This is a genomic window from Agarivorans sp. QJM3NY_33, assembly GCF_050870865.2.
Classification (GTDB): Bacteria; Pseudomonadota; Gammaproteobacteria; order Enterobacterales; family Celerinatantimonadaceae; genus Agarivorans.
The window spans coordinates 1-57,671 of sequence record NZ_CP194039.2; the positions used below are offsets into that span (position 1 = coordinate 1).

Consider the following 57,671-nt stretch of genomic DNA (forward strand, 5'->3'; position numbering starts at 1 on the left):
GTGAGTGGGTCTCTTTGGCAACAAATCTTAGTTCGTTTACAAGATGAATTGCCGGCAACAGAATTTAGTATGTGGATCCGACCACTTCAAGTTGAGCAAGATGCAGGACTATTGGTGTTATATGCACCCAATCGTTTTGTACTTGATTGGGTAAAAGATAAATATCTGATTCGAGTGAATGCTTTACTGGAAGAGTTTTGTGGGAACGATAAACCTAGTTTGCGCTTTGAGGTTGGCAGTCGACCTGCAACTAAACCGCTAGCAACAAAAACTAGAACTAACGTGATTCAAGCCGGCACCGCTAACCAGCAAAATAATCAGTATGATAATGGTAAGAGTTGGGATAAAGAGCCCGCGGTTAAATCTGCTTTAGAGGCGAATCATCGTAACAATATAAACGCTACCTATCAGTTTGATAATTTTGTTGAAGGTAAGTCTAACCAGTTGGCTCGTGCTGCTGCGACTCAGGTTGCGAATAATCCTGGTGGCGCTTATAACCCCTTATTTTTATATGGGGGAACTGGTCTTGGTAAAACGCACCTGCTGCATGCGGTGGGTAACGGTATTATTGCCAATAAAAAGAATGCCAAAGTCGTGTATATGCATTCTGAACGATTTGTTCAAGATATGGTAAAGGCCTTACAAAACAATGCGATAGAGGATTTTAAGCGTTATTATCGTAGTGTTGATGCATTGCTTATTGATGATATTCAATTCTTTGCCAATAAGGAACGTTCTCAGGAAGAATTTTTCCATACTTTTAATGCCTTACTTGAAGGTAATCAGCAAATTATCTTAACCAGTGACCGTTATCCTAAAGAAATTGATGGCGTAGAAGATCGTTTAAAAAGTCGTTTTGGTTGGGGCTTGACGGTTGCTATCGAACCTCCGGAGTTAGAAACTCGGGTTGCCATATTAATGACCAAGGCGAATGAAAATAATATTCGCTTGCCTGATGAAGTCGCTTTCTTTATCGCAAAACGCTTACGTTCCAATGTTCGAGAGTTGGAAGGGGCTTTAAACCGGGTGATCGCAAACGCTAATTTTACCGGTCGCGCGATTACCATCGATTTTGTACGCGAAGCCTTACGTGATTTATTGGCATTGCAAGAGAAGCTAGTCACTATCGATAATATTCAAAAAACAGTTGCTGAATATTACAAAATTAAAATAGCTGATTTATTGTCTAAGCGTCGTTCTCGATCCGTGGCGCGACCTCGGCAACTAGCGATGGCGCTGGCAAAGGAATTAACCAACCATAGCTTGCCTGAAATTGGTGATGCTTTTGGCGGTCGCGACCATACAACGGTGTTGCATGCTTGTCGTAAAATAAGTCAGCTTAAAGAAGAAAGTCACGACATTAAAGAAGACTATCAGAATTTAATTCGTACATTATCGTCATAATCGGAGAGGCGTTGGTAGGTATGCAATTTAGTATCAATCGGGAACAACTACTTAAACCCCTGCAGCAGGTTAGTGCTGCTTTAGGTGGTCGACCAACCATTCCTATTTTGGGTAATGTATTGTTGGATATTAGTAATAACCAGTTGTCTATTACTGGTACCGATATGGAAGTAGAACTAGTCGCGACCTTGCCTTTGCAAAGTACTGTAAATGAAGGGCGCGTGACAGTACCAGCGAAGAAGTTTGTTGATATTTGTCGTGGTTTACCTGATGGCTGTGAAATTAGTTGTAAAGCGGATGATAATCGCTTGGTATTGCGTTCTGGACGTAGTCGTTTTTCTTTAGCGACACTTCCGGCTAATGACTTTCCTAATGTAGAAGATTGGCAGAGTCAGCAGGTGATTCAGTTGACTCAGGGGCAATTAAAGAATCTGATCGATAGCACTCAGTTCTCAATGGCGAGCCAAGACGTTCGTTATTATTTAAATGGAATGTTGTTTGAGACGGATGAGAAAGGACTTAAAACCATTGCCACTGATGGCCACCGCTTGGCATTAGCCGAACAAACTTTTGATACACCATTACAGCCTCAACAGGTGATTGTTCCACGTAAAGGGGTGATTGAGTTATCTCGTCTGTTGGAACACGAGGACCAACTGGTTGAGCTGCAAATTGGCAGCAATAATATCCGAGCTAGTGTGCAAGGTTTTACCTTTACCAGTAAATTGGTTGATGGACGTTTTCCTGATTATCGACGGGTATTGCCTTCTAATAGTGATAAGGCTCTTATTTCTGGAAGGGATGAATTGAAACAGGCATTTTCTCGAGCTGCTATTCTTTCCAACGAGAAGTTTCGCGGAGTTCGTCTGCAGTTAGAGGCGGGCATTTTGAAAATTACTGCGAATAATCCTGAGCAGGAAGAGGCGGAAGAGATCCTAGATGTTGATTATAATGCAGAAGCTTTGGAAATTGGTTTTAACGTTGTTTATGTTTTAGATGTATTGAATGCGCTAAAGTGCGATCAGATCCGCATCAACATGAGTAATAGCAATAGTAGTGCCTTGATTGAAGATAGTGAGCAGAGTGGCAAAGCGATGTACGTTGTTATGCCAATGCGACTCTAGTGACAAATTAAATTAATGTATATACAAAGTCTTGGTTTGCAAAATTTTAGAAATATTGAGCAAGCTAGTTTAACCTTGAACCCCAAGTTAAATGTGATTTTGGGCGAGAATGGTAGCGGTAAAACGAGTGTACTAGAAGCCATTTATTATTTGGGCTTTGGGCGTTCCTTTCGGAGTAACTTCGCCAGTAAAGTGGTCAGTCATAGCAAGGATAGCTTTGTTGTATTCGCTCAATTGGAGCAGCATAAGATTGGCTTGCAGAAGTTTAAGAGTGGCGACACGGTTTTAAGAATTAATAAGGAAACGGTACGCAGTCAGTCGGTATTGGCTTCGTTGTTACCTTTGCAGATCCTACATCCGGAAGGCTACGGCTTGGTGGATGGTAGTCCTCGCTACAGACGGGCATATTTAGATTGGGGAGTGTTTCACGTGGAACAACAGTTTCACGCGGCTAGTCAAAACTATAAAAAGACATTGAAGCAACGTAATGCATTATTAAAGCAAACAAAACAGTATCAAGACTTATTATATTGGGATAAGCAACTGGTTGAGTTTGCCATGATTGTTAGTCGGTTACGCGCTGCTTATGTGGAAAGTATTCGTACAACTTTGACTGACTTAGTTGCCGAGTTTTTGCCTGAGTATCGGTTTGAATTGGCATTTCATCAAGGTTGGGAAGAAAAAAAGGATTTGGCTGTATTGCTACAGCAAGGTTTTCAGAGGGACCGTATCTTGGGCTATACCCAATGTGGCCCCCATAAAGCCGATATAAAGTTTAAATTTAATGGCGTAAATGCTGTTGACCTTATTTCTAGAGGTCAGTTGAAGCTTTTTGTTTGTGCGTTGATTTTAGCGCAGGGGCAACATGCACAGCAGCATAGCGGTAATCAGACGGTATATTTGATCGATGATTTTGCGGCAGAATTAGATAAGTCTAAACGCCAGTTGTTAGCTAAGTGGCTGCAACAACATGGGTCTCAGGTCTTTGTTTCTGCGATTGAGAAACAAATGCTGGATGGATTTGATTTAGAAGGATGCACAGTGTTTCACGTGGAACATGGTGTTATCAGCGACTATAAAACGAGAGTAAAACATGGCTGAAAATGAATATGGCTCATCGAGTATTAAGGTTTTAAAAGGTCTTGATGCCGTAAGAAAACGTCCTGGGATGTACATTGGTGACACAGACGATGGCTCAGGTTTACATCACATGGTATTTGAAGTCGTCGATAACTCTATCGATGAAGCGTTGGCTGGGCACTGTAAAGATGTGGTGGTTACCATTCATAATGATGGCTCTGTCTCTGTGTCGGATGATGGCCGTGGTATTCCTGTAGATATGCATGAAGAAGAGGGCGTGTCTGCAGCAGAAGTTATTATGACTGTTCTGCATGCCGGTGGTAAGTTCGATGATAATTCCTATAAAGTATCCGGTGGATTACATGGTGTAGGTGTTTCGGTTGTTAATGCCTTATCTATAAAGCTGCAGCTAACGGTAAAACGACAAAATCATGTCTATGAGCAATTTTACACTTTAGGTGTTCCCGATGCTCCCTTGGCTGCGGTGGGGGATACTGATAAAACAGGAACCGAATTACGCTTTTGGCCTAGTGAAGAAATTTTCTCTGATACAACATTTCATTATGAAATTTTGGCAAAACGATTACGCGAACTGTCGTTTCTTAATTCTGGTGTTTCGATCATTTTAAAAGATGAGCGCGATGGTCGCAAAGACCACTTTATGTATGAAGGGGGGATAGAAGCGTTTGTTTCTTACCTCAATACTAATAAAACACCGATTCACCCTAGAGCGTTTAGTTTCAACTTCCAACGAGATGATGGTATCGCGGTAGAACTAGCGATGCAGTGGAACGAAGGTTTTCAAGAAAATGTTTACTGTTTTACCAATAATATTCCACAGAAAGATGGTGGAACCCACTTGGCTGGGTTTAGGGCGGCATTAACGCGTACGCTCAATAGTTATATGGAAAAAGAAGGCATCAACAAAAAAGACAAAAATAACGCAACAGGTGATGATGCGCGAGAAGGTTTAACGGCCGTTATTTCGGTGAAAGTACCTGATCCTAAGTTTTCTAGCCAAACCAAAGATAAGCTAGTTTCCTCTGAAGTGAAGTCTGCGGTTGAGCAGACGATGGGAGAGAAACTGAGCGAGTATCTACTAGAGAATCCGACTGAAGCAAAAATCATTACCCAGAAAATATTGGATGCAGCTCGTGCTCGTGAAGCCGCTCGTAAAGCTCGCGATATGACGCGTCGTAAAGGTGCCTTAGACTTAGCTGGACTACCGGGTAAACTCGCCGACTGCCAAGAAAAAGATCCTGCGCTTTCTGAACTATATATTGTGGAAGGGGACTCTGCGGGGGGCAGTGCTAAACAAGCACGTAACCGCAAGAATCAGGCTATTTTGCCGCTGAAAGGTAAAATTCTTAATGTAGAAAAAGCGCGTTTCGATAAGATGTTGTCATCACAAGAAGTTGCAACACTGATTACCGCGATGGGCTGTGGTATTGGTCGTGATGAGTATAATCCTGATAAGACTCGTTATCACAACATCATCATCATGACCGATGCTGATGTGGATGGTTCACATATCCGAACCTTACTCCTGACTTTCTTCTACCGTCAAATGCCGGAAATTATCGAACGTGGTTATATCTATATTGCCCAACCACCTTTATATAAGGTGAAGAAAGGCAAGCAAGAACGTTATGTGAAAGATGAAGAATCTCTGACCGAATATCTCACAACTTTAGCTTTAGATAACGCTGGGCTATATGTGAATGCGGAAGCACCAAGTATTAGTGGTGAGCCTCTGGAAAGTTTGGTTACTCAATACCGTCGGGTATGGAAGAATAACGAACGTTTATCTCGTCGTTATCCTATCTCTTTGCTTAGCCAAATGATTTATCAACCACCGCTAAAAACAGAAGAGCTACAAGATGCCAGCGTACTCAAAGAATGGGCTGAACAACTGATCGCACCGGTTAATGCGGAATTACCTAGTGGTAACTACTATTCGGTAGCGGTTGAAAAACATCCTGAGCGTGACATCTACTTCCCTGTAGCAACACTCCGTCAACATGGGGTAGATGTATCTTTTAACTTTGAACCCGAGTTTTTTGCTTCGAATGATTATCGAGATATTTGCAGCCTGTATAGTAATTTAGATAATTTGGTGGAAGAGGGTGCTTATATTAAGCGTGGCGAAAAAACCAAACCAGTGAAGAGTTTTGAAGAAGCGCTCAATTGGTTAATGTCTGAATCGCGTCGTGGCTTATATATCCAACGTTATAAAGGACTCGGTGAGATGAATCCGGATCAGTTATGGGAAACGACAATGGACCCAGAGACTCGACGGATGTTGCAAGTGACGGTTGAGGATGCAATTGCTTGTGATCAGCTCTTCACCACCTTAATGGGTGATCAAGTTGAACCTCGTCGTAATTTCATTGAAGAGAATGCACTTAATGTAGAAAACCTAGATGTCTAACATTTAGTATCTACCGTATTAAGCTTAAAAAAGGCAATATGAAAATATTGCCTTTTTTGTGCTTGAAAGCCTAGAGTCTATCCCCATATCTATTCATAACAAGATGCCATGATCATGGGTTTTGTTAAGACAGAGATGCAGCCTTTGTGCTGGTCAATTTAAATTATTGCTCTATGAGGATAACAAACATGCGTAATCAATATGACTTTTCACCACTTTATCGTACGGCCATCGGCTTTGATCGTTTAGCTAATTTCATTGAAGCGGCATCAAACCAAAGTGCCCAATCTCAAAATACAGGCTACCCGCCTTATAATATTGAAGCAGTCGATGATAATCATTATCGAATTACTCTCGCCGTGGCTGGGTTTGCTGAAGATGAGTTATCTATTGTTGCTCAGCAAAATGCTTTAATTGTTACCGGTACTAAACAGAAAAAATCAGATGAGATTAAATATCTGCATCAAGGGATCGCAGAACGAGGCTTCGAACGACGTTATCAAATTGCTGATCACGTAAAGGTGAGCGCGGCTAACTTAGAACATGGCTTATTGGTTATAGAGTTAGAACGAGAAATTCCTGAAGCTCTAAAGCCAAAACAAATTCCTATTAATGGAAAGTTGGCTTCGGTTGAAGTATTGGAGACTAAATCGGCTTGATTGCCAAGGGATGATGAAGAGTGAAAAAAGGGCCAACAGTGGCCCTTTTTAGTATTGTTTTAAGCGAGCAGCGGATTAACCACAGAGGCCAAAATATCGATACCTTGTCTTACATTGGCTTCACTCTGAGCGAAGTTGAGACGAATGCACTCTTGGGTATGTCGCCAATCCTTGTCTATTCCGGGGAAAAAGTAGCTTCCAGGTACGATTAGTAAACCCTTATTTTTTAATTGTTGGTAAAGCTGTTTATCGCTAATCGGTAAGTCTTCAAACCACAACCAAAGAAACATCGCCCCTTCAGATTTGTGAATTCTAAATTTTGCAGAGGGGATAGCTTGTTGTAACCAAGTGATAGCCTGCTCAGATTTATGTTTATAGAAAGGTCGAATGATATGGTTGCTGGCGTCGAGTAGGCTATTATCCTTTAACATCTCATTGGCTAAAGCAGGACCAATTCCGCCAGGGGATAAATTAATAATGCCTGACAAATTGCTGATTGCCTGAATCGTTGAAGGCTTAGCAATTACAATTCCACAGCGTGTTCCGGGTAAGCCCAATTTTGATAAGCTTAAGCAAAGTATGGTGTTGTTATTCCAAAATGGTTTTGCGTCTTCGGTAAAGACCAAGTTTGGAAAAGGAAGGCCATAAGCATTATCGATTAATAATGGCACCTGATGTTGTTCGGCAAGTTGTGATAGTTTGGTGAGTTCTTCGTCGGTAACCACATTACCTGTAGGATTGGTGGGTCGAGAGACGCAAATTAATCCAATCGACTCATCAACGACCAGCCGTTCAAAGTCGACATGATACTTAAATTGGCGGTTGGCTAAATACTCAATAGAAGGCTTGTTACCGACAAATATTTGTTCGCTTAAACCACTATCCTCATATCCTATATACTCAGGAGCGAGTGGAAATAACACTCTTTTATCCTGCTGCAGCCCCTTACCGGCAAAAAGATTAAATAAGAAGAAAAATGCGCTTTGACTGCCATTAGTGAGTGCAATGTTCTCTTCTTTTATATCCCAATGAAACTGATTACTTAAAAAAGAAGATAAGTTAGATATAAATTCCTTATTACCTTGGGGGGAGTCATAGTTACATAAGGCTTTGAGTAAACTGCCATTACTTAGCCCTGTGTTGAGGTGTTGCTGAAATAACTCGGTCATTTGTGGTATCTGTGCTGGATTTCCACCCCCGAGCATTATCATTTCGTCACCCGCTCGGATCCCTTCATCCAAGTCATCCATCAGTTGCGTGATCCCCGAATGACGGGTGAACTTATTACCAAAATCTGAATACGTCATAAAGCACCTTCTTCGAACTAGGCGTCACAATAACAAACAAATGTGAGGAATGGTATTCGCTAGTCCGATTTGGTTAATGATAGGGTTGAAGTGAATGCAAGGCTCGCTGTAAGGACATTTTGGAGGGCCTAATATCTCAGATAGTTTGATAGGCTCAATAATCTAATTATCGATGGTCAATCAGCGAGCTGGCAGAATTGAATTGAGAATCTACGATCTTGTCATCATATAGGCCAAGCAAAGTGGCTAAAGCCGCTTTGCTTGGCCTTATCGTTATCTACTTAGTCATTTGACCAGCATAAACGATGACTACTACATCGTCGTTTTTACGGCGTTCAAAAGCGTAAGGCGTGTTACTTAACAAGATGTGTTGTCCTGCCCCGACCGCTTGATGGCGCTTACGGAACTGTAACAACTTTTGCCAATGTTTTTTTACCGCGAGGTGTTCGGCATCGAACTGTTGCCAATTCATATCTGAGCGAGTGGCTTGTTTTTTGTCGGAGCTTCTTGAACCTTTTTCGCGTGCTGTCTCATCGCCATAAAAGACTTGTACCGCGGTTGGCATTAGTAAGAAAGCAGAACCGAGTTGTTTTTGCTTATCCAGTGTTTTGGCAATGCTGCCGTAGGCTAGCTTCGTATCATGCGATGATACATAACTGAGTAGCTTGCCGTCTCGCTTATTGAGTATATCAGCGTATTGTTGATAGCCATCTTGCATTGCGCTAAAACAGTTCATGCCCTTTTTAGCAAGGTCTGTTTGATAACTAAAATCTATTAGGGAGTCGAAGCCGTACTCAAATAATTTTGAATCACTTAAACCTTGTCCCCAATATTCCCCTGTCATCCAAAACTCATTGTTGTCGAGAACTTTATCAGGATGCTCTAATTTCCATTCTTGAAATGCCTGGCTCGAGGCCATTTTTAAGGCTTGCCAAGCTTCTGGCTCGACGTGTTTAACGGTATCTGCTCTAAAGCCGTCAATACCGTATTCGCGAACCCAATCGGATAGCCAAGTGACTAAGTAATCGCGTACGCTTGCACCGGGTATTTCAACCGCTTTTGTATCTGGTTTATTTTTATAGAAGGTGGGAAGGCCCACAACCTTTTTGGATTCGGTTTTAAAATCAGGTAAATAAGCTAAAGACATGGTTAAGTCATTAGCCCCTGGGCTAGGGTAGCCTGAGATATCAGTACGAACCCAATCCGGCCCCCACCATTGTTGCCAAGATTTTCGTTTACCATAGTCAACAAAGTCGTTAAAACTATGCCAAGTTTCCCCTTTCGCAGGGGTCCAATTGGTCCACTTTTCGGTGAGGTAAGTCTCGATAGGCTGGTCAAAATTTTGAGTTTCCCCAAACTTAAAGGCCTGCATATCGGCAAGAGTAGCGTAGCCTGCATGATTCATCACTATGTCCATCACGACTCGAATACCGCGTTGATGAGCCTGATCCACAAATTGTTTAAATTCTTTGGCTGTACCCATGTTTTGATCCATGAGCGTATAATCTTGAGCATAGTAACCGTGATAAGCGTAGTGTTTAAAATCACCACTCATGCCTCCTCCAACCCAACCTCGAATTTGTTCGTAGGGCGCAGTGATCCAAATCGCGTTGATCCCTAGATCTTCGATATAGTCGAGCTTTTTGGTGAGACCGGCTATATCTCCACCGTGGAAGGTACCAATTTCTTTTTGACCGTCTTTGCTTCGCCCATAACTATGATCATTCGTCGGGTTACCGTTATAAAAGCGATCGGTGATGACAAAATAGATCGAGGCACTGTCCCAACTAAAGGTATCAGCTTTTTTATGGGTCGATTCTAGGAGTAACAAACCACCACTATCAGCGGCAGGGGTGAATGTTACGTTGCCCTGTTGAACGGTACTAATTTGACCGCTGTAAAAATCTTTAACCGTAGAACCTTCTTTAAAGCTGGCGCTAACATCGACGGTAATCGGCTGACCGTCCCATTGCAGACATTGTGCTGTTTGTTTATGAGGTGAGGAGAATGTTTGAGTTTGGTTAGTGGTTTGCTCTGTGGAAGCACAGCCTGCAATGATTACACTAACAAAACATGCTAATAGCGTAGGTTTAAGTGAATTTTTCATGTTTTACATCCGTTTAATTGCTGACCTTTACAAATAAAAAAGCCCCTTTTCAGGGGCTCGAACTACCATGAAAATTTACATTTCTACTTTTTCGATATAAGCCACAGGGATTTCGCCTGACCAATCTAGGTAGAAGCGGTAAACACCATCTTCTTCTGGAGTAAATTTAAAGTTATCGAAGGCGGCGCATTTGTTTAACTCGCGACGCTCTCCAACTTTGATTGGCGCTTCACCGGATAAGAAACCGAAGTTAGTACCACATTGCCATGCAGCATCACCAAACTTCCATTCGTATGGTTGACCATCGGCAATCAGTGGCTCGTCTACAGGAGAGGTGGCGCTCCATACATTAGTTTTGCCTTCAACTGGCATTAACTTATTTTCTGGGGTTGCATCCCACCAACTAAATACACCGCGTAAATGCACGTCGCGGGTTAATTTGCTATCGCCGCCACTACCAGAAGCACAGCCCACGGCCACCACCGTAATCAGTGCAAGAACACCCGCTTTCAAGATATTTTTAAGCATTTTCAATTCCTTTCTTATTTTATAACTTTCCTTTGTCTCTACAGACAAACATTACCTAACGAGCTGAACTGAACTCGTTGTCAGTTATAACGGAGCTTCTCATGAAAAAACGTGCCAAGCTCACAGTCCTATTCTGAAAAGCATTTCATGAAATGAACTATTTTATTAAAACAGTTAAGTGGATCAAAAAAGCCGTATTCTGTAAAGAATACGGCTTGTTTCGGTTTTGCTGTTCTCGTTATTTATTGAATCACAGAAATGTCCGCGATTTCTAAAAACAATTGACGAAGTGAGCTGAGCAGACTTAAACGATTTATTTTTAAAGCATCATCTTCACTCATCACCATCACATTATCAAAGAAAGCATCAACCACCTCGCGGAGGCTTGCCAGCTCAATTAACGCTTGTTGATAATCACCTTTCTCAAGCAAGGGCGCTAAGCTGATTTGCATACTAGCGACAGCCTCAGCGAGAGCTTGCTCTTGGCTTTCTTTTAATAACGAAGCGTCGATTTGTGGTTTCACGAAATCTGGGTTTTTCGCCAAAATATTGGAAACCCGCTTGTTTGCAGCAGCCAAAGCTTGGGCTTGCTCCAAAGTGCGGAAGTGACTCACCGCTTTAATCCGCTGTTCAATATCTGCCAGTTTAGTCGGCTTCCGCTCAAGTACTGCGGTTATCACGCTCGGATCAATAGCTTGTTCTAGGTACATCGCTCTTAAACGGGCGTAAATAAACTCGATAAGCTGAGTGTGAACCTTTGTTTGAGTCGCTTGCTCAAGTTCTAAAGGTAGCAGTAACAAAGCACTATTAATCAAGGTATCCAAATCCAGGTCAAAGCCCTTATCTTGGATAATTCGAATAATACCTAAGCAGGCTCTACGCAGTGCAAAGGGGTCTTTGTCTCCCTTTGGTAGCTGGCCAATGGCAAAAATGCCCACTAAGGTATCAAGTTTGTCGGCGATAGCGACCGCTGCGGCGACTTTTGATTCGGGTAATTTGTCGCCAGAAAAGCGAGGCCAGTATTGCTGCTGTAAGGCATTGGCGACATCATCATGTTCGCCGTCAAATTTTGCATAATACATGCCCATAACACCCTGAACATCAGCAAATTCCAAGACCATTTCACTGTTGAGATCGGCTTTAGATAGAAGGCCTGCACGCTGTGCATGCTGGCTATTGGCTCCGATCTCTCCAGCAATTTGTGCTGCTAATTCAGAGACTCTGTTTGACTTATCTAATAAGCTGCCAAGCTGCTGCTGAAATACTACGTTGGCCAGTTGGTCTAAACGACTATCTAACCGTGATTTTTTATCGGTGTTAAAAAAGAATTCTGCATCGGCAAGGCGAGGACGAACTACTTTTTCGTTACCCGCAATCACCTGTTGAGGATCTTTACTGACAATGTTCGAAACAAAGATAAAACGAGGTAATAAGTTACCTTTGGTATCTAAGATTGGAAAGTACTTTTGATTGTCTTTCATCGTGTAAATGAGAGCTTCAGCTGGGACGTCCAAGAACTTGTCTTCGAAGCTGCCAACCATCGCAACCGGCCATTCCACCAATGAACAGACTTCTTCAAGCAGCGCTTCATCAATCTCAACAATGCCACCTTCGCGAGCCGCTTCCGCTTCAATTTGTTCGCGGATAATCGCTTTACGCTGTTCATAATTAACAATCACTTTACCGCGGCGATCTAATTGTTGAACGTAGTTGTTGGCGTGGTTAAGCTCAAATTCAGCTTCGCCCATAAAACGGTGGCCACGAATAGTACGTGCAGATTCAATGCCGAGAATATTCCCTTGAACCAATTTCTCACCATAGAGCATCGTGATGGTATGCACTGGACGGATAAACTGAGTTGCTTTTGCTCCCCAACGCATAGGCTTAGGGATCGGCAGTTTAGCTAAACCCTCAGCGACAATTTCTGGGAATAGCTGGTAAATGGTTTGACCGCTGATTTCAGCTTTATGCAGTAGCCATTCACCTTTGTCGGTGCTGAGACGCTCTGCTTGTTCAACGCTAATGCCATTGGAACGAGCCCAACCCTCAGCCGCTTTGGTTGGTTTACCATCTGCATCAAAGGCACTACTTACCGCAGGGCCGCGTTTTTCTACCACTTTATCTGGTGTTTTTTCGGTTAATGCTTGAATAGAAAGTGCTAAACGACGAGGTGCCGCAAACCATTCGATATTTTCAAACTCAAAACCGGCTTTTTCTAAGCTTTGTTGGACATTGCTTTTGAAAGACTCTGCCAAGCCGCGCAGAGCTTTGGGTGGCAATTCTTCGGTGCCGATTTCTACTAATAGGTTTTCGTTACTCATGCTGCCTCCGTTACTTCTTATCTTTGCATAAAGGGAAACCAAGCTCTTCACGAGCATGGTAATACGCTTCTGCTACGGCTTTGGATAAGGCTCTTACCCTCAGAATGTAGCGTTGGCGTTCGGTCACCGAAATTGCATGACGAGCATCGAGTAAGTTAAAGGCATGAGAAGCTTTCATTACTTGTTCGTAAGCAGGTAAGGGAAGACCTGCTTCAATTAATTTTTGGCTGTCTTTTTCACATTGATCAAACTGAGTGAATAGCGCGCCTGTGTCAGCGTGTTCAAAGTTGAAAGTAGACTGCTCAACTTCATTTTGATGGAAAATATCCCCGTAGGTCACTTTCCCCATCGGACCATCGGTCCAGATTAAATCGTAAATGCTATCAACACCTTGGATATACATGGCTAAGCGTTCTAAGCCATAGGTGATCTCACCGGTTACCGGGGAGCATTCTAAACCACCAACTTGTTGGAAGTAGGTAAATTGAGTGATTTCCATCCCATTTAACCAAATTTCCCAACCGAGACCCCAAGCACCAAGTGTTGGTGATTCCCAGTTGTCTTCTACGAAGCGAATATCATGGATCTCGGGATTAATACCAAGTTCAACTAGTGAACCGAGGTAGAGTTCTTGGATATTGTCTGGCGACGGTTTCAACACGACTTGAAATTGGTAGTAGTGTTGTAAACGGTTTGGGTTTTCACCGTAGCGTCCATCGGTAGGGCGACGACAGGGTTGTACATAAGCACTATACATCGGTTCTGGACCGATAGAGCGCAAAAAGGTTTGCGGATGAAAGGTGCCAGCACCTACTTCCATATCTAAAGGTTGAACAATGACGCAGCCTTGACGGGCCCAGTAGTCCTGTAAAGCCAATATTAGGCCTTGAAAGGTTTTTATATCGTATTTATGCATGATTTGTGTCGCGCGTATGAAAAGTAATCGGTTTTATAACTGACGGAGTATACCCTAGCAAGCAGATAGACCCTAGTGCTGTTACCTCAGGAATCACTGATAACCGAGACTTTTTTTTAAAAATCGCTCAACTTCCTTTCTTGATCAAGTATTGAAAGGGCATTTGGTCTACTTTCTTAGCGATTAGTGTGTGATCCATAAATTCACAAAAACTAACCATATCTCGGGTGGTAGAGGGATCGTCAGCCTGAATTAATAAGGTCTCCCCTAGAGCAATGTTACGAATTGCTTTTCTTACCATCATTACTGGTTCAGGGCAGCGTAGACCGAGTGCGTCTAATTGGTGATCGGCTTGGTTAAAATCTATCAAACTACTCATTGATTTATCCCCTTAATGAATGACTTTTACATTGTATAACAGCTACGGTTAGATTTGCAGCTGTCAACTTTGACCAACAGCTTGGCATGTTTTCGATAGTTTTGGCATTTACTACTCCACTAAGGCTATTTCAGCAGACGGTACTTTTTGTTTTTTACAAACTTGCTCGCTGCAATCCAATCTTCCCTTTTTCTCACATCAAGGTGTCGATCATAGAGTGGTTCGCTAATTCCATACCCGATTTATGATTGATATCAGTGACGACAAGATTGGCACCTTCCTCAGAAGAGGCTTCCCCAATTCTTCTTGTTGCTACGGTGACTAATATAGTTTTTGAAGCCTTAACATATAGGGGTTCTCTATAGCGTTTATAAGCTAGGCCTGGCGGATTTAAACCGACCCGCTCAGTAAGGTCGCTGTAACGTACTTTCTGTGTTGGTGCCGTATATAACTGGTTTAGAACGAGATATTCAGTTAAGCCAATACTTTGTTGTTGATACGCTAAAGCAAATTAAAAAGATTGCCCCGAAAATCAGTTTTGTAGTTGCTGCGGATATAAAGTTGGCTAACTTTTGTCAAGATGATATCGATATTGCTATGCGTCGTGAACGCCCCATGGATAATAGAAAAACCACCACATTGGTTTTTTTGCTCGTCAGGAGTATCTAAATACTCATGGGCAGGTTGAAGCAGGGAGTACATTTCTGATGAGCTATTGGTGATGTATAAAAACAAACCTTACCTCAGTATTGGCAATCGTTATGTGGCCAAGCTATTCATCATTCGCAAGTGATTGTAGAAACGAATTCACAAACCCTCTTGATTGAAGCGATCGCTGGTTTTTTGATGACGGATCTATTATTTTTACTCTTCAAATCTTTGTTTTAGGGCATCGATGAAGTCAGTGGCGATTCAAATATCGAATTTCGAACGCTATAAGAATGTAATTCACCAATAGTGTGTTTCTTTTAGCTTTAGCTACTTGGCTGCTTTGACAACCCGCGCTAGTTTGATAGCTGCATATTGGGGCTCGGCTTTTGGATCGTTTAAGAAATTGCTGATCACATCAAAGATGGCACCTTGCACTTTTTCGCTTACCGCTAAGCCGTGGGCCATACTCGGTACCAAATCACCCGATTTGTTACTGGCTTTAAATGCGGCCATCGAGTCTAAAGCGCAGCTATCAAATTGCTTCATATCCATATCGATCCGAACTGGAATAGAGCCTTTGTTGAGGTTAAATATGGTTTGGAACTCGGGGGTGAGAATGGTTTTTGCGAGGCTTTTTTGAGCCTTAATATCTTCAGGTTTATTTAGTTCAAACATTGCAAAACTGTCGATATTAAAGATAAATTGCTGTTGTGTGCCGGGAGCGGGGACGCAAACAAAGTCTTTACCTGGTTGTTTACCTGCGGCAATAAACTCACCCTTGGCCCAGTCCCCCATAATTTGCATGCCGGCTGTACCATTAATTACCATACTGGTTGCCATATTCCAGTCTCGTCCGGGGGAGTCACTATCGATATAGTGGCTTATTTTTTTTAATACGCGAAAGACTTCGACCATTTTGTCTCCGCCTAAAGTCTTATCATCTAGTTTTACGAAAGCCTTCAGGTAGTCTTTCGCACCTAAAATATCTAAGGCTAGCGTCTCAAATAAAGTCGCATTCTGCCAATTCTGCCCACCGTGGGCGAGGGGAATAAACCCGGCGGCTTGTAGTTTGTCTGCAGCGGTGAAAAATTCAGCCAAGGTGGTTGGGATTTTTGCGTCTGCTTTTGCAAATACAGCTGGGTTTGCCCATAACCAGTTTACTCGATGCACATTTAGCGGGACGGCAACGTAGTTGCCCTGATACTTCATAATATCTGTCACGACTTTGGGGATCACATCGTCCCAATGTTCTTCTGCTGCGACGTCGTTAAGGTTACTTAAGAACCCTAGTTCTGCCCATTCTTGAATATCGGGGCCTTTTAGTTGTGCAGCGGCTGGTGGATTACCTGAAATTGCGCGGGTTTTTAACACCGTCATCGCGCTTTCTCCACCTCCTCCAGCAACCGCAAAGTCTTTCCAACTATGCCCTTGGGCTTCAAGCATTTTCTTTAAAACATTCACCGATTTGGCTTCACCGCCGGAGGTCCACCAATGTAAAACCTCAACTTCTCCCGCGTAGGCGGAATTAAGCGAATAGCAGAATATAAGAGTGGAGAAGAAAGTCGTTAATTTGCGCATAGTTAGACCTTATTATTTTTATTTAAGCTCTATCACTTATGTTGAGCATACTAGCCTGAATACTGCAGATAAAACCCAACCGATGAAGCAAATCTTAACTAGAGCTCTATTTGATGTGAGGGAGTCGCAGTTTCACTTCTAAGCCGCCTTGAGGCAGGTTTTGTAAGCATATATTTCCCCCGTGAGCGTGGGCGATATTACGAGCAATACCAAGGCCCAAGCCTGAACCTGACTTCGCTTTATTTAAGCGAACATAAGGGTTGAATACTTCGCTTAATTGAGCTTCTGGGATCCCTGGTCCATGATCGACAAATAGCAAGCAAAGCTCGTTGTCATCATCGAGCAAATAAATTTCGATTTTGTCACCGTATTTAATTCCATTCTCAATCAAATTAGCGATGCAGCGCTTGATCGCTAGGGGTTTACCACGGTAAGGGGAATTCGTCTCTCCAAACACGCTGACTTTATCGAGATACGGTTCGATACAATACTTTAGATGAGACATGATGTTGATATCGGTTAGATTTTCATGGATATCGGTGTCTTTTACCGTTTGCAGGGCACCTTTAGCCATAATTTCCAGTTCATCTAAATCTCGATTGAAGGCGTCAATGACATTGTCATCATCGAGCAATTCTGCGCGTAGCCGTAGCCGGGTAATCGGGGTTTTTAAATCATGAGAAATGGAACGAAATAGCTGTTCTCGATCTTCAATATAACGTTTTAGCTTACTTTGCATGGTATTAAAGGCACGGGTCGCTTTGCGAATTTCATCACTGCCTTCTTCTACCAAAGGTGCTTGGAATAAGTCGATCGTAAGGCGTGAGGCGGCTTTTGCTAAACGGCGTAGCGGACGAGTTTGTCGGCGCACGAGTATGAAGGTGAAAACCAGCAGAAAGACCGTCATTAAGGTGATAAACATTACGCGACCCTTGGGTAATAAACTATCATCCAAGTTCATATATGGGGCTGGGAGTAGCGCAGCTAGGTAAATCCACTCTCCACTTTCTAGTTCTATTTGGGTGACCAATATGGGTGGGTTCAAGGGTTTTATTTGCAGGCTATGCGAGGCCCAAGAAGAGGGTAAGTCTTGTAGTAATATATCGTTTTTTAAGACATGCAATTGATCGGGCAAGGAAAAGTCAACGTCAATTTTAGTGCTGCGATTGAGTTCTCGATGCAGAACATCGCTGACCGTTTGAATTACCAGATTTTTGTGATAACTGTCAGGAATGGAATTGATTTTAATGTACTCTCGATTGAGTGACACAAAGAAGCGAGTGCCGCCCATCTTACGTAACTGATTGAGTACAATGTGGCGATATTCAGAAGGTAAAGATTCAAAAAATGTCACCGTCGAGGCTAAGCTCAGCGCTAGGTTGCGAGAGGTGGCACTAAGGCCTTCACTCTCTGATTGGCGCAACTGATAAAACCAAATGAAGCTACTGGCACCTTGGGCCAGTGCAATGGCGAGCAATAGCAGCAATAGCATTCTTGCTAATAAAGAATTTGGCTTTATCCGCTGTAATAGCCGATTAAACTTCATGACTCACTTGAGTCACCATCATGTAACCTGAGCCTCGAATGGTACGGATCAGCCGAGCCTGACTGCCATCATCTTTTAAGCGTTGGCGTAGCCGGCTAATTTGTACGTCAATTCCTCGCTCCATGGGTAAGCTTTCGCGGCCGCGAGTGGCATCACTAATGGTATCCCGGTCGAGGGTTTCGTTCGGGTGTTGCAAAAATAGCTGCAATAAACGGTAATCGCTGCTGGATAACTCCAGCGTCTCTCCGTCTTCATGTTCCAGTTGCTGACTTTGAGTATCTAGGCGCCACTGGCCGAAACGAATGTAGCGAGTATTTTGCTGAGCATTGGCGGTGACTTGAGAGCGGCGCAGTAAGGCCTTAATTCGCGCCAGTAGTTCGCGAGGGTTAAACGGTTTTCCAATGTAATCATCGGCACCCAACTCGAGACCAACAATCCGATCCATTTCATCGGAATTAGCGGTGAGCATGATAATTGGTACATTGGAGGTTCGGCGGATTTTTTGGCATAAGGTAAAGCCGTCATCGCCCGGTAACATGATGTCGAGAATGATGAGTTCTGGTTTATTGGTTTCCAGTAGTTTTGCCATTTCTATACCGTCATTGGCACTGATCACTTCAAAGCCTGATTTACTTAAGTATTGCTCAAGTAAGCTTCTAATTTCTAAGTCATCATCAACGACGAGCAGTTGTTTTGCAAAAACCATGGTTGTCTATTCAATATTAGTGTTATTCATTTGTACTAAGAATAACAAACAACGTGGCAGGGGCGAAATGCTTCACATCATTAAGCAAGAAAAATGGGAGCTAAATGCTCCCATTGGTTCTTTATCCGCAGATTTAGGGGCGTTCAAATATTGTTGCGATGCCTTGTCCTAAACCAATACACATGGTTGCAAGCCCTAGCTTGGCATCTTTGGCTTCCATTAGGTTGATCAGAGTGGTCGAGATACGGGTTCCAGAACAGCCTAGTGGATGGCCTAAAGCAATGGCTCCGCCATTCAGATTTATCTTGTCTTCTAGTTGGTCCATGAGGCCCAGTTCCTTCACACAAGGAAGTGATTGTGCGGCAAATGCTTCGTTGAGTTCGAAAAGGTCGATATCTTCGAGCGTCAAACCAGCACGTTTTAAAGCCTTTTGGGTGGCGGGCACTGGCCCGTAGCCCATAATGGACGGATCGCAGCCAGCAATGGCCATGGCGCGAACTTTCGCGCGGATCGGTAAACCCAGCTCCGCGGCCTTTTCGGCAGACATGATGAGCATTGCCGACGCCCCATCAGATAAGGCTGAGGAGGTACCCGCGGTCACTTTACCGTTAACCGGGTCAAAGGCTGGGCGGAGTTGCGCGAGACCTTCAATAGTGGTTTCAGGGCGGATCACTTCGTCAGTTTCTATCAGGCTCAGTGTCCCATTGGTATCATGCCCTTCGATGGGAAGAATTTCTCTGGCAAAACGCCCCTCAATGGTGGCTTGATGGGCTAGACGGTGGGAGCGAGCGCCAAAGGCGTCCATTGCTTCGCGGCTAATACCATGCATTTGCGACAGTAATTCTGCCGTTAAGCCCATCATGCCTGCCGCTTTAGCCACCGACTTGGTCATTCCAGGGTGAAAGTCGACGCCATGGCTCATTGGAACATGCCCCATATGTTCTACTCCGCCAACGATAAAGATATCTCCTTGGTCGGCCATGATGGCACGTGCCGCGTCATGTAAGGCTTGCATCGATGAACCACATAAACGATTCACCGTGACCGCGCCAGTGGTATGTGGTAAACCCGCCAGTAAGGCGGCATTGCGCGCGATATTAAAACCTTGTTCTAAGGTTTGTTGAACACAGCCCCAATAGACATCCTCAATATCATTTGGATCGAGAGCTGGATTACGTTTTAACAAGCCTTTCATTAAATGTGCGGATAAGTCTTCTGCGCGAACATGTCTAAAACAGCCATTCTTAGAGCGGCCCATGGGGGTGCGAATACAATCTACAATAACCACTTCTTTCATTTTATATTCCTCCATTAGCCTTGTGTCGCGTAGTAAGTTTCGCCTGCTGCGGCTTTGGCGCGTAGGCCGTCTGTAACCTGGTAGAGTGGTCCGAGAGCTGCGTACTGGTCGGCCAAGGCGACATATTCAGCCAAGCCCATGCTATCGAGGTAGCGAAATATCCCGCCACGGAACGGTGGAAAACCTAAACCATAAACCAAGGCCATGTCTGCCTCTCCGGGGCTCTGCACAATGCCTTCCTCTAAGCAACGCACCACTTCGTTAATCATCGGAATCATCATCCGGGCAATAATTTGCTGGCTGCTGTAATCTTGGCTTTGCGGGCTGAGTGCCGTGAGTAGCTGATAAGTACTTGGGTCGGCATCTTTTTTGGGTTTACCTCTTTGATCTTTGGTATAGGTATAGAAACCCAATCCATTTTTTTGACCAAAGCGTTGCGCCTGATACATTAGATCAATGGCATCTTCGCCGACTTTGCTCATTCGCTCAGGAAAACCCTCGGCCATCACCGCACCGGCGTGGTGGCCAGTATCAATCCCCACAACATCTAATAAGTAAGCGGGGCCCATTGGCCAGCCAAATTGTTTTTCCATGATCTTATCTACTTTGACAAAATCTGCGCCATCTTGAATGAGGCGGCTAAAGCCAAAAAAGTAGGGAAATAACACCCGATTAACAAAGAAACCCGGGCAATCATTGACTACCACCGGGGTTTTCCCCATCTTGGCTGCATAGGCCACCACACTGTCGATGGTTGCTTGCGAGCTGTGTTTGCCACGGATCACTTCTACCAGTGGCATGCGATGTACTGGATTGAAAAAATGCATCCCACAGAATTTGTCTGGGCGACAGAGATTGTCAGCTAACAAAGAGATTGGAATGGTTGAAGTATTTGAAACAATGATGGTGTTTTCACTCACATGTTGTTCTACTTCTTTGAGTACCGCTGCTTTGATTTTGGGATTTTCAACCACCGCTTCTACCACAATATTGCTATTCGCGAGCGATTGGTAGTTTAAACTCGGTTGAATGGCCGATAGAACCTTAGCCATTTTTAGGCCATCAATGCGACCGCGTTCCAGTTGTTTATTGAGTAATTTGCTGGCTTCGTTCATGCCTAAATCTAAAGCCGCCTGATTGATGTCTTTCATTACTGCGGGTACACCACGACTGGCACTTTGGTAGGCAATACCGCCCCCCATAATACCTGCACCGAGTACCGCTGCTTGCTCAATTCGCTGGGCGTTTTTACTGGACTTCTTGGCCAAAGCTTTAAGCTGTTGATCGTTTAAGAAGATACCAACCAATGCTTGCGCGACATCCGATTGAGCCAAACCGATGAAGTTTTTGCCTTCTAGCGCTAATGCTTCTGTACGTTTAAAACTGGCTGCTTTTTCAATGGTCGAGACTGCAGTCATGGGAGCAGGGTAGTGAGGTCCGGCTTTGGCCATCACCAACCCTTTGGCACAGTTAAAGCTCATCATTGCTTCAACTTTATTTAAATTGAGTGGACTGAGCTTTACTTGGCGTCGCTCTTGCCAATCAATTTTGCCGGTAATTGCATCTTCAAGCATACTCAAAGCGGCTGATTTGAGGTTATCGGGGTGAACCATCGCATCAAGTGCAGCAAATTTGAGTGCTTCGGCAGCCTTATAAGTTTTACCGGTGGTGATCCATTCCATGGCGTTATCGGCACCAATCACCCGTGGCAATCGCACGGTGCCACCAAAACCCGGCATAATACCCAGTTGAGTTTCTGGCAGACCGATGCTGGCGTTACTGTCAGCAACCCGCAAGTCGGTAGCAAGAATGAGCTCACAACCACCGCCTAGCGCAAAGCCATTAATTGCCGAAATAGTTGGCACATTAAGATCTTCTAAGGCGTTAAAAATATCATTTGCTTTGGTGAGCCACGCGGCGAGTTCAGCCTCGGGAAGCGCAAATAAGCCTAAGAACTCGGTGATGTCAGCGCCCACGATGAAGCTATCTTTGCTCGAGCTGACTAATAAGCCTGTTAATTCACTTTGTTGCTGCAAGGTCTCTATCGCTTCTGCTAAAGAGATTAACGTGCTGCGGTCTAATTTATTGACACTTCCTTTGTTGGCATCGAATGTTAATTCAGCGATGCCAGCGGCAATATAGCGAACACTCAGGTTCTCGCCTTGATATATCATTCTGCTCTCCTTGTTGCTGATGTACATAGCACCAGTTTTGTGTAGGGACTAGAGGTTAAATATGTAATCAAGTTGTTACTCAAACATTAAAGCAAATATAACACTCATTTTAAACACTTGTTTGATAATTTGTTGTTTGTGGCACAAAAGGTCGCTGTAAACACGAGTAAATAAAATTAAGTCATGCTAAATTAAATGCTCTAGATCCAACTATGTTTGTGTTAAATGCGCTATAACTAACAAGCTAACTAATAGTCGTAGGGAGAGTGTAATGCCAACTATTCAACAACTGTTTACCCAGCATATAGAGCAGTTACAGTTGCGGGTTGCCGATGTATTAGAGCGCGAGCAATTAGAGGCTTTAATCATTCACTCTGGCTATCCTTTGCGAATTTTTTTGGATGATCAGCATTACCCTTTTCAAACCAATCCTCACTTTAAACATTGGTTGCCTTTAACCGAGCATCCGCATTGTTGGTTAGTGGTCAACGGTGTTGATAAGCCGACGCTGATTTATCATCAAGCGAGCGATTACTGGCATAAGGCTACTTCCAGCCCTAGTGGATTTTGGGTCGACTTTTTTGACATCCGAGTGATGAAGCATCCACAAGATATCGAGCCTTTTTTGCCGAAACAACGACAACGCTGCGCCTATATTGGGGAGCATCCTGAATTAGCCGAAGCTTTGGAAATTGGTGAACGCAATCCAGAGTTGGTTTTAAATTACTTACATTATTACCGTGCTTATAAAACTGATTACGAGTTAGAGTGTATTCAGGAAGCGAATCATCGTGCGGTGAAAGCGCATCTAGTCGCCAAGGAGCTGTTTTTGGCGGGTGCATCAGAATTTGAAATGAACTTGGCTTACCTCTCAAGCTTAGGGCGAGGTGAGCACTCACTTCCTTACGCTAATATTATAGCTTTAAATGAAAACGCCTCCATATTGCATTACACCGCTTTAAGTGCCAGTAAGTTAGCCGAGCAAAAACGTTATTCATTGTTAATTGACGCGGGGGCCGAGTACCGCGGCTATGCTGCCGATATCACCCGCAGTTATGCTTATAGAAAAGGTTTATTTGCAGAGCTGGTGCTGGAAATGGATATATTACAACAATCGCTGGTGAACGATCTGAAACCGGGTTATCGCTATACCGATTTACACCTTAAAGCGCATCGTAAATTGGCCAAATTGCTGGTGGATTTTGAATTTGTTTATTGTAGTGCCGCAGCAGCTGTTGAAACGGGAATTACCCGTTGTTTTTTTCCTCACGGTTTGGGCCATCACCTTGGTTTACAAGTGCACGATGTGGGCGGTTTGATGCAAGATGAAGATGGTACGGTACTCGCGGCTCCAACTCTCGATCCCTTTCTGCGTTGTACCCGCATGCTGGAACCTCGACAAGTACTGACAATTGAGCCTGGTCTTTATTTTATCCCTTCTTTATTAGCCGAATTGGCTGAATCTGAGCACACTCGCTTGATTAATTGGTCTCGGGTTGATGAAATGCGCCGCTTTGGTGGGATCCGTATCGAAGATAATGTGGTAATTACCGCGTTGAGTTGTGACAACTTAACGCGTGCGGGCAATTGGAGTTAAACATTCAAACTGATAGTTATTTACGTCCCTCGCAGTTGGTAAGCCGAGAACAAGAAATTAAGCGTAGTCGTTTTATTAGTATTATCGCGCCCGTAGCGGATCGTCGGCAGGCCCAACAACAGCTTGCTGAGATAAAGTCGCAGCATCTTCAGGCGCGTCATCATTGCTGGGCGTTTATTGCCGGCCATCCTCTGGATTCTCAGTGCTTAGGTTTTAGTGATGATGGAGAACCTTCTGGTACCGCGGGAAAACCGATGTTAGCGCAGTTACAAGGCAGCGGCTTAGGCCAAATATTATCGGTGGTGGTTCGTTATTCTGGAGGCATCAAGTTGGGGACTGGGGGCTTAGTCAGGGCTTATGGTGGTGGCGTACAACAAGCATTAAAATTACTGCAAACTGAACCCGTAATTGCTTGTGGATGTTGTGATCTAGAATTTGATTACGCCTTTACGACTCAAGTAGAAATGTTGCTGAATAAGGTTCAAGGGGTAAAACTGGAGACCGAATTTAGCAATCAGGCAAAAATGCAGGTGAGTTTACCAATCAGTGAGTATGCTGGATTTAAACAACAGCTGATTAATTTATCGAGTGGGCAAATTGTCGTGACTAAGCTACGTGCTTAAGTTGTCATAGGTGATGCTTTACTTCAAGATATACAGCATTATCTCAATCTAATAAGAGAAACAATACCGATGCAAATCAGGGCGATAGTTAGGATCGTCGGATTACTTGTGATGCTATTTAGCCTCACCATGATTATTCCGGCCGTTGTCGCTGCGGTATATAAAGACGGTGCCGGTAAAGCCTTTATGGCTGCTTTTGCTATCTGTATTAGCGCTGGGTTTCTATTATGGTTTCCACAGCGGCAACAAAAAACAGAGCTAAAGGCTAAAGAAGGCTTTCTAATTGTGGTGTTGTTTTGGACGGTGTTGGGGAGTGTTGCGGCCTTACCTTTTATCTTGTCCGAACAGCCAAATATGAGTATCACCGATTCTTTCTTTGAATCGTTCTCTGGGCTCACGACCACCGGCGCGACAGTTATTGTCGGGATTGAATATTTGCCGAAAGCGATTTTGTTTTACCGGCAAATGCTGCAATGGTTAGGAGGGATGGGGATCATCGTTTTGGCTGTGGCTGTTTTGCCGATCCTCGGTGTTGGAGGAATGCAGCTTTACCGCGCGGAAATACCTGGTCCAGTCAAAGATAAAAAAATGACCCCGCGGATCGCCGAGACCGCCAAGGTGCTTTGGTATATCTATTTATTTTTAACGGTGAGTTGTGGGGTCGCATTCTGGCTGGCCGGAATGTCAATATTTGATGCCGTTTGTCATGCTTTTTCAACTATCGCGATTGGTGGGTTTTCTACGTATGATGCTAGTTTAGGGCATTTTGACAGCGCCTTAATTAATACCATCTGTGCGGTATTTTTAATTATCTCGGGGATTAACTTCTCGCTGCATTTTGCGGCCATCAACAGTAGAAGCATTACTTTTAAATACTATTTTCTCGATCCCGAATGCCGCGCCTTCTTCTTTATACAAATTTGTTTAACTTTAGTGTGTTTTGCAGTGTTACTGGGTCAACAAGTTTATGATTCAGCAGCATTTGCCTTAGACCAAGCTTTTGTTCAATCGGTCTCTATTTCTACAACCGCTGGGTTTACCACCACCAGTTTCTCTGAGTGGCCGCTGTTCCTACCCGTGTTATTAGTTTTTTCTAGCTTCATTGGTGGCTGTGCGGGTTCTACTGGCGGGGGACTCAAAGTGATTCGGGTTTTCTTATTGAGTTTACAAGGCATGCGTGAGTTAAAGCGTTTGGTACATCCTCGTGCGGTCTACCAAATTAAATTGGCCAATAAGGCGCTTCCTGACCGAGTATTAGAAGCGGTCTGGGGATTCTTTTCTGCGTATGCCCTCGTGTTTGTGATCTGTATGTTGTCATTGATAGCGGCGGGGATGGACGAGTTATCGGCGTTTTCAGCGGTGGTCGCCTGTTTGAATAACTTAGGCCCTGGTCTGGGTCAAGTCGCGGTACACTACTCAGATATTACCGATGCCAGTAAGTGGGTATTGTTGATTGCTATGTTATTTGGTCGCTTAGAAGTGTTTACCTTATTAGTACTATTCACTCCAGTTTTTTGGAAAAGTTAGTCATGAAATTATTGGTGTTATATTCAAGTTGTGAGGGTCAAACCTTAAAAATTGCTCAGCATATCGTTGCCCAACAAGCCGAGCCAGATGTTCAGGTTGACTATGTCTCACTTGACCAGAGGACAAGCTGGCCAGATCTCAGTCAATACACCAAGGTTCTGATTGGTGCTTCAATTCGTTATGGTAAGTTTCGTCCGCAGTTGTTTGAATATCTGGCGACCTATCAAAAGTCGCTGGCAACAATGCCGGTGGCTTTTTTTGGTGTATGTCTAACGGCTCGTAAACCAGAAAAGAGTCGTCCAGAAACCAGCGTCTATATGCAGAAGCTAAATCACAATGCCGCTTGGATGCCAAATTTGCAGGCGATATTTGCTGGCGCGCTGCTTTATTCACGTTATAACTGGTGGCAGACTCTCATTATCCAGTTGATCATGAAAATAACGGGTGGCAGTACCGATACTAGTCAAGATATAGAGTTAACCGATTGGGCAAAGGTTAATCAATTCTCCATTTTGTTTGGCAAGCTGAGTAATAAAAGCGCAAGTTGATGGTTTTTTGTAAGCACCTGTATAAGCTTTGAGCAGTTAAACAAAAAACTGTGATTTTCTTCAAAAAAGGCTTGCACCGTAAGCGCGGATCCCTATAATGCGACTCCACTGACACGGCAGGCAGCACGCAATAGCGCAGCGGCAAGCGGTCAGGGTTGGTAAGGCCTGAGGCTTTATTAGCGACGGTTAAACGCTTCAAACTTTCCTTAGGAAACTTCTTCGGAAAAGATTGAAAAAAGCGGTTGACAGTCACCGAGGATGGCGTAGAATGCGCACCTCGCTTCGCAAGAAGCAACGCTCTTTAACAATTTATCAAGCAATCTGTGTGAGCACTCACAGAGCACTAAGCGAAAAAAATTAGCTTAAGTGGACTGGAGTGACACACTGTTTTAACAGTAATAATTTCAGTATTTACTTTGAGCGAAAAAACTTTGATTGAAGAGTTTGATCATGGCTCAGATTGAACGCTGGCGGCAGGCTTAACACATGCAAGTCGAGCGGTAACATTTCTAGCTTGCTAGAAGATGACGAGCGGCGGACGGGTGAGTAATGCTTGGGAATATGCCTTTACGTGGGGGACAACAGTTGGAAACGACTGCTAATACCGCATAATGTCTTCGGACCAAAGGAGGGGACTCTTCGGAGCCTTTCGCGTAGAGATTAGCCCAAGTGGGATTAGCTAGTTGGTGGGGTAATGGCTCACCAAGGCGACGATCCCTAGCTGGTTTGAGAGGATGATCAGCCACACTGGGACTGAGACACGGCCCAGACTCCTACGGGAGGCAGCAGTGGGGAATATTGCACAATGGGCGAAAGCCTGATGCAGCCATGCCGCGTGTGTGAAGAAGGCCTTCGGGTTGTAAAGCACTTTCAGTTGTGAGGAAGGCAATATGCTTAATACGTATATTGTTTGACGTTAGCGACAGAAGAAGGACCGGCTAACTCCGTGCCAGCAGCCGCGGTAATACGGAGGGTCCGAGCGTTAATCGGAATTACTGGGCGTAAAGCGTACGCAGGCGGCTTTTTAAGCCAGATGTGAAATCCCCGGGCTCAACCTGGGAATGGCATTTGGAACTGGGAAGCTAGAGTTTTGTAGAGGGTGGTAGAATTTCAGGTGTAGCGGTGAAATGCGTAGAGATCTGAAGGAATACCAGTGGCGAAGGCGGCCACCTGGACAAAAACTGACGCTCATGTACGAAAGCGTGGGGAGCAAACAGGATTAGATACCCTGGTAGTCCACGCCGTAAACGATGTCTACTAGTTGTCTGTGGGTTTAACCCGTGGGTAACGCAGCTAACGCATTAAGTAGACCGCCTGGGGAGTACGGCCGCAAGGTTAAAACTCAAATGAATTGACGGGGGCCCGCACAAGCGGTGGAGCATGTGGTTTAATTCGATGCAACGCGAAGAACCTTACCTGCCCTTGACATACTAAGAACTTTCCAGAGATGGATTGGTGCCTTCGGGAGCTTAGATACAGGTGCTGCATGGCTGTCGTCAGCTCGTGTCGTGAGATGTTGGGTTAAGTCCCGCAACGAGCGCAACCCTTATCCTTATTTGCCAGCACGTGATGGTGGGAACTCTAGGGAGACTGCCGGTGATAAACCGGAGGAAGGTGGGGACGACGTCAAGTCATCATGGCCCTTACGGGCAGGGCTACACACGTGCTACAATGGCATGTACAGAGGGATGCGAACTCGCGAGAGCAAGCGGACCCCAGAAAGCATGTCGTAGTCCGGATCGGAGTCTGCAACTCGACTCCGTGAAGTCGGAATCGCTAGTAATCGTGGATCAGAATGCCACGGTGAATACGTTCCCGGGCCTTGTACACACCGCCCGTCACACCATGGGAGTGGGCTGCAAAAGAAGTGGGTAGTTTAACCTTCGGGAGGACGCTCACCACTTTGTGGTTCATGACTGGGGTGAAGTCGTAACAAGGTAGCCCTAGGGGAACCTGGGGCTGGATCACCTCCTTATTATGAACGTTTATGTTTTGTGACGTGTTCACACAGATTGCTTGATAGAAAGTAGAGAGAAGTTGACACCTGTTTAGGTCTGTAGCTCAGCTGGTTAGAGCGCACCCCTGATAAGGGTGAGGTCGGCAGTTCAAGTCTGCCCAGACCTACCAAGGTGCAACTTTTAGTAAGAAATGGGGCTATAGCTCAGCTGGGAGAGCGCCTGCCTTGCACGCAGGAGGTCTGCGGTTCGATCCCGCATAGCTCCACCACTTCTTACCTAAAAACCAAAGATAAGTCGCCAAAAGATGGCCATTTAGCTTTGGTTTTTTTATGAACCAATGCTCTTTAACAATTTGGAAAAGCTGATAAAAAAATATCTCAAAAATACGAGTTAAATAACAAGTGTTTTTGGTATTCAAAAAAATAAGGTGATCGTACTCGAGTGGCAGGATTTATACAGCCTGACCATTCAAGTGATTTAAGCGACAACATTTAGGTGTTGTATGGTTAAGTGACTAAGCGTATACGGTGGATGCCTTGGCAGTCAGAGGCGATGAAGGACGTGTTAATCTGCGATAAGCCATGTTGAGTCGATAAAAGACGCAATAGACATGGATTTCCGAATGGGGAAACCCACTGCATTTTATGCAGTATCGTAACGTGAATACATAGCGTTGCGAGGCGAACCCGGGGAACTGAAACATCTAAGTACCCGGAGGAAAAGAAATCAACCGAGATTCTGGTAGTAGCGGCGAGCGAACCCGGATTAGCCCTTAAGCTTCTTATAATTTAGTGGAACAAGCTGGAAAGTTTGGCCGTAGCGGGTGATAGCCCCGTACACGAAAGGTGATTTGAAGTGAAAACGAGTAGGACGGCACACGTGATATGTTGTCTGAATATGGGGGGACCATCCTCCAAGGCTAAATACTCCTGACTGACCGATAGTGAACCAGTACCGTGAGGGAAAGGCGAAAAGAACCCCTGTGAGGGGAGTGAAATAGAACCTGAAACCGTATACGTACAAGCAGTGGGAGCCTCTTTGTGAGGTGACTGCGTACCTTTTGTATAATGGGTCAACGACTTAATTTCAGTAGCAAGGTTAAGCGAATAGCGGAGCCGTAGGGAAACCGAGTGTTAACTGCGCGCATAGTTGCTGGGATTAGACCCGAAACCCGGTGATCTAGCCATGGGCAGGTTGAAGATTGGGTAACACCAATTGGAGGACCGAACCGACTAATGTTGAAAAATTAGCGGATGACTTGTGGCTGGGGGTGAAAGGCCAATCAAACCGGGAGATAGCTGGTTCTCCTCGAAAGCTATTTAGGTAGCGCCTCGGACGAATACTAGTGGGGGTAGAGCACTGTTAAGGCTAGGGGGTCATCCCGACTTACCAACCCTTTGCAAACTCCGAATACCACTAAGTACTATCCGGGAGACACACGGCGGGTGCTAACGTCCGTCGTGAAAAGGGAAACAACCCAGACCGTCAGCTAAGGTCCCAAAGTCATAGCTAAGTGGGAAACGATGTGGGAAGGCTTAGACAGCCAGGATGTTGGCTTAGAAGCAGCCATCATTTAAAGAAAGCGTAATAGCTCACTGGTCGAGTCGGCCTGCGCGGAAGATGTAACGGGGCTAAGCTATGCACCGAAGCTACGGGTACTTGCTTTGCAAGTGCGGTAGAGGAGCGTTCTGTAAGCCGTTGAAGGTGATTCGTAAGGATTGCTGGAGGTATCAGAAGTGCGAATGTTGACATGAGTAACGATAAAGGGGGTGAAAAGCCCCCTCGCCGAAAGACCAAGGTTTCCTGTTCAATGTTAATCAGAGCAGGGTGAGTCGGCCCCTAAGGCGAGACTGAAAAGTGTAGTCGATGGGAAACAGGTTAATATTCCTGTACTTCGTATAATTGCGATGGGAGGACGGAGAAGGCTAGGCCAGCGCGGCGATTGGTAGTCCGCGTTTAAGGTTGTAGGCTGGACACTTAGGAAAATCCGGGTGTCTAAGGCTGAGGATTGATGACGAGTCACTAAGGTGATGAAGTGGTTGATGCCCTGCTTCCAGGAAAAGTCTCTAAGCTTCAGATTATACGAAACCGTACCCCAAACCGACACAGGTGGTTGGGTAGAGAATACCAAGGCGCTTGAGAGAACTCGGGTGAAGGAACTAGGCAAAATGGTACCGTAACTTCGGGAGAAGGTACGCTGCTGTTGGTGATGGGACTTGCTCCCTAAGCTGACGGCAGTCGCAGATACCAGTTGGCTGCAACTGTTTATTAAAAACACAGCACTGTGCTAAATCGAAAGATGACGTATACGGTGTGACGCCTGCCCGGTGCCGGAAGGTTAATTGATGTGGTTAGCGCAAGCGAAGCTATTGATCGAAGCCCCGGTAAACGGCGGCCGTAACTATAACGGTCCTAAGGTAGCGAAATTCCTTGTCGGGTAAGTTCCGACCTGCACGAATGGCGTAATGATGGCCAAGCTGTCTCCACCCGAGACTCAGTGAAATTGAAATTGCCGTGAAGATGCGGTGTACCCGCGGCTAGACGGAAAGACCCCGTGAACCTTTACTACAGCTTGACACTGAACATTGACCCTACATGTGTAGGATAGGTGGGAGGCTTTGAAGCGTTGTCGCTAGATGATGTGGAGCCGACCTTGAAATACCACCCTTGTAGTGTTGATGTTCTAACGTTGTCCCGTTATCCGGGATGCGGACAGTGTCTGGTGGGTAGTTTGACTGGGGCGGTCTCCTCCCAAAGAGTAACGGAGGAGCACGAAGGTTGGCTAAGTACGGTCGGACATCGTACGGTTAGTGCAATGGCATAAGCCAGCTTAACTGCGAGACAGACACGTCGAGCAGGTACGAAAGTAGGTCATAGTGATCCGGTGGTTCTGTATGGAAGGGCCATCGCTCAACGGATAAAAGGTACTCCGGGGATAACAGGCTGATACCGCCCAAGAGTTCATATCGACGGCGGTGTTTGGCACCTCGATGTCGGCTCATCACATCCTGGGGCTGAAGTCGGTCCCAAGGGTATGGCTGTTCGCCATTTAAAGTGGTACGCGAGCTGGGTTTAGAACGTCGTGAGACAGTTCGGTCCCTATCTGCCGTGGGCGTTTGAGAATTGAAGGGAGCTGCTCCTAGTACGAGAGGACCGGAGTGGACGAACCGCTGGTGTTTGGGTTGTTATGCCAATAGCATTGCCCAGTAGCTACGTTCGGAACTGATAACCGCTGAAAGCATCTAAGCGGGAAGCAGGCCTTGAGATTAATTCTCACTAGGACTTTAAGTCCTCTGAAGGGCCGTTGGAGACTACAACGTTGATAGGCAAGGTGTGTAAGTGCTGTGAGGCATTGAGCTAACTTGTACTAATTACCCGTGAGGCTTAACCATACAACACCTAAAGGGTGTTGCTTATAGATACTTTATTTTAGAAACCAAGAGTGCTTGTTATACTCGTGGGATATATCAGTTTTTTCGAATGTTAAAGACAACAAGTTTTTGCCTGGTGGCAATAGCGTTGTGGAACCACCTGAACCCATGCCGAACTCAGAAGTGAAACGCAACTGCGCCGATGATAGTGTGGGGTCTCCCCATGTGAAAGTAGGTCACTGCCAGGCGCCTATTTTAAAAACCCAGCTATGTGCTGGGTTTTTTTATGTCTGAAATTGCCATGTGAAAGTAGGCTGGATATTGCCAGGCGCCTATTGAGAGAAAGCCTACCCTCACGGATAGGCTTTTTTTATGTCTGGGATTTAGCAATGCTGCATCGCGCAGTTAACGCGAAGGTTTTATTCGTGAGCAGGATGGGACGCTTCGAAAATGTGTGCGTTTTTAGGCCGAAGTCGAAGCGTTTATGCGTGTTCGTATCACCATTTTTATATTTGCTGCATGTGATTTTTAGTGACTCGCTAAATCCTTTGGTACAATAGGGCTTGCATGTTGCTTTTTATCAAGAAAAATATAAATGACCCCACGTTTTACTCGTAATCGTTCGCTTCGCTCATTGCCTCAAATTGCTCAAGATCCGAGTCAATTTATGACTTTATTTAGCGCCGAAGACTACCGCATCAGATTGCTGCAGTTAATCTCTCAGGCTCGTTCTCGAATTTATATTGTGGCTTTATATTTGGAAGATGACTTGGCGGGGCGCTCAGTGATGGATGCCTTATATCAGGCAAAGCAGCAACGACCGGAACTGCAGATTAAGGTGTTGGTTGATTGGCATCGTGCACAACGCGGTTTAATTGGTGAACAACAGGCTCAAGGTAATGCGGCAATGTATCGGGAGTACGCTGCTAAGTATCCCGGCTTAATTGAGATTTCGGGGGTACCTGTAAGCAATCGAGAGCTATTCGGGGTATTACATCTGAAGGGAAGTATCATCGACGATACGATCATTTATAGTGGTGCCAGTATTAACGATATCTATTTAGCTCAGCAGCAGCGTTATCGTTTCGATCGTTACCAATTAATTGGTAACTCAGATCTCGCAAATGCGATGGTTGAATATTTAGAACAAGTACTACTGGCGACTCGTGCGGTGACTAGTTTATCGGTAGCCAATCCAGCCTCAACTCGGTCGCTTAAATCGTCGATCAGGCGTTTACGCTTGTCTTTACAGCGGCAACAGTACCAATTTCACGCTCAACAACTAAATGCGCAGCAACTTGGAATTACTCCACTCATCGGTTTGGGTCGGCGACGCAACTTATTAAATAAAACCATTAAGCTATTAATGTCTAAGGCTAAACAACAGCTTACTATTTGTACGCCGTATTTTAATCCTCCCCGTAGTCTGCGTCGTGAAGTTGCTAAGGCGCTTAGTCGCGGGGTGCGAGTGCACTTGATTGTGGGTGATAAAACAGCCAGTGACTTTTATAGTGAGCCTAGCGAAAAGTTTAAGGTGATCCACGCTTTGCCTTATCTGTATGAAGTAACGCTCCGTAATTTTATTAAGGGCAAGCAAGCATTTTTGGCGAGTGGACAGCTGACCGTGAACGTTTGGCAACATGCTAACAATAGCTTTCATTTGAAAGGATTATGGGTCGATCAACGATATGCCTTACTCACTGGTAATAATCTGAATCCTAGAGCTTGGAATCTGGACTTAGAGAATGGCTTGTTAGTGGATGATCCACATGCTTTACTCGAACATCAGCGTCAGCAAGAACTACACAATATTCTGCAACATACTCAGCCAATTACTACACTGGCAGATATCGAGTCGCTTAATGATTACCCGAAACCAGTCAAACGTTTGCTGAAACGAATTGGCCGGGTGAAAGCCGACAGCCTACTCAAACAAATCTTATAAATAACAATGCCCAGCAAGATGCTGGGCATTACATAAAAAGCGTTGGGTGTCAGCGCTTAACTAGGGAAAGAAAAGTTAACACCTTCTCTTATCGATGAAGAAGGCCAGCGTTGAGTGATGGTTTTACGTTTGGTATAAAACCGCACGGAATCTGGGCCATAGGCATGTAAATCACCAAACAATGAACGTTTCCAGCCCCCAAAGCTGTGATATGACACAGGAACGGGCAGTGGAACGTTAATCCCGACCATTCCTACTTGAATGTTGTCCGAGAAATAGCGTGCCGCTTCACCGTCACGGGTATATAAACAAGTCCCGTTTCCGTATTCATGTGCATTAATTAAGTCCATGGCTTGTTGCATGTCATCAACTCGTACCACACATAATACAGGTCCAAAGATCTCTTCTTGATAGGCTTGCATGGCGGTGGTTACGTGGTCGATCAGAGTCCCCCCAACAAAGAAGCCTTTTGGATAACCACTCACCTGTGGGTTACGGCCATCAACTACTACGGTGGCCCCTGCTGCTTCTGCGCTGCTAATATACATCTGTACTTTATCGCGTTGTTGCTCGGTGATTAATGGGCCAAAGTCATTTTCTTGGTCAGAATATGCGCCGACTTTCAAACCTTGCATTGCTTCGGATAGCCCTGCCACTAACTTGTCTGCGACTTCATCGCCCACAGCAACTGCTACCGATAAGGCCATACAGCGTTCGCCTGAAGAACCAAATGCAGCCCCTAACAAAGAGTTCACGGCATTCTCTAGATCAGCATCAGGCATTACGATTGCGTGATTTTTTGCCCCGCCAAGGGCTTGGCAGCGTTTTCCATTTGCAGTCGCAGTACTGTAAATGTATTCAGCAATTGGGGTTGAACCGACAAAGCTTACCGCGGCAACTCGTGGGTCGCTTAATAGTGTATCAACCGCTTCTTTATCGCCATTCACGACATTGAATACACCAGCTGGTAAGCCTGCTTCGTGTAGTAATTCGGCAATGAATAAGGTGACGGATGGATCGCGTTCCGAAGGCTTTAATACAAAGGTATTGCCACACATCAGCGCCATAGGGAACATCCACATTGGCACCATCATTGGGAAATTAAATGGGGTTATACCAGCCACAACACCTAGTGCTTGGAATTCACTCCAAGAGTCGATATTAGGACCAACATTGCGAGAATGTTCGCCTTTGAGTAGCTCTGGTGCGCCACAGGCATATTCAACACATTCAATCCCGCGAGCCAGTTCGCCTTTTGCATCATGCACGATTTTACCGTGTTCTTTGCCGACTAATTCGCAGATCTTGTCTGCATGTTGTTCGAGTAAGGTCTTATAGCGAAACATAATTTGGCAACGTTTGGCTACAGGCGTATTACGCCAAGCTGGAAAAGCGGCTTCAGCGGCTGCGATCGCTTGCTCCACTGTGGCTTTTGGTGCGAGTGCGACTTGACTCGCTACTTCGCCAGTCGAAGGATTATAAACATCCTGTAAGCGAGTATATTCTGACTGGGTTTTACCATTAATTAAGTGACCAATAATAGACATGTAAGATTTCCTTGTGTGACTAGGCTTGGCCTGTCAATTGATGAATAGTATCGCCTAAGGCGTTAAATAAGCTGTCGATTTCTTCTTTGCTGACCGTAAAAGGAGGCGCAATTTGTATGGTATCGCCGCCATAGCGGACATAATAGCCCTGCTTCCACATCGATTGTGCGATTAAATATGGGTTGAGCGCGGGTTCACCGGGAGCGTGGGCAATACTAAGCCCAACAGCCATGCCCATATTGCGAACATCGGTCACCAGCGCTAGGCTCGCGAGCTGATGCGCGGCATGTTCCAGTACCGGGGACATTTCACGGACGCGTTCAAACATGTTGTCTCGTTGTAATAAATCCAGCGAAGCCAAACCTGCGGCACAGGCGATCGGGTGTGCCGAATAAGTATAACCGTGTGGCAGTTCTAGCATGTAGTCTGGGCCACCAGTTTCCATAAAGGTATCGTAAATTTCTTGTTTACAGGCGACCGCTCCCATGGGAATTACTCCATTGGTAAGCTGCTTGGCCATATTGATCATGTCTGGTGTCACCCCGCAAGCTTCTGCTCCGGTTTTATAACCGAGGCGACCGAAGGCACAAATGACCTCATCAAAAATCAGCAAAATTTGGTGTTGGTCGCAAATTTCACGTAAGCGTTGTAAGTAACCGACGGGTGGGGGGATGACGCCTGCACTGCCTGCCATGGGTTCAACAATTACGGCAGCGATGGTTGAGGCATCATGAACCGCGATCAAATCCAGTAAATCATTGGCAAGCTCGGCGCCTTGTTGAGGTTGCCCCTTGCTGAAGACATTTTCTGGCAAGACAGTAGAGCGCATATGGGCAACGTCGAGGCCGCTGCCAAATAGTGCGCGATTTGGCGCGATCCCTCCAACTGAAAGCCCACCATAGTTGACGCCGTGATAGCCTTTACCGCGGCCAATCAGCTTGGTTTTACCCGCGAGTCCTTTTTTACGCCAATAGGCGCGCGCAATTTTTAAAGAGGTATCAGCTGATTCTGAACCCGAGCCAGTAAAAAATATCCGATTTAGTCCTTCAGGCATAAATTCGGTGATTTTCTCCGCCAGTTGAAATGACCCCGGGTGGCCAAACTGAAAGGCTGGCGAGTAATCGAGCCGAGAAGCTTGATGGCTAATCGCATCGACGATCTCTTGGCGACCATGACCCAAGCCACAAGTCCATAAACCTGATAGACCATCAAAAATCTTGCGGCCATCGTCAGCAAAATAGTAATTACCCTTGGCATGGGTAATGATCCGTGGGTCCTTTTTAAATTGGCGATTGGCACTATATGCCATCCAATGGCAATCCAGTTGGTTCTGGCTAACACTTAACTCTTCATGATGCGCCATAGCTGACTCCCTCATAATATGTTTGAGATGGACTAAATATTTTGAAGCAGCTTATCGCTAGATCTGAGTTGCATAAATGTGTATCTTTCAATCTAAAGTTTCATAAATGCGAAACATTATGCAGCAGCGACTTGGACAATTAAGCGATATTGATTTACGACTACTCAAAGTATTTCGGGTGGTGGTGGAGTGTGGGGGGATATCGGCTGCCGAGGTGGAGCTTAATATTGGTCGTTCTACGATTAGCCGTCACGTGAAAGATTTAGAAATTCGCCTTGGGGTGAATCTTTGTCAGCGTGGGCGAGCAGGTTTTGTTTTAAGCCCAGAAGGGCAGCACGTCTATCAGTCCAGTTTACGCTTAATGGGCGCTTTAGACGAGTTTCGGGCTGACGTACAAAGTTTACATAGAGATATGACGGGTAATCTGGCGATTGCTTTGTTTGATAAAACGGTGACTAACCAGCAGGCAAAAATATCACAAGCCTTGCAGTTATTTGACCAGCGAGCACCTAAAGTCACGCTTGATCTTTATGTTGAAACCTTATCGGTGATCGAAAGTGGCGTGATTGAGGGGCGCTTTCATTTGGGGGTAGTGCCGGGGCAGCGTCAGTCTGCGAGCCTCAATTATCAATTTTTGTTTGATGAACGGATGTCGCTTTATTGCGGTTATCATCATCCACTATTTTCACGCAGTGACATTACCATTGGTCCCGAGGAAATTGTTGGACAAAAATATGCTGGATTAGGACATCACTCGCCCAATATGGATACTTCACAACGTTTTGGTTTTCAGCGTCATGCCACCGCTTATGACCAGGAGGCAATTGCCACTTTATTGTTGTCGGGCAGTTACTTGGCATATTTGCCGGAACACTATGCACGTAGCTTCATTGAACAGGGCCTAATTCGGCCACTGGGTGGGGAGCAGTTCAGTTATCACTGTCCATTTTTAGCGGTGACACGTGTCTCCCCAAAACCTTCGCGTATTTTGGCTTGCTTTATCGAGTGCTTAACTCAGGTTCATCTGTCCAGCTAAGCCGCTACTTTTACTGAAGGCGCTGGGTGAGCCACTGATTAATTGCCTTTATTTGGCTCGGGGAAACACTATGCGCCATTTCATAGTATTCCAGTGTTGCATTATATTGCTGTTGCAGCAGTTGCTGATGAGCCTGTTCACCCAGAGCCGGAACAACCACATCATCTTGGCGGCCATGTTGGATCAATATGTCTAAGTTAGTTTGTTGTTGAGTGCTGGGGAGGCTGGCAGGGAGTAAATAAGTCGACATACACAACAATCCGCCCAGTGCTTGAGGAAAGTTTAACGCCAGCTGATAAGCCACTGCACCGCCTTGCGAAAAGCCTGCAATCACAATGTTTTGGCTGGCGATCCCTTGGTTCATTTGTTGCTCGATTAAAAGCTGAAGCTGCTGGCTCACCTCTTGTAGATGCTGCTGATTGATGATGCGCTGCGGCTGCATCGCTAAAATATCGTACCAAGCCGTGAGTTGATAGCCTTGATGCACGGTTAATGTGCGTAATGGCGCGGCCGGAAATATATAGCGCAGCGCGATGGATTCGCTGAATTTAAAATGCTTTGCTAAGGGCGCAAAATCTTCGGGGCCTGCACCTAAACCATGTAGCCAAATGAGGCAGTGGGTTGCCGGGTGAGGTGGTTCAATCGTGATGGTAGCCGAATTTGGCATGGATAGTCCTTTGCTGAATGAAAGAGTTCTATTAAGCTGAGCAACAATTTAGCGAACAGGCATTGTATTGAAATGGCTGAGAGAGACAAGTATGCAAGAATTAATTGATGAAATAAGAGCCGCAGACCAGTCTGGCGCTTATCCAAGTGAACTCCCTAGCGACAGTCAGTTAGTGGAAGTGGAGGAGTTGATTTTGATCCCGATGCCCAGCGATTTGCGGGCTTTTCAACTGACCGTGAGCGATGTAATTTATGGCAGCTTAGAACCAGTCACGATTAGCGATCCTTACCTGCATACCTATTTGCCAGAGGTGGCTGCGACAGCTTGGAACATGGGTTTACCCCGCGAATTTATTCCCATTTGTCAAAATGGAGATAACTTTTATTTCATTAGTCAGGAGGGGGAAGTGGGTTATTGGCAAGGCCAGGCTGCGGAAGACTTGGTTCCTGAATGGGATAGCATTTGGGATTGGGCGATGGAAGTATGGATGCAAAGTTAGCGCAGCAGTCATCTCCCCCTCCCTATCTGGAGAAGTTTTGGTTGGTGATTGCACATATCCCAAGCGGTAAAGTGGCGACTTACGGTGGCGTTGCAGCCATGGCCGGCTACCCACGCATGGCTAGAGCTGTCGGACGCTGCCTAAAGCAGCTCCCCGAGGGCTCATCGCTGCCTTGGCACCGGGTGATTAATGCTCAAGGTCTGATCTCGTTTCCTGAGGGCTCTGCTAAATATCAAAAGCAACGTCAGCGACTTCAGGAGGAAGGGATTGTTTTTCGTCATCAGCGGGTACCTTTGAAGCAGTATTTATGGCTTGGTGATTAGTATTTACGGTTTGTTCGATGCCAATGGGTATCACAAACCATCGGTATTTCGATGATTGCGCCAATCCGCCAATTCTGTTGGGGGTCGAGGAGAGTGGGAATAAGCCAATGACCAAGCAAGCGACAGTCGTCAGCCAATGGTACTTGTACATTCTTAGAACCAAACACAATCAATTATATACTGGTGTCAGTACCGATGTGGCTCGACGCTTTGCCGAGCATCAATCGGGAAATTCGAAGGGTGCCAAGGCGTTACGTGGGAAAGGTCCGCTCAACTTAGAGTTTCAGCAAGGCCTTGCCAGTAAGCAACAAGCAATGCGTTTGGAATATAAAATTAAGCAATTAAGTAAGGCGCAAAAAGAACAGCTCTTATTAGGTCAATTCGACTGGCGCAGCTTGCTTTAACGACGGCCGGTTTCTGTTTTGGCGCAAGCTACGCTTACCAATCAATATTAAGGGTAAAATAATCATTGCTGCACCCAGCCAGGTGAGGGCATCTGGCATTTCTGAAAAACTTACCCAGCCGACCACGGCAGCGCCAATCAGGCCTGTGTATTCTGAACTGGCAATGGTATTGGCCTCTGCAGTTTTGTAGGCAAAAATAGATCCTGCGTGTAAAAATAGAATAAATAAGCTACTCGCGCCTGCGAGCCAGAATATTGACCAGTTCATTCCAGTAAGCGTTGGCCATGCCAGTGCCACTGTCGTGGGCAGCACCATTAAGTTGGTCCAAAATAAACTGGTAACCACCGACTCCTTTTTTGGAATGTATTTTACGGTGAGGTTACTTAAGGCCAAAGTGAGGGCTGTCCCCAGCGCCGCAATGGCCCCCCAGTTAAACTCTGAAGGGCGAATAATCACCAATACTCCAATAAAGCCGATACTGGCGGCGAATATTTGGGCGCGATTGACTTGGCTTCGGTGGAGCCACATGCCAAGTGGTAACATCATAATCGGAGCCGCGTAGAATAAGGCATTGGCGGTTGCTAAAGGGAGCGCGACCAAGGCGACAACCATCAACCCTGAACCCGCTAACCAGAGGTAACCGCGAAAGAAGTGGACCAGTGGTTTTTCTGGACGCTTGTGTTTGGTCAGTAAAAAAGCAGGTAACAACAGTATCAGGGTGCTGATTTGCCGATAAAGTAATATTTCGAACACCGAGGCTTGCTCGCCCGCCACTTTCATAAAGGCATCTGAAAATACCGCGATCTGATTGGCGGTAATCAAAATAATGATAGCAATTAAGGTGGGATTAAGCTTCAAGTGGGCCTCTGTGATGCACGAATAAATTAAGCTGGAATAAAGCAGTCTAAAGACTTGTTAAGCATTAAAAAAATGATAATAATCTACTATTGATGAAAATTATTCATGGATTGTATGCGAACTCTTCCTCCACTTAATGCATTGGTTGCTTTCGACGCCGTGGCTCGCCATCATCATGTCGCTAAGGCTGGCGACGAATTGGGCATTAGTCAAAGTGCGGTGAGTCATCGCTTAAGACTGCTTGAAGACTATTTGGGAGAATTGTTATTTGAAAAAGTTGGTCGCCAACTACAATTAACCGAGGCCGGACGCAGCTACTCCGTTGAGGTGGAACGGATTCTAAATGAACTCAGTCAGATTACCCGACAGGTAAAAGGAGAGGGGATCGCGCAATTGCGTTTAACCACCTATAGTTCCTTCGCGCTGAAGCGTCTGGTGCCGCTGTTACCCAGCTTTCGCGCTCGTCATCCCGAAATTGATTTACGTTTGCAAATGATTACCGAAGAACCGGTGTTATCGAGTAAAACTGGTGATTTGTTTATCTGTTTAGCGAAAAATGTGAAGGGTTATATCAGCCATCTATTGCATAAAGAGCGATTGGTGGCGGTTTGTTCGCCTGCTCTATATCAAGAAGTCGGTCATCAAAATTGGCGTCAAGATTTATTGAATTTCCCTTTATTATCTAGCGACTTAGATGATGAAATCAGCGAGCCAGGCGCAGACTGGATGGTTTGGTCTAAGGGGCTTGGTTTACAGCTGCCTAAGAAACAAATTTTTCATAGCTTCAGCCATCAAGTTCTGGCCTTGGAAGCCGCAGAAAGTGGCCAAGGTATCGCTTTGGTGAGTGACTTTATGGTGGAGCAGGATATACGAGCGGGTAAGTTAGTTGACTTGCCGTTTGGTGGGGTAGAGACCGGTTATCATTTCTATTTATCTTACAAGCAGGCGCGTGGCAGAGAACAAGAGTTAAAACAAGTGGCCTCTTGGTTGATTGAAACTGCCGCGAGTCCGTTAGAGGTTTAACGGGGCGTCAATCCAACACTGGCTCGCTATACAATTCTGTGATCAATCCATGATTCTTTCAGGGCACCGATGAGGGTGATATTTTTTCCAAAACAGTCATGCTCGCACTAATCCATTAATAGTTTGACTAGCAATAGGCTCAGGCTATCCACAAAATTCAGCCGCAATATCGCAAATTCATCATTTCTTAATACTTGTTGCATGGTGGCCGAGGGGTGGCTGGTATGCCAACAGCCAATGATACTTTGGTATAGGAACATGACCTTGGTGAGTGCCTGCTGCTGGTTGAGTTGTGGCGACCAGTGCTGAAATAATTGGCAGAGTTGTTCAGCCAGTCGCTTCAGCTCGCGTTTAAAGGCGATGGCTTGTTCAATATTCTGTTGCTTTTCTAATACGGTATGCAAAATTGCAGAGAGATAGCAAAAACTCGGTCTGGCGGCGATGGTTTCAGCGAGAACTCGTGCTTGTAAGGGGTGGTTGGCGAGGCGTTGGATAGCAAGCAGTAACTGCGCTGCCTCGTCTAAATACAGTGCCATAAACAGACTTTCTTTGTTCTTAAAGTAGCGATATAGCGCCGGTTTCGATAACTGTAGTTGTTCGGCTAAGTGGCTTAACACCACCTGATCGTAACCATGCTCCGTGAGGGCTTGTTTGGCGGAGGCTAAGATCTGTTCGCGACGCTGTTGTTTTTGTTCGGGACTAATTGCGCGCTTTCTTATGCTGGTATTTACATCATTTTTTATCAAGTGTTGGTTCCTTTCACCTTTACATGGCTTACGCTTTTGTTGCTAATTTAACTTTGTTAACAATGCATTTTAACGACGGCAGAGAAAAGCAGCTGCCGCTTACCCAAACATTATCTTTTAGGTCTGCGTTGTACTCGCTGCGACAAGTGTGAGTCGCGCACAAGCAAGCGCCTGATTAGGTAGTGTTTTGCGATTTTGTTTACAGTCTAAGAATAAGTTACCCATAGAAACTTGCCAAACTATTTAGTAACTGCTATCTAAGTTACTCATGGTATCTTATTTTGTTGATCTGAGTTCAAGGTGAAATGATGATTGATTGGGAGCGAGGGTGAGTATTTCTCGGCGACAATTTTTGCAAGGTGCTACAGCCATCGCGGCGATGGCAGGCGGTGGCCAGTGGTTATTTGCTAGTTATCCCTTACGCTACCAAGCCAATCCCCAACTCGCGTTATCGGCGCAGCATCAACAGATCCTGCTGGCGTTGATCCCTGTGTTTGTGCAGGGGCAATTTAGTGACCAGGATGACCTCGCGATGCTGCGTATTTTAAATAATGTTGATGTTGCGATCAGTGGATTGGCTGCGCATAGTCGGGCTGAATTACGCCAACTGTTGGACTTATTACAGTCGCGGGGCGGATGGTTATTACTCAGTGCTGGAAGTAGTCAGCTTAGTGAACTCAGCACTCAGCAAAAAATAGTCTTGTTGAGGACCTGGCAGATGCATTATTTGCAGCTATTACGCCAGACTTATCAAGGCTTACATGAGCTGATCATGGCGGCCTGTTATGGCGACCCCGAGGTTTGGCCTCTGTTGGCTTATCAATTACCAGCCCAAGTGAAGGGACTGTTTCATGATTAAAGATTGGATTGTCGAAGGGCTTGCCGACGGATGGTCACATCTTGATGGGGCAAGTTTGCAAGATAATCGTCAATTGGATTGTGATGTGTTGATCATTGGCAGTGGTGCTGGTGGTGGGATTAGCGCTCAGGTTATCGCAGAAGCGGGCTTCAAGGTTATTTTGGTTGATGAGGGACCGCTAAAAACGAGCCAAGATTTTAAAATGCAAGAGCGTCAAGCCTATCCCGATCTCTATCAGGAATCTGCCGCTCGTAAAACCAAAGATAAAGCGATTAGCATTTTTCAGGGACGCTGTGTTGGGGGGTCCACTACCGTAAATTGGACGACTTCGCTGCGAACCCCGGAATCCACGTTACTGCATTGGCAGCGGCGTTGGGGCATTCGTCAGTTAACATCCGAGAATTTACAGCCCTATTTTGAACAGGTTGAGCAGCAGTTAGGGATCCGTCCCTGGTTGGCCAATAATGCCAATAATGCGCTGTTAGCCAAGGGCTGTGAGGCGCTTGGTTGGTCTCATAAAGCGGTTCCGCGGAATGTCAGGCAGTGCTGGAATTTGGGGTACTGTGGGATGGGGTGCCCGACTAATGCAAAACAGTCGATGCTGGTGACCACCATCCCTGCAGCGCTTAATCTAGGGGCCAGTTTACTAAGCCGATTTCGGGTAGAAAGCTTAAATATTAAGCAACAACGGGTGCGGGGTGCAAGCTTACAAGCCTTAGATCAACAGCAACGTCCAAGGCAAATCGAAATTAAAGTGAATGCGCGACACGTGATCCTAGCAGCTGGTGCTATTGGTTCGCCAGCGATATTGTTGCGCTCAAAGGTGCCTGATCCGAATCAATTGATCGGTAAACGCACGTTTTTACATCCGAGTGTGATTAGTGGAGCCTTATTCGAACAGCCAGTATTAAGTCATCAAGGTGCGCCACAGTCCGTATATTCCGATCACTTTGTATGGCGTGATGGTGTAGAAGGGCGCTGTGGTTACAAATTGGAAGTACCACCGGTTCATCCGATTTTATTGGCCACCAAACTGACCGGCTTTGGCCGCTTTCATAGTGAAATGATGCAACAAATGAATCATCTACAAGTGACGATTGGATTGTTGCGGGATGGCTTTCATGAACAAAGTCACGGTGGGCAGGTTAAGCTGCGAGACGATGCTAGCCCGATGCTGGATTATCATCTGAGTGATTACCTGTGGGATGGTGCTAGGCGAGCGCTGCTGAGTATCGCTGAGTTACAATTTGCCGCCGGGGCTAAACAGGTTTACCCCTTACACGAACAAAGTCGGCAACTGAACAGTTGGACTGAGGCCCAGTCGTTTATCAAGCAATTGGCCATGCAGCCATTGGCCACTCGTTTGGCATCGGCACACGTGATGGGGGGATGTGCAATGGGGGGGGAAGCGGCATCGTCGGTGGTTGATGAAGATGGCAATTTTCGTCTCTTGGCTGGCTTGACTGTGATCGACGGTTCGGTTTTTCCAACCAGTTTAGGTGCAAATCCTCAGCTTACGATCTATGCCTTAGCTTTGCGGAATAGTCAGCGACTTGCCGCCAAGCTTGCGCTGAGTGTGCCCTGAATGGTGGGCGCTTGGTCTATGCTTGTTTCTCTTAAACCACTGCTCGGTACCACCTGAATAAACTATAAACCTGCGGTGGTCATCGTAATTGAGAAAGATAAGCAGAGTTAGTGTATTTACAAACTTAAGCGCCCACTGTTAGTCTAGGGATGTTAATCGAATGCTGTTTAATTTGTTTATCGATTCAAGCGTGTGTAGGTTGCCTGTTTTGGCCCTCGCGCTGCCCAGTATCAAGGAGACAGACAGCTATACTTGAAATACGTTCTAGAACATAGACTAAAGGCCTTATTTAATGTGGTTACAACGTTTGGTAAGACTTAAGGCTCGGCCTCGTGGCTTTCACTTAATTACCGAAGAGTTACTATTACAGCTACCAGAATTAAAGCAGTTTAATGTGGGGCTGTGTCATTTCTTGTTACAACATACCAGTGCGAGTTTAAGCTTGAATGAAAATGCCGATCCCAGTGTGCGGCATGATATAGAAGCTCATTTTAATCATATGGTGATTGAGAATGCGGGCTATTATCAGCATACTTATGAAGGTCCCGATGATATGCCTGCACATATAAAAAGTAGCTTATTAGGTTGCGAACTCACCTTGCCGATCAGCTCCGGAGAGCTTAACTTAGGTATTTGGCAAGGTATTTATTTAGGCGAACATCGTGAGCAAGGCGGTCGTCGGCAAATTGTGGTGACGATCAACGGTGAATAAGCTGAGTAAAGAACTCCAACGTGCTGAGTTACCCTCCTCGACATCTTGTTCATTCCTCAAACTGAAGATGGTGCGATGGACTTATTAGCGATCTTTATTTTTATGGCTATCGTGTTGTTTTTTTGGCGTCGCCGTAAAGACGCCGAGCGTGCGCAACATTTGATTAAGCAAAAATGTCAGCAGCTTGATTTGCAGCTACTCGATCTCAATTTTAAACAAGAAAAACCGCAAAAAATAGCTGGCCATTGGCGCTGGTGCCGCTGCTACCAATTTGAATTTTCTTCGACCGGAGAGAGCCGTTATCAGGCCTTGTTGATCATGGCTGGTAGCCAATATAAGTTTGATTTACCAGCCTATCGGATTGATGAATCCTTCGAACCCTTACATTAGTAAAGGTTGACCCTACAGTTGAATATATTTGGTGCTGTACTAATGAGCACTTAAAAAGTAGCTGAGTAGTGCGGAACCACCCGATATCGCACATAGCGTTAGTGAAAAGCTGCGCATCCATCGCTGTGGCAGTCGTTTACCGTAGCGCCTGCCACACCAAACGCCCGCTAAAGCCGCCGGAATTAAGGGTAAACTGGCTTGTAAGTGTTGCAGCGACATATAACCGATAGGCACTTGTACTAGCAGTGATAATAAACAGCTCACCACAAAAAATGCTGATAAGTTTGCGCGCAAATAGCCTGCTTGTTGATGCTGCAGTAACAATGCCATGGGCGGCCCACCAATGGAGCTGCTGGTGCCCATAAATCCAGACATAAAACCTGCGATCGCCATGCGCTTCGGAGTCGGGGCGAGGCGCACTGGTAATAAACTGATAGCCACCGCGATCAGTACCGATAAACCTAACCAAAAGCTTAAGCTGGCCAAGTCTGCCCAATAGAGTAAAGCGCCACCGGCAATTGTGCCAGGGATCCGACCGAGTATGGCTGCTTTTAAGCCATTCAATGAGATGCTGCTGCGATGCTCGACGGCGCTGAAGATGGAGATCACCAGCGCAACAATCACCACCGGACCAGGTACATAGATGGGCGAGAGCTGAAATAGTAATGGCGCGGCAATCACCGCCAAGCCAAAGCCAATTGTGTATTGGACCAACGAACCGATAAAGATCAGTAGGCAGGCCAGCAGGGTAATCACCAAAGTATTCCTTATTGATATTGGGCTAACAGGGCTTAGCCCGTGAGCGATTTCTCGATGGGTTTAGTTGAAGTTGCATCGTTGTTGCTGCTGGTGGCTCAGGGTGGCGAGTTCTATTACTCGAATCACATCACTGGCTTGTTGAGCGCTAATGGCCAGCGGTTCACCATGGAGCACTGCGGCGGCAAAGTTATCATAAAAGGCCGGATAATTGCCTTTGCTTAAGCTTTGATGCACGGTGGCTTGGTTGGCGAGATGAATTTCGCTACGATTTGAGTCTTTGCCAAAGTGTTGCGCCTTCGGTGACAGTCCCACCGTTAGTTGTTGTGCTTGCGGATCCATTCCCCATTTTGCGTAGGAGCCTCGATCGCCATGTAACTGAAAGCGAGGGCCTGGTTCAAGCATTAAAGAGTTGCAGCTTAACTGCACCTTTAACTCGGGATAGATTAAATGTAAGTCAAAGCTGTCGACACTCTTAGCTCCAGGGCGTTGCATTGCAAGATGAGCCCATAGTTGTTGGGGGGGGCCAAACAAACACAGTGCTTGATCAATCAGGTGGGCGCCTAAGTCATATAAAACACCGCCACCCTGAGGGTCGAGTTCTTTCCAGCGAGTTTTCACAACTGGCCGATAGCGGTGAAAATGGGCGCTATAGCTATGTAATTTCCCCAAACGTTGTTGCTTGATGAGGCCTTGAATGGTGAGAAAGTCACTATCCCAACGGCGATTGTGAAATACACTTAAGTACTTTCCTGTCTGTTGGGCGACTTGTTGCAAACGCAAGCATTGTTGGCTATTCAGCGCCAGTGGCTTTTCGACAATCACGTGTTTACCTGCCAACATGGCCTGTTCTGCTTGTTCGGCATGTACCGAATTCGGGCTGGCTATCACTACAATGTCGACTTCAGGGTGGTCGATGACCTGTTGCGGATCAAGACACAGAACATGCGGGTAGCGCTCAGTAATCGAGGCCTGCTGCGAGCTGGCAATCGCGAACAGCTTAAGTTGTGGACAAGCTTGAATGAGCGGGGCGTGAAATACTCGCCCCGATAAACCAAAACCAATGATAGCAACGTTTAACATGACCGCTCCTGTTAGGGGGTAGACAAAGGAATGGTTGAGAGTTTAACTCGGTCAGGTTGCTGGCGTGTGACGCTGAGTAACCATAATTGTTTGCCATTACTGGCAATCGCTTGGGCCGTATCTGGCTGTGCTAGCGCTGATATTTTTAGGACTTGACCGCTTTGCGGGTCAACTTTTAATAGACTGCTAAAGCGAGGACTCAGTATATACCAGTTGCCTTGATGCCAAGCCATACTGCCCAATTGGTATTCTTGTAGGCTTTGTTGTTGATTCGGATCTGCCATCACTAAGTCAAATGAGCTTGCTTGTTGGCCCTCGCGGTTGCCGCGATAACAACGTTTTAAGCCTTCTCGCTCGCAACTATACAATTGCTTGGTTTGGGAGTCCCATATCACGCCTGCCGTTTTATGGATCAGTCCGCCCTTGAGCCACTTCCGTTTATCGATAAACTTCCACTGTTCGCCGGCTTGGCTAAAGAATAGCAAACGTCCATCCGCAGAAATTGCCAGTAAGTGTTGATCAATCATGGTTAGGTCTGCAATGTCTCCGCTGGTGGGGAGTGGTACCAGTTCTGCGCGCTTGAGTTGGGGATTGAGATAAGCCAATTGAGCGGAGCCGTTCACCATGACGGTTTGTGGGGCAAGCGTGCCAATGAGCCACTGTTGTTTCTCTGTTTGCCAGAGCAAGCTGGCGGCATTAGGGATCCCAGTTAACTCGGCTTTTAGTTCTGGCTTAAGTGTTTCATCGGCTAAAGGACTGTGTTGAAAGTCACTGCTTGGCGGTGGAAATAGCACTAATCCAGCGAGTGTACCGAACATTAATAGGGCGATAAGGGCGATTACTTTAAGCATTGGCATCCTCGTGAATGCAGAGGGAATGAGATATCGCATGAGTTGCCAAAAATTGGCAGTTTGGTCGAGGCTTGAGCGCCATTCGCTGAATCATGGTGTCGCAATTAACTCTTGGATTGTGGAGTAGCCACAACTATGCCGTTTGCTGAGGCGTTAGTAAATTGTTCATCAAAAATTCATGGTGTTTTTATAGGATTGTTGCAGCCTATGGATAGCTTTAATGGCATGAATGAGGAACGCAACATGAGCAGTTCTGAACAGAATTCTGGGCTGGAACAACCAGCCGACCAGCATAAGTTAGTCAGTATAAAATGGCGTTTACCGCCGTTTCGAGTTTGTGACTGTTGGTCGATGAGTTCACCGTATCTCGGGATTTTAACTGACGATCGGCATTACTCGATTTCGGCCTAAGCGTTTTGCTTCGTAGAGTTGCGCATCGGCTGATTCGACAATCGCCTGTGATTTACTAATAGGGTTATATTCAGCAACACCAAAGGAGCAGGTGATGTTGTCGATGCGCTGGTGGGATCGGCGATCTTTAAGGCTAAGCTTTTCTATCGCGCGACGGACTGATTCGGCTAATTGCCTGGCCGAGCGTATATTCGATTTCGGACAGAGAATCGCAAACTCTTCACCGCCGATACGATAGGCTTTAGCCCCGTCTCTACAGGCCTCTTGGATCCGTTTGGTCACGACTCTTAAAACTTGGTCACCGAGAATGTGTCCGTAACTATCATTAAAGGCCTTGAAGTGATCGATATCGGCTAAAATGATGCAGAGTCCCTGCGGAGTCGTATCGTATAGCTGCTTAAAATCGGAATCGAAGGCTCGACGATTTAAAGCGCCAGTGAGGGCATCGTAGAGCGCTTCTTTTTCGGTTTCTTTTAGTTTGCTTTTTAAGTTTTCTATTTCAGCCTTGGCTTTACCCAATTGCGAATTAAAGAAATTGGTACTTTGACGAATATTGGCGGCATCCTCGACTAAGTTACGAACTAATCCGAGCACTTGCTCTAAGGGAACGCCATCTTCTTCAATACGATTGAGTTTGGCAAAGTTACGGTCGATATTGGACTGAAAAGTACTCGCATCACTGCCGGTATCAAGCATGGTTTGCGATAATTCGGTAGCCATGGCTTCCAAGTTAAGACGCATGCTCTCGATATTTAATTGATCTTGGCTGGCAATATGGTTTTGGTATAACACTTGGCTATTGGTGGTGGGGACTGTGTCATATTCACTAATTATTTCATCAATAGCGGCATTTAGTTCAGGATTTTGGTCATCGACATACAAATACCACAAGGCATAATTGTTGGGGGTGGCCGGGATCTGATACTTCATCATCAGTGGTACAGCTTTCTTTAAATTTAGAGTCGCTTTCTTAAATAGTTTTTGGCTCATAAGAGTTCCATCGATATTGAGACTGTCCCTGTTTGGTGATTGCGAAATGTAACGGAGAGTGCAACATACCCAAACCCAAGGCTATGATAACTGATTTACTGATCAACTATAGGTGATTTGATTAGCAATAATTGTGATTTAAATGCTTTGATGCGTAGATAAATGGAAGAGTATGACTATCTTGTCATCGCTCACCTATCGTTTAAGTCTTGGTCAATGAGCGCTTAAAACCATTTTTTAATTGCCAACCATTACTAATTACAGCTTAGTTAACTTTACGCTATCACGAGGTTTTTTTTATTTAGAGGAGTTTTGCTGGGGGATAAGTAAAGTCAGCCCAGCAAGTTTGACTGGGCTGAAGTGCTTGATTATTTTGCGATCAAAATACGTAGCATTCTGCGCAATGGCTCTGCCGCGCCCCAGAGTAACTGATCACCGACAGTAAAAGCCGAGATATACTCTGGCCCCATACTGAGTTTGCGAATGCGGCCTACGGGAACACTGAGGGTGCCAGTGACCTTGGTTGGGGTGAGTTCTTCAACTGAAAGCTCTCGCTGGTTGGGGATCACTTTTACCCAATCGTTATGCTCGGCAAGAATTTGTTCGATCTCTGCCACAGGGAGGTCTTTTTTCAGTTTGATGGTCAGCGCTTGACTATGACAACGCATTGCGCCAATTCGCACACAGATCCCGTCGATGGGAGTCGCTTGCTCGCTGGTGCCTAAAATTTTGTTGGCTTCGACTTGTGCTTTCCATTCTTCTTTACTTTGGCCACTTGGTAGTGGGACGTCAATCCATGGGATTAAGCTACCCGCTAGTGGTACCCCAAATTGATCACTCGGGAAATCGTCGGCACGCATTTTCTCGGCAACTTTACGGTCGATGTCGAGGATCGCAGAGGCTGGGTCTGCTAGCTCTTCGGCAACATCATCACGAATAGCGCCCATTTGGCTGATTAATTCCCGCATGTTACGCGCACCAGCACCCGAAGCGGCTTGGTAAGTCATAGGGCTTACCCATTCGATCAGCTCTTTTTCAAATAAACCACCAATCGCCATGAGTAACAGTGACACTGTGCAGTTGCCACCCACGTAGGTTTTGATCCCTTTGTTGAGCGCTTGGTCAATCACATCGCGGTTAACTGGATCGAGTACAATGATGGCATCGTCTTCCATACGTAAGGCTGAAGCGGCATCAATCCAATAACCATCCCAACCACTGGCGCGTAATTTGGGATACACAGCTTTGGTGTAATCTCCGCCTTGGCAGGTAATGATGGTATCCATGGTTTTTAGGCTGTCGATGTCAAAGGCATCGAGTAAGCTGGTCTTACCTGTACCGACATCCGGGCCGGCAATGCCAACTTGCGAAGTACTAAAAAAAACAGGGTCAATGTGGGCAAAATCGTTTTCTTCTCGCATACGTTGCATTAACACGGAACCCACCATACCGCGCCAACCAACCAAACCTACTCTCATGGCTTGCTTACATCCTTTATTTTATAATATTGAGTGTTTGCTATTTCGCCAAGACGCCGTCTTCACGAACTTTTGAGATTACCATTGGCAAGCGCTGAACACTAGGCCCGGTTGCGCTTTTGTGATTATTTTTACAGCAGTTTGTTTATATCGCGAAGGCTAGGTATGGGAAGCATGCCAATTCAAGCGAAGGGGGGGGCGCACTCTCTGCGGTGGCCCGATACGTTTGATAATTCAGTTTTTATTTCTTGCTTCCCATTTTGAAAGAAAAACAGAGAAGGGTTTGCGTCACTTATTTAGACCTTTTTCGTGACTAAAACTATTTAATCCAAACCAAGCTTAAGCGTCAAAGTTCTACCAAGCCTCGCATCTCCAATAGATACCGGCAGTTTTAAGCTCGTTGATAACGAGCTCTGCGCTTAAGCAGAACCGCTGTAGGGAAAATTAACGACTTTAGATGATTGGCGAGGATCTTCACCGATGGTAATGGTTCGGGTGCGGCGTTTACCTTGGCTATAGCGATCGTAGCTGGCATCGCTGATCCCCATTTCTTGGCAAAACTCCACGAAGGTGGCAAAGTCTTTGGCTGTAAAGGCGCTATCGTTTCGAGTCAGTTGATTGTCAAAATACGCTTGAGTGCCGTTGAAGTTGATATTGGCACAGGCATCATAGGGCTGACCATATTCGCTAACTCTGATCGCTCGGACCATCTTAATTTCAAAAATCCAATCGCCAATGCGTAGGCAGCGCTGTTCAAACTGTTGCATAGTGGTCCCTATTATTTATTTTAAGCTAGACGAGCGGTTTAGAGGGGCTCGTGGTATAGGTCCTACAAAAGCATAAATTGAGCCAAATAATTTAATTATTACAAATCAATGGTTTAACTAATTACTGCTGGACATACTGTCGTGCTAAGGCGACAGGTGGTTTGGTGCTGTGTTAGCCAAGGGCTAATTTATTCTAGCGATTCAGATAAATCACATCGACATCAAATACTTACCAATAGATTGTGGCGCTTTTCTCATTGTCGCTATCTGGCGACAGTATAATTTTTAACTATCTCTGGCATTATAGGCGCAATTTATCGGATATTTATTGCTAGGATTGGCCCATTGATTAATTTTCGTGCGCTTGCTTCAATTCGTCGTCTGAGTTTTTGGGCTTTGGCTACTCTGGGGTTGCCGCTGTTATTGAGTTTGTTGTTAGCTTCTTACTATTTACAACAGGTCTCCATGCAGGGCCAACAAACTGCCTTTTTGGCCGCTGAGGTGGTTTCCAGTAGTAAACGTTTAGACGAGAACTTACTCGATTTAGAGCGTAGTGCCCGTCAATTTAGGGTATTAGCCGACGAGAATCTACTGAGTTTATACCAGGATCAATGGCAAAAGTTGTCGGGTGGATTGGTGGCCTTTCAGCAACAACATCATGACCCCGCGCTATTGAGTATTGTCGCGCAATTACAGCAGCAGTTAGTGAGTCTCGGTAAGTTAATGGCGCAACCGAAATCCAATGATAATAAGCAGTTAAATCGACAGTTTAATCGCTTGTCTGAATTAGGAAAGAGTTTCGATCAACGTAGTCAAATCTTGGTGAAAGAGCTCGCTCAACAACTGGAGCAAAGTACCCAATCGGCGCAACGGCGCTTGATGTTAAGTATGCTGGGGCTGCCCTTCGCTTTAGCTGCGGCGGTATTACTGGTGCTGGTCGTTACTCGACCGCTGCAACAACTGCGGCCGCAAATCGCGCGTCTTAAATCGGGTGAATTTGACCAAGCTATTAAAGTGAGTGGTGCCAGTGAAGTGATGGCTATCGCCGATGCTTTAGATGAGATGCGACTGCGTTTGCTTAGCTTAGAGCAGCAAAAAACCAGTTTTATTCGGCATATTTCCCATGAGCTCAAAACGCCTTTGGCGGCGATCCGTGAGGGTAATGAATTACTCTACGATAATAGTGCTGGGCCACTGAATGCGCAGCAACAGGAAATCACCGAAATTTTACGAGACAGTAGCTTACGACTACAACAGTTAATCGAGGCTTTACTCGATTTCAATTTACTATTGGATACGCCGCTGCAACAAGCTTCGCAAGGGGTTGATATTAGGGCGCTGGTGGAGCAGGTTCTCGCAAGTCATCGATTAAGTTTAAGTAGCCGTCAGTTAACGACTCAATTGGATATTCAGCAGCCAAGTGTTGTTGCAAATAAGGAGCAACTGCGGGTGATCGTTGACAATTTGTTGTCTAACGCGATTAAGTTCTCTCCCGATCATGGTCAAATAGTGTTGGGTTCTTTCGTGGGGTCTGCGGGGGTGAGCCTCTATATCGACGATCAAGGTCAAGGTATCGACGATGATTTGCAAAGCCGAATCTTTCAGCCTTTTGTGCAAGGGCCGGCAGCCAAAGATCCACGCCTTAAGGGCAGCGGTCTCGGTTTAACGATTGCCAAAGAATTGGTTGAACGACAACACGCACAGCTACGCTATCAGCGTTTAAGTCCAGGCAGCCGGTTTTTAGTCGAAGGATTACAAGGAAACCAACAGCATGAAAAGTAGTGCCAAGCTAGGTTTATTGGCTTTATTTACACTCGGTTTAACGGCTTGTCAGCTGTTACCTGAGGGGGAAAATCAGGTGGCGCTAGTTTGCGACGCCCAGTTGAGTATGAACGGTATTTTTACGCCCTCGGCCTATTATTTGCGCTTAGCGGAGATGAGCGATGATCAGATCTTCAATGAGTTAGAGATTTTATTGCAAGATCCACAGTTGGGTGATAATCCGGTAAAACTCGGCCTGTTATATGCTTATAAGAGATCACCAGTGAAAAATCCGCATCGAGCTCATGCAGCCTTGAGCCAGGCTTTTGCCAGCCAAGGCAGCTTTGCTCAGCAGGGGATGCTGCTGGCGCTAAATGATCAATTGAGTGATGCGCTAAAGTGGCAGCATAAATATGAAAATTTGGGCGCTAACCAAAAACAGCAACAGCTATTATTACAACAGCAAATTGCGGCATTAAAGATGCAACTAGATGAACTCACTCGAATTGAGCAGCAATTAAATGAACGAAATTAACCCACATGGCGGCAACCTTTTAGTTGTCGATGACGACCCTAGTTTATTGCGCCTGATTAGCTTGCGTTTGCAATCGGCTGGTTATCAGGTACGAGCGGTTGCCAGTGCCAAACAAGCTCTGGCCGAATTAGAAAGTTATCCGGCGGAATTGGTGATCAGTGACGTACGCATGGATGGCATGGATGGCTTAGCCTTGTTCAATGCCATTAAACAACGCTATCCCAGTCTGCCTGTAATGTTATTGACGGCTCATGGCAATATTCCGGATGCGATTGCCGCCACTCAACAAGGTGTATTTGGCTACTTAACCAAACCTTTTGACAGCCAAGAGTTATTAGCTAAGGTGGCCGAAGCGCTGCACTTACAGCAACCCGCAGGCGAGTCGGTTCGCAGTTGTGAGCCGCCAGCTTGGCGACAAGATATCATTAGTCGTAGTCCAGTAATGGAGGTGTTGCTCAAGCAAATTCAGCAAGTGGCACCGAGTGATGTGAATATCATGATCCAAGGTGAAAGTGGTTCGGGTAAAGAATTGCTGGCTAAGGCGATTCACTATGCAAGCTCGCGCAGCCAAGGCCCTTTTGTTGCGGTGAATTGTGCAGCCATTCCCGAGGGTTTATTTGAGTCGGAACTATTTGGTCATGTGAAAGGGGCCTTTAGTGGCGCAGCTCATGCGCACAATGGTTTGTTTCAGGCGGCTCAGGGCGGCACCTTGTTTTTGGACGAAATTGCCGATACCCCCTTAAGTGTGCAGGTGAAGTTATTGCGAGCTTTGCAAGAACGCGAAGTGCGCCCGGTGGGATCGACAAAACATGTTGCGGTAGATGTGCGCATCGTTTCGGCAACTCACCAAGATCTTTATCAGGCGGTACAGCAACAGCAGTTTCGGGAAGATTTATACTACCGACTCAATGTGGTGGAATTAGACCTACCGCCTCTGGCGAAACGTCAGGAAGATATTCCCCTGTTGGTGCATCATTTCAGTCAGCAAATTGCCGACCGACAAGGTGTGGCGGTTAAAACCTATTCGCCCGATGCGATGGCCAGTTTGGTGGCGGCGCGTTGGCCGGGCAATGTTCGCCAGCTGATGAATGTGGTAGAGCAAACCAATGCCTTATCCACGGGGCCGTTGATCCCTGTGCAACTGGTGCAGCGAGCACTGCGTGAAAAAGCTGAGCTAGTTAGCTTTTCACAAGCCAGAGATGAGTTTGAGCGAAGTTATTTAGCTCGCCTATTACGTCTCACTCAAGGGAATGTGAGTCAGGCGGCAAGGTTAGCGATGCGTAATCGCACGGAATTTTATAAATTGCTGGAACGTCACCACCTACGCCCCGAATCGTTTCGCGCTTAATCAATCAAAGTGTCATTGCTTGCCGCACTTCGCGCGCTTGCTGTGATCGCTTGGGACGAGAGAACACTTTTCGCTGGTCTTTGAGTCACCAGAGATTGGAGCGCTAGCAGTGGCACTCCAAGTCTTTTTGTGTTTAAAGGTGTTTCTCGTTGAAACGATCCACGATCACCGCACAAGCGGCATCGCCAGTGATGTTCAGCGATGTTCGGAGCATGTCGAAGATTCGGTCTAAGGCAAATAATAGCGGTAGACCTTCGATGGGGATCCCTGCGGCCAATAAGACTGCGACCACTAAGAATGAAGGGCCGGGTACACCCGCTTGACCAATTGCACCAAGCGTTGCAGTAAAGATAATCGCGGCGTAAGCGGCAAAACCTAAGTCGACCTGAAAAATTTGCGCGAAGAATACTGCAACTAAACCGTAATAGATGGCGTTGCCACTCATATTAATGGTGGCGCCCAGTGGCAATACAAAGGAGGCGGTTGCTTTAGAGATGTTTAATTCTTCTTCGACAACTTCCATGGTGACCGGTAGGGTTGCCATCGAAGATGCGGTGGATAAAGCGACCGCTTGCGGCTTTGTCATTACATTCATGAACTGGCGAACCGAAGTCTTGGAGAATAGTTTGATGGTGAGAGGGTAGAATACTAAGCCGTAAATTAAAATCGCGGCGACATACACTGCAAATAACTTGGCAACCAGCGTTAACATACTGAAGCCAAGGGTGCCTACCGACTCCGCCATCAAACCAAATACACCAATAGGGGCAATGATCATCACGATGTTAATCATCCAAATGAAAGCAGAAATGATGGTGTCTAAGCTTTCCATTAAAGGGGCTGTTTTGGCCTTAGGTTGTTTCGAAATAGCAATTCCTAAGAATAGGCAGAACACCATGATTTGCAGAATATTAGCATCCATTAAAGAAGCAAAGATGTTCTGAGGGATCATGCCGATGATGGTTTCCATCACGCCGGGTACACTGCCTTTGTCGGCGTATTCATTGGAGAATAAATGGCTGGCTTGGCTCAAGTCCAGACCGCTACCCGGTTGGAAGATATGGCCCATCACCAGCGCTAGAATAACCGCGACCGCCGAAGTACCAAGGAAGAAAGCAAAGGTGGTAATGCCGATTTTACCGGCTGCAGGGCTATTTCCCAAATTCGCCGCACCCGCGATAATTGAGACGCCAATCAGTGGGATCACCAGCATTTTTATTAAGTGGATGAAGATGGCGCCAAGAGGTGCAAACATTGCCGCCTGTTCTCCCATCAGTGTGCCAACGATGGTCCCAAGAATCATTGCGATGATGACTTGTATACCAATATTTTTATACAGCGGTTGTGTTGCGTCCATCAATATTCCTATTTGAATCGATTTGGGGTTGCACCCTTGTTTTTGATGGTCGCGCATTGTACTTGAATTGATGGATTTGGTCATTCTTTATGCTGTTATTATTGCAATTTAAGATATAAAAAATTATATTTTCGGTTAAATACTCGCCACATTTAAAATTATTCTCTGCATCTATAGTTGTTTGCACTGCAATTTTTCTTTAAATTTCTTTATCAGTTGTCTGCGTCAAGTGTTCTAAACCCTTATAAGCTGCGGCTTGTCGTCTGCTTGAGTCTTGGTTCCGCAGACATCAACGTCGCCTCGCTGGGTGAACCTTTTATGATTGTTAATTGCATTGGGAAAAGACCGTTCGGAGGGGGGCGCAACAATTTGGCTTGCTTGTCGCCGATTCTTGTCTGGCAAGTGAATCATTACATCGATAACAGCATTACCACAAACCAGCGCCGGGAGAATATCATCGCGCCAGCAAAGAACTGACAACCAGTGAATAGGTGCCTCGCTGATGATTTACTTGAGTTGGTACCGAAACCTCTTGAAAGAAGTAA

Annotated in this window: 45 protein-coding genes, 2 tRNA genes and 3 rRNA genes; 27 read left to right on the forward strand and 23 right to left on the reverse strand. The window is 45.7% G+C overall.

Going from position 1 to position 57,671, the window contains the following annotated elements; genetic code table 11:
* The 5 genes from dnaA (at position 1) to ACRRSY_RS00025 (ending at position 6,698) form a co-directional block, all read left to right on the forward strand.
* Positions 1-1,404 carry a chromosomal replication initiator protein DnaA gene (gene dnaA, locus ACRRSY_RS00005; RefSeq protein ID WP_432455251.1) on the forward strand — a complete coding sequence of 468 codons (1,404 nt, stop codon included), beginning with the start codon at positions 1-3 and terminating at the stop codon, positions 1,402-1,404.
* 20 nt (positions 1,405-1,424) lie between these two features.
* The gene (gene dnaN, locus ACRRSY_RS00010; protein ID WP_432464118.1) at positions 1,425-2,528 is read left to right on the forward strand and encodes a DNA polymerase III subunit beta; all 1,104 of its coding nucleotides are present in this window, start codon (positions 1,425-1,427) and stop codon (positions 2,526-2,528) included.
* Positions 2,529-2,543: 15 nt separating this feature from the next.
* Positions 2,544-3,629: a DNA replication/repair protein RecF gene (gene recF / locus ACRRSY_RS00015; protein WP_432460554.1), complete on the forward strand. Its 1,086-nt coding sequence runs from the start codon at positions 2,544-2,546 to the stop codon at positions 3,627-3,629.
* Positions 3,622-6,039, forward strand: coding sequence for a DNA topoisomerase (ATP-hydrolyzing) subunit B (gyrB, locus tag ACRRSY_RS00020; RefSeq protein WP_432464119.1), 2,418 nt, complete (start codon positions 3,622-3,624; stop codon positions 6,037-6,039). Before recF ends, gyrB begins: the two co-directional genes overlap by 8 nt.
* 188 nt (positions 6,040-6,227) lie before the next feature.
* On the forward strand, positions 6,228-6,698 hold the full coding sequence (locus ACRRSY_RS00025; protein ID WP_432455247.1) for an Hsp20 family protein: 471 nt from the start codon (positions 6,228-6,230) through the stop codon (positions 6,696-6,698).
* 59 nt (positions 6,699-6,757) lie between these two features.
* Here the strand turns inward: ACRRSY_RS00025 and ACRRSY_RS00030 are convergent, their stop codons facing one another.
* The 11 genes from ACRRSY_RS00030 to fadB form a co-directional block, all read right to left on the reverse strand.
* Positions 6,758-8,005: a valine--pyruvate transaminase gene (locus ACRRSY_RS00030; protein WP_432464120.1), complete on the reverse strand. Its 1,248-nt coding sequence runs from the start codon at positions 8,003-8,005 to the stop codon at positions 6,758-6,760.
* A gap of 277 nt (positions 8,006-8,282) precedes the next feature.
* Positions 8,283-10,112: an alpha-amylase gene (locus ACRRSY_RS00035; RefSeq protein ID WP_432455245.1), complete on the reverse strand. Its 1,830-nt coding sequence runs from the start codon at positions 10,110-10,112 to the stop codon at positions 8,283-8,285.
* Positions 10,113-10,187: 75 nt separating this feature from the next.
* Complete coding sequence (locus ACRRSY_RS00040) at positions 10,188-10,640, reverse strand: hypothetical protein (RefSeq protein ID WP_432455244.1); 453 nt, start codon at positions 10,638-10,640, stop codon at positions 10,188-10,190.
* 242 nt (positions 10,641-10,882) lie between these two features.
* Positions 10,883-12,961 carry a glycine--tRNA ligase subunit beta gene (gene glyS / locus ACRRSY_RS00045; RefSeq protein ID WP_432455243.1) on the reverse strand — a complete coding sequence of 693 codons (2,079 nt, stop codon included), beginning with the start codon at positions 12,959-12,961 and terminating at the stop codon, positions 10,883-10,885.
* A 10-nt stretch (positions 12,962-12,971) separates the two neighbouring features.
* The gene (gene glyQ, locus ACRRSY_RS00050) at positions 12,972-13,877 is read right to left on the reverse strand and encodes a glycine--tRNA ligase subunit alpha (RefSeq protein WP_432455242.1); all 906 of its coding nucleotides are present in this window, start codon (positions 13,875-13,877) and stop codon (positions 12,972-12,974) included.
* Positions 13,878-14,004: 127 nt separating this feature from the next.
* Complete coding sequence (gene tusA / locus ACRRSY_RS00055) at positions 14,005-14,256, reverse strand: sulfurtransferase TusA (RefSeq protein WP_432455241.1); 252 nt, start codon at positions 14,254-14,256, stop codon at positions 14,005-14,007.
* Positions 14,257-15,234: 978 nt separating this feature from the next.
* Positions 15,235-16,485, reverse strand: coding sequence for an ABC transporter substrate-binding protein (locus ACRRSY_RS00060; RefSeq protein ID WP_432455240.1), 1,251 nt, complete (start codon positions 16,483-16,485; stop codon positions 15,235-15,237).
* A 106-nt stretch (positions 16,486-16,591) separates the two neighbouring features.
* The gene (locus tag ACRRSY_RS00065) at positions 16,592-18,031 is read right to left on the reverse strand and encodes an ATP-binding protein (protein ID WP_432455239.1); all 1,440 of its coding nucleotides are present in this window, start codon (positions 18,029-18,031) and stop codon (positions 16,592-16,594) included.
* Positions 18,021-18,737 carry a response regulator gene (locus ACRRSY_RS00070; protein WP_432455238.1) on the reverse strand — a complete coding sequence of 239 codons (717 nt, stop codon included), beginning with the start codon at positions 18,735-18,737 and terminating at the stop codon, positions 18,021-18,023. The genes ACRRSY_RS00065 and ACRRSY_RS00070 overlap by 11 nt, the downstream gene beginning before the upstream one ends.
* A gap of 133 nt (positions 18,738-18,870) precedes the next feature.
* Positions 18,871-20,034 (reverse strand): acetyl-CoA C-acyltransferase FadA, encoded by a 1,164-nt coding sequence (gene fadA, locus ACRRSY_RS00075; protein ID WP_432455237.1) that lies wholly within the window; start codon positions 20,032-20,034, stop codon positions 18,871-18,873.
* A gap of 14 nt (positions 20,035-20,048) precedes the next feature.
* Entirely contained in the window at positions 20,049-22,208 is a 2,160-nt protein-coding gene (gene fadB, locus ACRRSY_RS00080; protein ID WP_432464121.1) for a fatty acid oxidation complex subunit alpha FadB, read from the reverse strand.
* A gap of 271 nt (positions 22,209-22,479) precedes the next feature.
* Here fadB and pepQ point away from each other — a divergent pair, with 271 nt between their 5' ends.
* From pepQ to pssA, 10 genes are all read left to right on the forward strand, one after another.
* The gene (pepQ, locus tag ACRRSY_RS00085; protein ID WP_432455235.1) at positions 22,480-23,805 is read left to right on the forward strand and encodes a Xaa-Pro dipeptidase; all 1,326 of its coding nucleotides are present in this window, start codon (positions 22,480-22,482) and stop codon (positions 23,803-23,805) included.
* Positions 23,796-24,428, forward strand: coding sequence for a YigZ family protein (locus ACRRSY_RS00090; protein ID WP_432460558.1), 633 nt, complete (start codon positions 23,796-23,798; stop codon positions 24,426-24,428). Before pepQ ends, ACRRSY_RS00090 begins: the two co-directional genes overlap by 10 nt.
* A gap of 69 nt (positions 24,429-24,497) precedes the next feature.
* Positions 24,498-25,955, forward strand: coding sequence for a TrkH family potassium uptake protein (locus ACRRSY_RS00095; protein ID WP_432455233.1), 1,458 nt, complete (start codon positions 24,498-24,500; stop codon positions 25,953-25,955).
* Positions 25,956-25,957: 2 nt separating this feature from the next.
* A complete protein-coding gene (gene hemG / locus ACRRSY_RS00100; protein ID WP_432464122.1) occupies positions 25,958-26,503 on the forward strand; it encodes a menaquinone-dependent protoporphyrinogen IX dehydrogenase in 546 nt (181 codons plus the stop codon).
* A gap of 432 nt (positions 26,504-26,935) precedes the next feature.
* A 16S ribosomal RNA gene (locus ACRRSY_RS00105) occupies positions 26,936-28,478 on the forward strand.
* Between the two features lie 75 nt (positions 28,479-28,553).
* A tRNA-Ile gene (locus ACRRSY_RS00110) sits at positions 28,554-28,630 on the forward strand.
* A 23-nt stretch (positions 28,631-28,653) separates the two neighbouring features.
* Positions 28,654-28,729, forward strand: a tRNA-Ala gene (locus tag ACRRSY_RS00115).
* A 236-nt stretch (positions 28,730-28,965) separates the two neighbouring features.
* Positions 28,966-31,853, forward strand: a 23S ribosomal RNA gene (locus ACRRSY_RS00120).
* Positions 31,854-31,964: 111 nt separating this feature from the next.
* A 5S ribosomal RNA gene (rrf, locus tag ACRRSY_RS00125) occupies positions 31,965-32,080 on the forward strand.
* The 16S, 23S and 5S rRNA genes sit together here with 2 tRNA genes alongside, the layout of an rRNA operon.
* Positions 32,081-32,427: 347 nt before the next feature.
* Positions 32,428-33,777, forward strand: a complete 1,350-nt coding sequence (gene pssA, locus ACRRSY_RS00130; protein WP_432455231.1) for a CDP-diacylglycerol--serine O-phosphatidyltransferase — start codon at positions 32,428-32,430, stop codon at positions 33,775-33,777.
* A 56-nt stretch (positions 33,778-33,833) separates the two neighbouring features.
* Here pssA and ACRRSY_RS00135 read toward each other — a convergent pair whose 3' ends face one another.
* A complete protein-coding gene (locus ACRRSY_RS00135) occupies positions 33,834-35,324 on the reverse strand; it encodes a CoA-acylating methylmalonate-semialdehyde dehydrogenase (protein WP_432455230.1) in 1,491 nt (496 codons plus the stop codon).
* A 19-nt stretch (positions 35,325-35,343) separates the two neighbouring features.
* Positions 35,344-36,687, reverse strand: a complete 1,344-nt coding sequence (locus ACRRSY_RS00140; protein ID WP_432455229.1) for an aspartate aminotransferase family protein — start codon at positions 36,685-36,687, stop codon at positions 35,344-35,346.
* A gap of 106 nt (positions 36,688-36,793) precedes the next feature.
* On the opposite strand from ACRRSY_RS00140, the gene ACRRSY_RS00145 reads away from it, so the two are divergent.
* Complete coding sequence (locus ACRRSY_RS00145; RefSeq protein WP_432455228.1) at positions 36,794-37,723, forward strand: LysR family transcriptional regulator; 930 nt, start codon at positions 36,794-36,796, stop codon at positions 37,721-37,723.
* Between the two features lie 10 nt (positions 37,724-37,733).
* Here ACRRSY_RS00145 and ACRRSY_RS00150 read toward each other — a convergent pair whose 3' ends face one another.
* Positions 37,734-38,390 (reverse strand): alpha/beta hydrolase, encoded by a 657-nt coding sequence (locus ACRRSY_RS00150; protein WP_432464123.1) that lies wholly within the window; start codon positions 38,388-38,390, stop codon positions 37,734-37,736.
* Between the two features lie 91 nt (positions 38,391-38,481).
* Here ACRRSY_RS00150 and ACRRSY_RS00155 point away from each other — a divergent pair, with 91 nt between their 5' ends.
* From ACRRSY_RS00155 to ACRRSY_RS00165, 3 genes are all read left to right on the forward strand, one after another.
* Positions 38,482-38,889: an SMI1/KNR4 family protein gene (locus ACRRSY_RS00155; protein ID WP_432455226.1), complete on the forward strand. Its 408-nt coding sequence runs from the start codon at positions 38,482-38,484 to the stop codon at positions 38,887-38,889.
* Complete coding sequence (locus ACRRSY_RS00160; RefSeq protein WP_432455225.1) at positions 38,874-39,212, forward strand: MGMT family protein; 339 nt, start codon at positions 38,874-38,876, stop codon at positions 39,210-39,212. Before ACRRSY_RS00155 ends, ACRRSY_RS00160 begins: the two co-directional genes overlap by 16 nt.
* Positions 39,213-39,319: 107 nt before the next feature.
* Positions 39,320-39,616 (forward strand): GIY-YIG nuclease family protein, encoded by a 297-nt coding sequence (locus ACRRSY_RS00165; protein ID WP_432464124.1) that lies wholly within the window; start codon positions 39,320-39,322, stop codon positions 39,614-39,616.
* Here ACRRSY_RS00165 and ACRRSY_RS00170 read toward each other — a convergent pair.
* Positions 39,584-40,474, reverse strand: coding sequence for a DMT family transporter (locus tag ACRRSY_RS00170; protein WP_432455223.1), 891 nt, complete (start codon positions 40,472-40,474; stop codon positions 39,584-39,586). The genes ACRRSY_RS00165 and ACRRSY_RS00170 overlap by 33 nt on opposite strands.
* A 114-nt stretch (positions 40,475-40,588) precedes the next feature.
* Here ACRRSY_RS00170 and ACRRSY_RS00175 point away from each other — a divergent pair, with 114 nt between their 5' ends.
* Positions 40,589-41,497, forward strand: coding sequence for a LysR substrate-binding domain-containing protein (locus tag ACRRSY_RS00175; RefSeq protein WP_432464125.1), 909 nt, complete (start codon positions 40,589-40,591; stop codon positions 41,495-41,497).
* Between the two features lie 107 nt (positions 41,498-41,604).
* Here the strand turns inward: ACRRSY_RS00175 and ACRRSY_RS00180 are convergent, their stop codons facing one another.
* On the reverse strand, positions 41,605-42,243 hold the full coding sequence (locus ACRRSY_RS00180; RefSeq protein ID WP_432460562.1) for a TetR family transcriptional regulator: 639 nt from the start codon (positions 42,241-42,243) through the stop codon (positions 41,605-41,607).
* Between the two features lie 328 nt (positions 42,244-42,571).
* On the opposite strand from ACRRSY_RS00180, the gene ACRRSY_RS00185 reads away from it, so the two are divergent.
* The 4 genes from ACRRSY_RS00185 (at position 42,572) to ACRRSY_RS00200 (ending at position 45,789) form a co-directional block, all read left to right on the forward strand.
* The gene (locus ACRRSY_RS00185) at positions 42,572-43,102 is read left to right on the forward strand and encodes a twin-arginine translocation signal domain-containing protein (RefSeq protein WP_432460563.1); all 531 of its coding nucleotides are present in this window, start codon (positions 42,572-42,574) and stop codon (positions 43,100-43,102) included.
* Positions 43,095-44,687, forward strand: coding sequence for a GMC family oxidoreductase N-terminal domain-containing protein (locus tag ACRRSY_RS00190; RefSeq protein WP_432455219.1), 1,593 nt, complete (start codon positions 43,095-43,097; stop codon positions 44,685-44,687). Before ACRRSY_RS00185 ends, ACRRSY_RS00190 begins: the two co-directional genes overlap by 8 nt.
* A gap of 292 nt (positions 44,688-44,979) precedes the next feature.
* Positions 44,980-45,399 (forward strand): secondary thiamine-phosphate synthase enzyme YjbQ, encoded by a 420-nt coding sequence (locus ACRRSY_RS00195; RefSeq protein ID WP_432455218.1) that lies wholly within the window; start codon positions 44,980-44,982, stop codon positions 45,397-45,399.
* 75 nt (positions 45,400-45,474) lie between these two features.
* A complete protein-coding gene (locus tag ACRRSY_RS00200; protein ID WP_432455217.1) occupies positions 45,475-45,789 on the forward strand; it encodes a DUF3301 domain-containing protein in 315 nt (104 codons plus the stop codon).
* A gap of 39 nt (positions 45,790-45,828) precedes the next feature.
* On the opposite strand, the gene ACRRSY_RS00205 is transcribed toward ACRRSY_RS00200, so the two are convergent.
* The 6 genes from ACRRSY_RS00205 to ACRRSY_RS00230 all read right to left on the reverse strand — a co-directional run bounded on the left by ACRRSY_RS00205 (position 45,829) and on the right by ACRRSY_RS00230 (position 52,125).
* Positions 45,829-46,545 carry a sulfite exporter TauE/SafE family protein gene (locus tag ACRRSY_RS00205; protein WP_432455216.1) on the reverse strand — a complete coding sequence of 239 codons (717 nt, stop codon included), beginning with the start codon at positions 46,543-46,545 and terminating at the stop codon, positions 45,829-45,831.
* 63 nt (positions 46,546-46,608) lie between these two features.
* Entirely contained in the window at positions 46,609-47,628 is a 1,020-nt protein-coding gene (locus ACRRSY_RS00210; RefSeq protein ID WP_432460565.1) for a Gfo/Idh/MocA family oxidoreductase, read from the reverse strand.
* Between the two features lie 11 nt (positions 47,629-47,639).
* Complete coding sequence (locus ACRRSY_RS00215) at positions 47,640-48,479, reverse strand: hypothetical protein (RefSeq protein WP_432464126.1); 840 nt, start codon at positions 48,477-48,479, stop codon at positions 47,640-47,642.
* 375 nt (positions 48,480-48,854) lie between these two features.
* The gene (locus tag ACRRSY_RS00220) at positions 48,855-49,880 is read right to left on the reverse strand and encodes a GGDEF domain-containing protein (protein ID WP_432455213.1); all 1,026 of its coding nucleotides are present in this window, start codon (positions 49,878-49,880) and stop codon (positions 48,855-48,857) included.
* Positions 49,881-50,248: 368 nt separating this feature from the next.
* Positions 50,249-51,358, reverse strand: coding sequence for an aspartate-semialdehyde dehydrogenase (gene asd / locus ACRRSY_RS00225; RefSeq protein ID WP_432455212.1), 1,110 nt, complete (start codon positions 51,356-51,358; stop codon positions 50,249-50,251).
* A gap of 419 nt (positions 51,359-51,777) precedes the next feature.
* Entirely contained in the window at positions 51,778-52,125 is a 348-nt protein-coding gene (locus ACRRSY_RS00230) for a hypothetical protein (protein ID WP_432455211.1), read from the reverse strand.
* A gap of 345 nt (positions 52,126-52,470) precedes the next feature.
* Between ACRRSY_RS00230 and ACRRSY_RS00235 the strand changes: the two genes are divergently transcribed.
* From ACRRSY_RS00235 to ACRRSY_RS00245, 3 genes are read left to right on the forward strand one after another with little or no spacing between them, the layout of a single operon-like run.
* Positions 52,471-53,907 (forward strand): ATP-binding protein, encoded by a 1,437-nt coding sequence (locus ACRRSY_RS00235; RefSeq protein WP_432455210.1) that lies wholly within the window; start codon positions 52,471-52,473, stop codon positions 53,905-53,907.
* The gene (locus tag ACRRSY_RS00240) at positions 53,897-54,421 is read left to right on the forward strand and encodes a hypothetical protein (RefSeq protein ID WP_432455209.1); all 525 of its coding nucleotides are present in this window, start codon (positions 53,897-53,899) and stop codon (positions 54,419-54,421) included. Before ACRRSY_RS00235 ends, ACRRSY_RS00240 begins: the two co-directional genes overlap by 11 nt.
* Positions 54,408-55,769 (forward strand): sigma 54-interacting transcriptional regulator, encoded by a 1,362-nt coding sequence (locus tag ACRRSY_RS00245; protein WP_432455208.1) that lies wholly within the window; start codon positions 54,408-54,410, stop codon positions 55,767-55,769. Before ACRRSY_RS00240 ends, ACRRSY_RS00245 begins: the two co-directional genes overlap by 14 nt.
* 133 nt (positions 55,770-55,902) lie before the next feature.
* Here ACRRSY_RS00245 and ACRRSY_RS00250 read toward each other — a convergent pair whose 3' ends face one another.
* Entirely contained in the window at positions 55,903-57,126 is a 1,224-nt protein-coding gene (locus ACRRSY_RS00250; RefSeq protein ID WP_432460570.1) for a dicarboxylate/amino acid:cation symporter, read from the reverse strand.
* Positions 57,127-57,671: the final 545 nt, after the last annotated feature.

What these genes read in the sequence shown, in the direction of transcription:
- ACRRSY_RS00040 (WP_432455244.1), bottom strand. Translation starts at nt 10,640, where the DNA reads ATGCTTAAAAATATCTTGAAAGCGGGTGTTCTTGCACTGATTACGGTG.
- ACRRSY_RS00150 (WP_432464123.1), bottom strand. Translation starts at nt 38,390, where the DNA reads ATGCCAAATTCGGCTACCATCACGATTGAACCACCTCACCCGGCAACC.
- ACRRSY_RS00230 (WP_432455211.1), bottom strand. Translation starts at nt 52,125, where the DNA reads ATGCAACAGTTTGAACAGCGCTGCCTACGCATTGGCGATTGGATTTTT.
- ACRRSY_RS00065 (WP_432455239.1), bottom strand. Translation starts at nt 18,031, where the DNA reads ATGAAGTTTAATCGGCTATTACAGCGGATAAAGCCAAATTCTTTATTA.
- ACRRSY_RS00165 (WP_432464124.1), top strand. Translation starts at nt 39,320, where the DNA reads ATGACCAAGCAAGCGACAGTCGTCAGCCAATGGTACTTGTACATTCTT.
- ACRRSY_RS00220 (WP_432455213.1), bottom strand. Translation starts at nt 49,880, where the DNA reads ATGAGCCAAAAACTATTTAAGAAAGCGACTCTAAATTTAAAGAAAGCT.
- tusA (WP_432455241.1), bottom strand. Translation starts at nt 14,256, where the DNA reads ATGAGTAGTTTGATAGATTTTAACCAAGCCGATCACCAATTAGACGCA.
- ACRRSY_RS00190 (WP_432455219.1), top strand. Translation starts at nt 43,095, where the DNA reads ATGATTAAAGATTGGATTGTCGAAGGGCTTGCCGACGGATGGTCACAT.
- pssA (WP_432455231.1), top strand. Translation starts at nt 32,428, where the DNA reads ATGACCCCACGTTTTACTCGTAATCGTTCGCTTCGCTCATTGCCTCAA.
- pepQ (WP_432455235.1), top strand. Translation starts at nt 22,480, where the DNA reads ATGCCAACTATTCAACAACTGTTTACCCAGCATATAGAGCAGTTACAG.
- ACRRSY_RS00200 (WP_432455217.1), top strand. Translation starts at nt 45,475, where the DNA reads ATGGACTTATTAGCGATCTTTATTTTTATGGCTATCGTGTTGTTTTTT.
- recF (WP_432460554.1), top strand. Translation starts at nt 2,544, where the DNA reads ATGTATATACAAAGTCTTGGTTTGCAAAATTTTAGAAATATTGAGCAA.
- dnaN (WP_432464118.1), top strand. Translation starts at nt 1,425, where the DNA reads ATGCAATTTAGTATCAATCGGGAACAACTACTTAAACCCCTGCAGCAG.
- ACRRSY_RS00240 (WP_432455209.1), top strand. Translation starts at nt 53,897, where the DNA reads ATGAAAAGTAGTGCCAAGCTAGGTTTATTGGCTTTATTTACACTCGGT.
- ACRRSY_RS00060 (WP_432455240.1), bottom strand. Translation starts at nt 16,485, where the DNA reads ATGCGCAAATTAACGACTTTCTTCTCCACTCTTATATTCTGCTATTCG.
- ACRRSY_RS00070 (WP_432455238.1), bottom strand. Translation starts at nt 18,737, where the DNA reads ATGGTTTTTGCAAAACAACTGCTCGTCGTTGATGATGACTTAGAAATT.
- gyrB (WP_432464119.1), top strand. Translation starts at nt 3,622, where the DNA reads ATGGCTGAAAATGAATATGGCTCATCGAGTATTAAGGTTTTAAAAGGT.
- ACRRSY_RS00250 (WP_432460570.1), bottom strand. Translation starts at nt 57,126, where the DNA reads ATGGACGCAACACAACCGCTGTATAAAAATATTGGTATACAAGTCATC.
- ACRRSY_RS00195 (WP_432455218.1), top strand. Translation starts at nt 44,980, where the DNA reads ATGTGGTTACAACGTTTGGTAAGACTTAAGGCTCGGCCTCGTGGCTTT.
- ACRRSY_RS00095 (WP_432455233.1), top strand. Translation starts at nt 24,498, where the DNA reads ATGCAAATCAGGGCGATAGTTAGGATCGTCGGATTACTTGTGATGCTA.
- glyQ (WP_432455242.1), bottom strand. Translation starts at nt 13,877, where the DNA reads ATGCATAAATACGATATAAAAACCTTTCAAGGCCTAATATTGGCTTTA.
- asd (WP_432455212.1), bottom strand. Translation starts at nt 51,358, where the DNA reads ATGAGAGTAGGTTTGGTTGGTTGGCGCGGTATGGTGGGTTCCGTGTTA.
- hemG (WP_432464122.1), top strand. Translation starts at nt 25,958, where the DNA reads ATGAAATTATTGGTGTTATATTCAAGTTGTGAGGGTCAAACCTTAAAA.
- ACRRSY_RS00155 (WP_432455226.1), top strand. Translation starts at nt 38,482, where the DNA reads ATGCAAGAATTAATTGATGAAATAAGAGCCGCAGACCAGTCTGGCGCT.
- ACRRSY_RS00035 (WP_432455245.1), bottom strand. Translation starts at nt 10,112, where the DNA reads ATGAAAAATTCACTTAAACCTACGCTATTAGCATGTTTTGTTAGTGTA.
- ACRRSY_RS00210 (WP_432460565.1), bottom strand. Translation starts at nt 47,628, where the DNA reads ATGTTAAACGTTGCTATCATTGGTTTTGGTTTATCGGGGCGAGTATTT.
- ACRRSY_RS00215 (WP_432464126.1), bottom strand. Translation starts at nt 48,479, where the DNA reads ATGCTTAAAGTAATCGCCCTTATCGCCCTATTAATGTTCGGTACACTC.
- ACRRSY_RS00160 (WP_432455225.1), top strand. Translation starts at nt 38,874, where the DNA reads ATGGATGCAAAGTTAGCGCAGCAGTCATCTCCCCCTCCCTATCTGGAG.
- ACRRSY_RS00145 (WP_432455228.1), top strand. Translation starts at nt 36,794, where the DNA reads ATGCGAAACATTATGCAGCAGCGACTTGGACAATTAAGCGATATTGAT.
- ACRRSY_RS00025 (WP_432455247.1), top strand. Translation starts at nt 6,228, where the DNA reads ATGCGTAATCAATATGACTTTTCACCACTTTATCGTACGGCCATCGGC.
- ACRRSY_RS00135 (WP_432455230.1), bottom strand. Translation starts at nt 35,324, where the DNA reads ATGTCTATTATTGGTCACTTAATTAATGGTAAAACCCAGTCAGAATAT.
- ACRRSY_RS00175 (WP_432464125.1), top strand. Translation starts at nt 40,589, where the DNA reads ATGCGAACTCTTCCTCCACTTAATGCATTGGTTGCTTTCGACGCCGTG.
- ACRRSY_RS00245 (WP_432455208.1), top strand. Translation starts at nt 54,408, where the DNA reads ATGAACGAAATTAACCCACATGGCGGCAACCTTTTAGTTGTCGATGAC.
- fadA (WP_432455237.1), bottom strand. Translation starts at nt 20,034, where the DNA reads ATGAAAGAAGTGGTTATTGTAGATTGTATTCGCACCCCCATGGGCCGC.
- ACRRSY_RS00030 (WP_432464120.1), bottom strand. Translation starts at nt 8,005, where the DNA reads ATGACGTATTCAGATTTTGGTAATAAGTTCACCCGTCATTCGGGGATC.
- glyS (WP_432455243.1), bottom strand. Translation starts at nt 12,961, where the DNA reads ATGAGTAACGAAAACCTATTAGTAGAAATCGGCACCGAAGAATTGCCA.
- ACRRSY_RS00140 (WP_432455229.1), bottom strand. Translation starts at nt 36,687, where the DNA reads ATGGCGCATCATGAAGAGTTAAGTGTTAGCCAGAACCAACTGGATTGC.
- fadB (WP_432464121.1), bottom strand. Translation starts at nt 22,208, where the DNA reads ATGATATATCAAGGCGAGAACCTGAGTGTTCGCTATATTGCCGCTGGC.